This window comes from Heliomarina sp. (assembly GCF_052826185.1).
Genome location: NZ_JBRBUI010000017.1, coordinates 447,539 through 505,209 on the forward strand (window position 1 = coordinate 447,539; position 57,671 = coordinate 505,209).

Annotated in this window: 48 protein-coding genes and 1 riboswitch (1 of these 49 cut by a window edge); of the genes, 19 read left to right on the plus strand and 29 right to left on the minus strand. The window is 60.5% G+C overall.

Annotated elements, in window-relative coordinates; genetic code table 11:
- The 7 genes from ACU0FH_RS07500 to ACU0FH_RS07530 all read left to right on the plus strand — a co-directional run.
- Nucleotides 1-594, plus strand: the end of a protein-coding gene (locus tag ACU0FH_RS07500) for a 1-acyl-sn-glycerol-3-phosphate acyltransferase (RefSeq protein ID WP_446194039.1). Its footprint begins 798 nt before the window's first position; only the last 594 of its 1,392 coding nucleotides appear in the window; its start codon lies beyond the left edge, outside the window; the stop codon is at nt 592-594.
- Between the two features lie 135 nt (nt 595-729).
- A complete protein-coding gene (gene ccrA / locus ACU0FH_RS07505) occupies nt 730-2,016 on the plus strand; it encodes a crotonyl-CoA carboxylase/reductase (protein ID WP_446194040.1) in 1,287 nt (428 codons plus the stop codon).
- A 213-nt stretch (nt 2,017-2,229) separates the two neighbouring features.
- Entirely contained in the window at nt 2,230-2,445 is a 216-nt protein-coding gene (locus ACU0FH_RS07510) for a hypothetical protein (protein ID WP_238371144.1), read from the plus strand.
- Complete coding sequence (locus tag ACU0FH_RS07515) at nt 2,384-3,103, plus strand: helix-turn-helix transcriptional regulator (RefSeq protein WP_446194041.1); 720 nt, start codon at nt 2,384-2,386, stop codon at nt 3,101-3,103. The genes ACU0FH_RS07510 and ACU0FH_RS07515 overlap by 62 nt, the downstream gene beginning before the upstream one ends.
- A 155-nt stretch (nt 3,104-3,258) precedes the next feature.
- Entirely contained in the window at nt 3,259-3,897 is a 639-nt protein-coding gene (locus ACU0FH_RS07520) for an acyl-homoserine-lactone synthase (protein WP_446194042.1), read from the plus strand.
- Between the two features lie 48 nt (nt 3,898-3,945).
- Nucleotides 3,946-5,472 carry an ATP-dependent DNA helicase gene (locus ACU0FH_RS07525; protein WP_446194043.1) on the plus strand — a complete coding sequence of 509 codons (1,527 nt, stop codon included), beginning with the start codon at nt 3,946-3,948 and terminating at the stop codon, nt 5,470-5,472.
- The gene (locus ACU0FH_RS07530) at nt 5,469-6,197 is read left to right on the plus strand and encodes an SDR family oxidoreductase (RefSeq protein WP_446194044.1); all 729 of its coding nucleotides are present in this window, start codon (nt 5,469-5,471) and stop codon (nt 6,195-6,197) included. Before ACU0FH_RS07525 ends, ACU0FH_RS07530 begins: the two co-directional genes overlap by 4 nt.
- Nucleotides 6,198-6,205: 8 nt before the next feature.
- Here ACU0FH_RS07530 and ACU0FH_RS07535 read toward each other — a convergent pair whose 3' ends face one another.
- The 20 genes from ACU0FH_RS07535 to ectA form a co-directional block, all read right to left on the minus strand.
- Nucleotides 6,206-6,964, minus strand: a complete 759-nt coding sequence (locus tag ACU0FH_RS07535) for a TIGR02186 family protein (RefSeq protein WP_446194045.1) — start codon at nt 6,962-6,964, stop codon at nt 6,206-6,208.
- Between the two features lie 3 nt (nt 6,965-6,967).
- Nucleotides 6,968-7,900, minus strand: coding sequence for a sulfite exporter TauE/SafE family protein (locus ACU0FH_RS07540; protein ID WP_088634059.1), 933 nt, complete (start codon nt 7,898-7,900; stop codon nt 6,968-6,970).
- A 114-nt stretch (nt 7,901-8,014) separates the two neighbouring features.
- Nucleotides 8,015-8,980: an ABC transporter permease gene (locus tag ACU0FH_RS07545; protein WP_446194046.1), complete on the minus strand. Its 966-nt coding sequence runs from the start codon at nt 8,978-8,980 to the stop codon at nt 8,015-8,017.
- Complete coding sequence (locus ACU0FH_RS07550) at nt 8,980-10,074, minus strand: ABC transporter permease (protein WP_446194047.1); 1,095 nt, start codon at nt 10,072-10,074, stop codon at nt 8,980-8,982. Before ACU0FH_RS07550 ends, ACU0FH_RS07545 begins: the two co-directional genes overlap by 1 nt.
- A gap of 39 nt (nt 10,075-10,113) precedes the next feature.
- On the minus strand, nt 10,114-11,670 hold the full coding sequence (locus tag ACU0FH_RS07555; protein ID WP_446194048.1) for an ABC transporter ATP-binding protein: 1,557 nt from the start codon (nt 11,668-11,670) through the stop codon (nt 10,114-10,116).
- 8 nt (nt 11,671-11,678) lie between these two features.
- Nucleotides 11,679-12,674: a BMP family lipoprotein gene (locus ACU0FH_RS07560; protein ID WP_238371016.1), complete on the minus strand. Its 996-nt coding sequence runs from the start codon at nt 12,672-12,674 to the stop codon at nt 11,679-11,681.
- A gap of 154 nt (nt 12,675-12,828) precedes the next feature.
- Complete coding sequence (locus tag ACU0FH_RS07565; protein WP_446194049.1) at nt 12,829-13,242, minus strand: GNAT family N-acetyltransferase; 414 nt, start codon at nt 13,240-13,242, stop codon at nt 12,829-12,831.
- A complete protein-coding gene (gene tsaB / locus ACU0FH_RS07570; RefSeq protein WP_446194050.1) occupies nt 13,242-13,826 on the minus strand; it encodes a tRNA (adenosine(37)-N6)-threonylcarbamoyltransferase complex dimerization subunit type 1 TsaB in 585 nt (194 codons plus the stop codon). Before tsaB ends, ACU0FH_RS07565 begins: the two co-directional genes overlap by 1 nt.
- A 149-nt stretch (nt 13,827-13,975) precedes the next feature.
- Complete coding sequence (locus ACU0FH_RS07575) at nt 13,976-14,539, minus strand: NifU family protein (protein ID WP_238371019.1); 564 nt, start codon at nt 14,537-14,539, stop codon at nt 13,976-13,978.
- Nucleotides 14,540-14,635: 96 nt separating this feature from the next.
- Nucleotides 14,636-15,091, minus strand: a complete 456-nt coding sequence (locus ACU0FH_RS07580; protein WP_238371020.1) for a universal stress protein — start codon at nt 15,089-15,091, stop codon at nt 14,636-14,638.
- A gap of 75 nt (nt 15,092-15,166) precedes the next feature.
- Entirely contained in the window at nt 15,167-16,216 is a 1,050-nt protein-coding gene (locus ACU0FH_RS07585) for a hypothetical protein (RefSeq protein ID WP_446194051.1), read from the minus strand.
- A 20-nt stretch (nt 16,217-16,236) separates the two neighbouring features.
- On the minus strand, nt 16,237-19,086 hold the full coding sequence (gene gcvP / locus ACU0FH_RS07590; protein ID WP_446194052.1) for an aminomethyl-transferring glycine dehydrogenase: 2,850 nt from the start codon (nt 19,084-19,086) through the stop codon (nt 16,237-16,239).
- 17 nt (nt 19,087-19,103) lie between these two features.
- Nucleotides 19,104-19,460, minus strand: a complete 357-nt coding sequence (locus ACU0FH_RS07595; RefSeq protein ID WP_446194053.1) for a VOC family protein — start codon at nt 19,458-19,460, stop codon at nt 19,104-19,106.
- A gap of 3 nt (nt 19,461-19,463) precedes the next feature.
- Nucleotides 19,464-19,826: a glycine cleavage system protein GcvH gene (gcvH, locus tag ACU0FH_RS07600; RefSeq protein ID WP_238371024.1), complete on the minus strand. Its 363-nt coding sequence runs from the start codon at nt 19,824-19,826 to the stop codon at nt 19,464-19,466.
- Between the two features lie 20 nt (nt 19,827-19,846).
- Nucleotides 19,847-20,971: a glycine cleavage system aminomethyltransferase GcvT gene (gcvT, locus tag ACU0FH_RS07605; RefSeq protein WP_446194054.1), complete on the minus strand. Its 1,125-nt coding sequence runs from the start codon at nt 20,969-20,971 to the stop codon at nt 19,847-19,849.
- 162 nt (nt 20,972-21,133) lie between these two features.
- Nucleotides 21,134-21,220, minus strand: a riboswitch (glycine riboswitch).
- Nucleotides 21,221-21,278: 58 nt separating this feature from the next.
- A complete protein-coding gene (locus tag ACU0FH_RS07610; RefSeq protein WP_446194055.1) occupies nt 21,279-23,390 on the minus strand; it encodes an ATP-binding protein in 2,112 nt (703 codons plus the stop codon).
- Nucleotides 23,391-23,667: 277 nt separating this feature from the next.
- Nucleotides 23,668-25,098, minus strand: coding sequence for an aspartate kinase (locus tag ACU0FH_RS07615; protein ID WP_446194056.1), 1,431 nt, complete (start codon nt 25,096-25,098; stop codon nt 23,668-23,670).
- A gap of 36 nt (nt 25,099-25,134) precedes the next feature.
- Nucleotides 25,135-25,521 carry an ectoine synthase gene (locus ACU0FH_RS07620; protein WP_238371028.1) on the minus strand — a complete coding sequence of 129 codons (387 nt, stop codon included), beginning with the start codon at nt 25,519-25,521 and terminating at the stop codon, nt 25,135-25,137.
- A 4-nt stretch (nt 25,522-25,525) separates the two neighbouring features.
- A complete protein-coding gene (ectB, locus tag ACU0FH_RS07625) occupies nt 25,526-26,815 on the minus strand; it encodes a diaminobutyrate--2-oxoglutarate transaminase (protein ID WP_446194057.1) in 1,290 nt (429 codons plus the stop codon).
- Nucleotides 26,816-26,860: 45 nt separating this feature from the next.
- Nucleotides 26,861-27,376: a diaminobutyrate acetyltransferase gene (gene ectA / locus ACU0FH_RS07630; RefSeq protein WP_446194058.1), complete on the minus strand. Its 516-nt coding sequence runs from the start codon at nt 27,374-27,376 to the stop codon at nt 26,861-26,863.
- Between the two features lie 248 nt (nt 27,377-27,624).
- On the opposite strand from ectA, the gene ACU0FH_RS07635 reads away from it, so the two are divergent.
- The 6 genes from ACU0FH_RS07635 (at nt 27,625) to ACU0FH_RS07660 (ending at nt 37,233) form a co-directional block, all read left to right on the plus strand.
- Entirely contained in the window at nt 27,625-28,101 is a 477-nt protein-coding gene (locus ACU0FH_RS07635) for a MarR family winged helix-turn-helix transcriptional regulator (protein WP_238371031.1), read from the plus strand.
- A gap of 204 nt (nt 28,102-28,305) precedes the next feature.
- Entirely contained in the window at nt 28,306-29,676 is a 1,371-nt protein-coding gene (locus tag ACU0FH_RS07640) for an aspartate aminotransferase family protein (protein ID WP_446194165.1), read from the plus strand.
- Nucleotides 29,677-29,933: 257 nt separating this feature from the next.
- Entirely contained in the window at nt 29,934-31,013 is a 1,080-nt protein-coding gene (locus tag ACU0FH_RS07645) for an efflux RND transporter periplasmic adaptor subunit (protein ID WP_446194059.1), read from the plus strand.
- A complete protein-coding gene (locus ACU0FH_RS07650; RefSeq protein ID WP_446194060.1) occupies nt 31,013-32,089 on the plus strand; it encodes an efflux RND transporter periplasmic adaptor subunit in 1,077 nt (358 codons plus the stop codon). The genes ACU0FH_RS07645 and ACU0FH_RS07650 overlap by 1 nt, the downstream gene beginning before the upstream one ends.
- On the plus strand, nt 32,086-35,133 hold the full coding sequence (locus ACU0FH_RS07655) for an efflux RND transporter permease subunit (RefSeq protein ID WP_446194061.1): 3,048 nt from the start codon (nt 32,086-32,088) through the stop codon (nt 35,131-35,133). The genes ACU0FH_RS07650 and ACU0FH_RS07655 overlap by 4 nt, the downstream gene beginning before the upstream one ends.
- Nucleotides 35,134-35,322: 189 nt before the next feature.
- On the plus strand, nt 35,323-37,233 hold the full coding sequence (locus tag ACU0FH_RS07660) for an HWE histidine kinase domain-containing protein (RefSeq protein ID WP_446194062.1): 1,911 nt from the start codon (nt 35,323-35,325) through the stop codon (nt 37,231-37,233).
- A gap of 127 nt (nt 37,234-37,360) precedes the next feature.
- On the opposite strand, the gene ACU0FH_RS07665 is transcribed toward ACU0FH_RS07660, so the two are convergent.
- From ACU0FH_RS07665 to ACU0FH_RS07695, 7 genes are all read right to left on the minus strand, one after another.
- Complete coding sequence (locus ACU0FH_RS07665; protein WP_446194063.1) at nt 37,361-37,774, minus strand: response regulator; 414 nt, start codon at nt 37,772-37,774, stop codon at nt 37,361-37,363.
- Nucleotides 37,764-41,180: a CheR family methyltransferase gene (locus tag ACU0FH_RS07670; protein ID WP_446194064.1), complete on the minus strand. Its 3,417-nt coding sequence runs from the start codon at nt 41,178-41,180 to the stop codon at nt 37,764-37,766. Before ACU0FH_RS07670 ends, ACU0FH_RS07665 begins: the two co-directional genes overlap by 11 nt.
- 35 nt (nt 41,181-41,215) lie before the next feature.
- Nucleotides 41,216-41,764 carry a PAS domain-containing protein gene (locus ACU0FH_RS07675; RefSeq protein ID WP_446194065.1) on the minus strand — a complete coding sequence of 183 codons (549 nt, stop codon included), beginning with the start codon at nt 41,762-41,764 and terminating at the stop codon, nt 41,216-41,218.
- Nucleotides 41,765-41,941: 177 nt separating this feature from the next.
- Entirely contained in the window at nt 41,942-42,760 is an 819-nt protein-coding gene (locus tag ACU0FH_RS07680) for a transglutaminase-like domain-containing protein (RefSeq protein WP_446194066.1), read from the minus strand.
- 43 nt (nt 42,761-42,803) lie between these two features.
- The gene (locus ACU0FH_RS07685; RefSeq protein ID WP_446194067.1) at nt 42,804-43,961 is read right to left on the minus strand and encodes an AI-2E family transporter; all 1,158 of its coding nucleotides are present in this window, start codon (nt 43,959-43,961) and stop codon (nt 42,804-42,806) included.
- A gap of 44 nt (nt 43,962-44,005) precedes the next feature.
- Entirely contained in the window at nt 44,006-44,944 is a 939-nt protein-coding gene (locus ACU0FH_RS07690) for a YihY/virulence factor BrkB family protein (RefSeq protein ID WP_446194068.1), read from the minus strand.
- Nucleotides 44,945-45,142: 198 nt separating this feature from the next.
- Nucleotides 45,143-47,233, minus strand: a complete 2,091-nt coding sequence (locus ACU0FH_RS07695; RefSeq protein WP_446194069.1) for a DEAD/DEAH box helicase — start codon at nt 47,231-47,233, stop codon at nt 45,143-45,145.
- A gap of 359 nt (nt 47,234-47,592) precedes the next feature.
- On the opposite strand from ACU0FH_RS07695, the gene glpD reads away from it, so the two are divergent.
- Nucleotides 47,593-49,194, plus strand: a complete 1,602-nt coding sequence (gene glpD / locus ACU0FH_RS07700) for a glycerol-3-phosphate dehydrogenase (RefSeq protein WP_446194070.1) — start codon at nt 47,593-47,595, stop codon at nt 49,192-49,194.
- Between the two features lie 103 nt (nt 49,195-49,297).
- Nucleotides 49,298-50,785, plus strand: coding sequence for a glycerol kinase GlpK (gene glpK / locus ACU0FH_RS07705; protein WP_446194071.1), 1,488 nt, complete (start codon nt 49,298-49,300; stop codon nt 50,783-50,785).
- Here glpK and ACU0FH_RS07710 read toward each other — a convergent pair.
- Together ACU0FH_RS07710 and ACU0FH_RS07715 are read right to left on the minus strand one after the other, a co-directional pair.
- Complete coding sequence (locus tag ACU0FH_RS07710; protein WP_446194072.1) at nt 50,782-52,428, minus strand: alpha-amylase family glycosyl hydrolase; 1,647 nt, start codon at nt 52,426-52,428, stop codon at nt 50,782-50,784. The two genes, glpK and ACU0FH_RS07710, sit on opposite strands and share 4 nt — an antisense overlap.
- Before the next feature lie 80 nt (nt 52,429-52,508).
- A complete protein-coding gene (locus ACU0FH_RS07715; protein ID WP_446194073.1) occupies nt 52,509-53,402 on the minus strand; it encodes a UTP--glucose-1-phosphate uridylyltransferase in 894 nt (297 codons plus the stop codon).
- A gap of 464 nt (nt 53,403-53,866) precedes the next feature.
- On the opposite strand from ACU0FH_RS07715, the gene ACU0FH_RS07720 reads away from it, so the two are divergent.
- The 4 genes from ACU0FH_RS07720 (at nt 53,867) to ACU0FH_RS07735 (ending at nt 57,557) form a co-directional block, all read left to right on the plus strand.
- Nucleotides 53,867-54,997 carry an NAD(P)H-dependent glycerol-3-phosphate dehydrogenase gene (locus ACU0FH_RS07720; protein WP_446194074.1) on the plus strand — a complete coding sequence of 377 codons (1,131 nt, stop codon included), beginning with the start codon at nt 53,867-53,869 and terminating at the stop codon, nt 54,995-54,997.
- A complete protein-coding gene (locus tag ACU0FH_RS07725) occupies nt 54,994-55,773 on the plus strand; it encodes an HAD-IIB family hydrolase (protein WP_446194075.1) in 780 nt (259 codons plus the stop codon). The genes ACU0FH_RS07720 and ACU0FH_RS07725 overlap by 4 nt, the downstream gene beginning before the upstream one ends.
- The gene (ggpS, locus tag ACU0FH_RS07730) at nt 55,763-57,271 is read left to right on the plus strand and encodes a glucosylglycerol-phosphate synthase (protein ID WP_446194076.1); all 1,509 of its coding nucleotides are present in this window, start codon (nt 55,763-55,765) and stop codon (nt 57,269-57,271) included. Before ACU0FH_RS07725 ends, ggpS begins: the two co-directional genes overlap by 11 nt.
- A gap of 97 nt (nt 57,272-57,368) precedes the next feature.
- Entirely contained in the window at nt 57,369-57,557 is a 189-nt protein-coding gene (locus tag ACU0FH_RS07735) for a hypothetical protein (protein ID WP_446194077.1), read from the plus strand.
- Nucleotides 57,558-57,671: the final 114 nt, after the last annotated feature.

Consider the following 57,671-nt stretch of genomic DNA (forward strand, 5'->3'; position numbering starts at 1 on the left):
GTCCCCGTCTCGCTGAATTACGACCGTGTTCTGGAAGACCGGACCCTTATCGCGGCGGCAAATCGCAAGGGGCACCGGTTCCGCGCCGGTCTTTGGGTGGCGATGCGGAACGTGCTCCGGCAAGTCTGGCTGCGGTTGACCGGGCGGTATCGCCGTTTCGGTTCGGCGGCGGTCAGTTTCGGGGAACCTCTGTCGTTGCGCAGTTTTTCAGGCGAGGCGGAATTGATCGACCTTGAAGAGCTGGCAGATGAGTTGATGCAAAGGATCGGTGCCATCGTCCCGGTTCTACCGGTGCCGCTGATCTGCTGGATCATCCGGGAAAAGGGCAGCATCACCCGGCCCGGGCTCGAAATCGCAATGGGTGATGTCGCGCGCGTTCTCGGACGGTCGAACCTTCATCTGCCCCGGGACAGTCGCGGCTACGCGGCCGAAGCCGGCCTCGACAACCTAACCCGGCGCAAAATTCTGACCCTGGACGATAACGGGAAGTACAGTGTGCGCGCCGGACAAGAGGATCTGTTGCAGTTTTACGCGAACTCCATCGGTCATCTCATGCCTTTGGAAGCTCTCGATTATTCTGCGGGCGCAAAGTAAATTTCTGCATCCGCTGGGTCATAAAGTTTCAATATCTGGCGCAAACATATTGCAATATTGCGTGGTAGATCATATTCGACTGTGAGACGCCGCCGATTCCGCATCGCGGCAAGCTCGATATGTACGGAGGACGACATGGCATTGGATACCCACGCCGATATCGCGCCCTATGAAGCGCCAGAAAAAGACCTGTACGAAATGGGTGAAATCCCTCCGCTCGGCTATGTCCCCAAGCAGATGTACGCTTGGGCGATCCGCAAAGAGCGGCACGGCGAGCCGGATACGGCCATGCTGGAAGAAGTCGTGGACGTACCGCAGCTCGACAGCCACGATGTGCTCGTGCTCGTGATGGCCGCCGGCGTGAACTATAACGGCGTCTGGGCGGCGCTCGGCAAGCCGATCAGCCCCTTTGACGGCCACAAGCAGCCCTTTCATATCGCGGGTTCCGATGCCTCGGGCATCGTCTGGGCCGTGGGCGACAAGGTTACGCGCTGGAAGGTTGGCGACGAGGTTGTCATCCATTGCAATCAGGACGACGGCGATGACGAGGAATGCAACGGCGGCGATCCGATGTATTCGCCCAGCCAGCGGATCTGGGGCTATGAAACACCGGACGGTTCCTTTGCCCAGTTCACCCGTGTGCAGTCACAGCAGCTTATGCCGCGTCCCAAGCATCTGACATGGGAAGAGTCGGCCTGCTACACGCTGACCCTGGCCACCGCCTATCGTATGCTCTTTGGTCATGAGCCGCACGATCTCAAGCCCGGTCAGAATGTTCTGGTCTGGGGCGCGTCAGGTGGTCTTGGCTCTTACGCGATCCAGCTGATCAACACGGCGGGTGCCAACGCCATTGGCGTGATCTCGGATGAATCCAAGCGCCAGTTCGTGCTGGATATCGGTGCCAAGGGTGTCATCAACCGCAAGGATTTCAACTGCTGGGGTCAGCTTCCCACGGTGAACACGCCCGAATATGCAGAGTGGTTCAAGGAAGCGCGCCGTTTCGGAAAGGCGATCTGGGACATCACCGGCAAGGGCATCAATGTCGACATGGTGTTCGAGCATCCGGGCGAAGCCACCTTCCCCGTGTCCACCTTCGTGGTGAAAAAAGGCGGTATGGTCGTGATCTGCGCCGGTACCTCGGGGTTCAACCTGACATTCGACGTGCGCTACATGTGGATGCACCAGAAACGCCTGCAGGGCAGCCACTTTGCGCATCTCAAGCAGGCGAGCGCGGCCAACAAGCTGATGCTCGAGCGTCGCCTAGATCCCTGTATGTCCGAAGTCTTTACCTGGGCGGACCTGCCGCAGGCGCATATGAAGATGATGCGCAACGAGCATAAACCGGGGAACATGTCTGTTCTGGTCCAGTCACCAAGGACAGGTCTGCGCACTTTGGAAGAGGTTCTTGACCACAAGTCCTGATTCCAGCCCGACAAAGAACAATCCATGCGCCCGCCGGATCCCCGTGATTCGCGGGCGCAACTTTGTCAAGAGAACACGCACAAGTTGCATCAACGGTTTATAAATCCGGACCTCGCTATTTATGGGGAACTGGAATCGGCGAATTTTCTGAGAAATTTGGAAGTGCTATATTCAGTTTAATCTTTTGTTAACTCCCCAAAGGCGAGGTTGAAGATGCAGAATGAATGGATACTCGACGTACTGGCGGACCTCAAAACATTTGCGGTAGCGAACGAATTGGCGGCTCTGGCTGAACAGCTTGACGACACGACAATGATTGCCGCGTCCGAACTGGCGTCGAAGGAAAAAGAGACGCGCGTACACATCAATGGTGAACCGAGCCGAATTGGACCAGATTCTCGCCGGTCTGGAGAAAACAGAAGAGCTTGAGGGGCTGCAGAAAGCCATCGTCTCGCTCCGACGGGTCTTTGGCATCGATCATATGGTTTATCACTGGGTCGACAGCGCCGGAGAGCAGTATGGGTGCGGGACCTATCCACTCAAATGGATCGACCACTATGCGGAGAAGAATTATCTCAGGGTCGATCCGGTTATCATCGGGTGTTACCAGCGCTTTCACCCGGTCGACTGGAAGAGGCTCGACTGGTCTTCGAAACAGGCAAGGCAATTTTTCGCGGACGCGCAAACTTTCGGAGTAGGCAATCAGGGGTACTCGATACCTGTAAGGGGGCCACAGGGGCAATTTGCGCTCTTTACGGCAAGCCATACCTGCGATGACGGGACCTGGGCGGAATTTATCGAGCAGAACGGGCGAGATCTTATTCTGATCGCGCATTACTTTAACCGGAAGGCACTTGAATTCGAAGCGGACAGGAGGTTGGAGCAGTCACGTGCCTTGTCGCCGCGGGAAATCGACGCGATGACATTGCTGGCCATGGGGTACAGCCGACCGCAGGTGGCGCATGCGCTCTCGATTTCGGAACACACGCTGCGGGTCTACATCGAAAGCGCCCGTTTCAAACTTGGGGCAATGAACACCACTCACGCCGTAGCAAGGGCCATTGGTTGCGGACTTATTGTCGTCTGAATTCTTTGGCTAGTTCATCAACCGGATCCGCCGATGTTATACGTCGGCGGATTTGAAAAGGCGCATGATTAACAAAACGCACGTTTCGGCCAGCGGGCATTAACCAAGGTTTCGTTACCCTTTCGGCATCGGACAGCCAGACAGGGGACTTAACAATGCTGCGCTATGTTTACGGACATGATCTTCACAAGTACCAGAAACTTGCTCACAGCATGTTTCAGGACCGTGCGGACCAGTTTCGCACGCGCCTTGAATGGGATGTGGATGTGGATGAGCAGGGTGAGGAACGCGACGGTTACGACGAGCTGAACCCGCTTTATGTTATCTGGGAAAACGCAAACGGTCGTCACGGCGGATCGATGCGCTTTCTGCCGACAACCGGCCGGGTGATGGCCAATGAAGTTTTCGGACACCTGACAGGCGGTAGCACGATTTCGAGCCCGTTGATATGGGAATGCACGCGATTTTGCCTGTCCCGTGACGCCGAACCGCGGGTTGCTGCAGCCCTGATGCTTGCCGGCGGCGAGATCATGAGCCGCTTTGGGATCAAGCATTTCCTCGGCGTTTTTGATCTGCGGATGGAGCGGATCTATAGGGTGATCGGGGCATCGCCTGAAATTCTCGGGTCCGAGGGGACTGGCCGCAACAAGGTCAGCCTTGGCCTCTGGTCTTTCAGTCAGGATGCAAAGTTACGCGTCGCCCGTCGTGCGGGGATATCCTGCGATCTCTCGCGGCTTTGGTTCGACCGGTCGTTCGGCATGGCGCACACGGATCAAATTCGCATGACGGCATAATCATTTTGGCATCTGGGCATTGGTCAGGCGCGACTGTAGGGTCGCGCCATGACTCTGACGCCCGTACAATTTTCCGAAGATCAGGCAAGCGCCTTTGACAGTGTTGCCGCCATGCTGCGCGAAGCGGGGGTCGATCTCGACGACAACCTGCTGAAACCGCCCGTCGGTTCGGGCAAGGGCGTGCTTGCCGTGATCGGCAAGGCCGGATCGGGCAAAACGCTTTTGCTGGCAGAGCTGTACAAAGCGCTTGAACAGGCGGGGGTCGAGATCGTTTCCGGCGATTACGAAAGCCGTAAACGCAAGGACAAACGGTCGCTGGCCATCCTTGCCCCGACCAACAAGGCGGCCAGTGTTTTGCGGCTGCGAGGGGTTCCTGCCACCACGATCCACCGCATTCTTTATACGCCGGTCTACGATCCGGAATATGAGCGCATCGCCGAATGGCTGGCGGGTGAGGGTGAGCGCCCCGACATCGACGACATGAGCGAAGAGGCGTTGGATCGCGCGGCCGCGTTCTATGCCAACAACAAATCGATCCCCGGCGCGCTGGCCGCTGCCGGTCTGCGCGGATCGGATTTCATCACGGGCTGGAAACGGCGGGAAGAACCGCTTGATATCGGGTTCGTCGATGAAGCTTCGATGCTGGACGACCGGCAATTTAACGACCTTCAGGAAATCTTTCCCAACCTTCTCCTCTTTGGCGATCCGGCCCAGCTGGCGCCGGTGAACCAGTCGGGCGCGATGGTTTTTGACGGGTTGCCGGAGCCGCGCAAACTCGAGCTAAGCCGCGTGCATCGGCAAGAAGCCGACAACCCGATCCTTGATCTGGCCCATGCGCTGGCCGACCCGCATATGGAATTTCACGATTTCGAACGCATGGTCGAGGATCTGGCCAAGAGCGATGAGCGGGTCGTCTGGGGCCAACGGGTCGAGGTTGACCTTATGGCGCGCAGCCCTGTTCTGGTCTGGCGAAATGCCACGCGGATCCGGCTGATCAATGCATTTCGCACGGTGTACCAGGCGCCGGAGGACGCGCTTTTGGCGGGCGAGCCGCTGATCTGCGACGGGCTGGAACTGCCGTTGAAACATCGCAAGAAGCGCCTCGACCTCGAGGCGCGGGGTCTCATCAAGGGCGCGCAGGTAGTGTATTTGGGGCCCGGTCGCAAACCCGGATTTTCGCGGCTGCACGTGATGGGGGCCGAAGATCCGCAGATCAGCGCGGCCTCCATCGTGAAGATTGAAAAGCCGGACGAGGAGGAGCCGTTTATTCCCTTCGCCGCGGGGATGGGCGCGACTTTCCTTCATGGCGCAGCCTGCACCATTCACAAGGCGCAGGGGTCGCAATGGGACACGGTGCAGGTCTTTGCGCCGGACCTTTTTGTCGCCGCCCGGATGGGCCGAATGGAGGCGGGCCAACCGCTGTGGAAAAGGCTCGCCTATGTCGCGATCACGCGGGCGCAGGAAAGACTGATCTGGGTCGTGCGCAATCGCCTGTCCAAACCGCAACATGAGTTGAGGGTCGATGACCTGCGCGCGCCCGCTGTAGCGCTGACGCTTGAAGGAGAAGAAACATGAAATCCATCCTGATCACCGGGGCGAGTTCGGGCATTGGCCGGGCCACGGCAGAGCTTTTCCTGAGCGAAGGCTGGCGCGTTGGCATTCTGGCGCGGCGTGGCGACCTGCTGGAAGAGATCGCGGCGAAATATGAGAACGCCGTGCCCCTGATCGCGGATGTGACCGATATGGACGCGCTGCAGGCTGCCTTCGACAGCTTTGTCGGCAAGGCCGGAAGGCTCGATGTCCTGTTCAACAACGCGGGCATGTTCACGCCCGCCGGTCCCATTGATGAAATCCCGATCGAGCACTGGTTCGATTCCGTGGCGGTGAACCTGAACGGCATGTTCCTTGCAGCTCGCTTCGCTTTTTCCATCATGCGCGGACAGAATCCGCAGGGCGGGCGGATCATCAATAACGGATCGATTTCCGCCCATGTGCCCCGTCCGGGATCTGTCACCTATACGACCACCAAGCACGCGATCACCGGTCTCACCAAATCGCTGTCGCTGGACGGCCGCCCCTATGACATCGCCTGCGGTCAGATCGATATTGGCAATGCCGAAACTCCGATGGTGGCAAACCTCAAGTCCAAGGCGCTGGCCGAAGGGATCGATGTGCCGCCAACGATGGAAGTCAATGATGCAGCCCGTTCGGTGCTGCATATGGCAGATTTGCCGCTCAGCGCGAATGTTCAGTTCATGACGGTGATGGCGACCAAGATGCCCTATATCGGGCGGGGATAACCCAAGTCTCAGGAGTTGCGCAGCAGTCTGAAGGCGGCCGAAGCACCCCATCCGGCCAGCACCGCGATGGTGATCGACATGATCCCATACACCATCGGCTGGGCGCGCGAGAGGGCGTAGAGCCAGCGCTCAAGCCCAACCTTCCCGACAAAGATCGTCGCCTCGTAATCCGAAACGACCGCGCCGCCACGGGTCAGGAAAATCCGGGTGGTGTACCCGCCTTCGGTCAGGTTGGCGGGCAGGCGGATCGAAGTGTTGAAAAGCGTCTGCTGGTCGAAAGACACGACGCCTTCCAGCAGTTGATACAACCCGTTCTGCTGCCGGACACGGATCAGCGCATCGGTGAACTTGCTTGAATCGCGGATGTTGTCCGGCGCGCCGACCGACCTGATCGCGCGGGTGGTCGTGATCTTGTGGCGCAGGTCCTCGACTCGCAGGAGCACGTCCTCAAGCGGGCCAGAGGTAGCCACGGCGTAAAAGCTGGGCGCGGCATCGACTTCGACGGCGGCATTGTTGACCCAGATGCCATATCGTTTGTCCTTTCGGCGCACCACGACGGGCGTCGACGGGCCTGCGACGGTTACGATGACTTCCAGCGGTTCCTCGTCCGAGATCGGCACTTCGCGTTTCACAGCGCCAAAGACAAGGATTTCGGAGCCGTCAAAATTCGCCGTGATGTTGATCCGGTCGCGCGACAGACCGAGGACGACACTTTCCGCGGCAGCACCGATCGGAAGAATGAGCAGGATGAGGAGCAGAAACCGCATGGTTCAGCGAGGCTCCAGCGGTGTGAGCGAATAAAGCTCATGCGGTTCGATCAGCAAATCCAGCGCCAGCTTGAAACACACCAGCAGCACCAAGAGCGCCAGCAGAACGCGCAGTTGCTCCGCCTTCATGCGCAGCCCGATCTGGGTGCCAAACTGGGCACCGATCACCCCGCCGATCAGCAGCAAGAGCGCCAGAACCACGTCTACCGTGTAGTTCGTGGTAGCATGCAGCATCGTGGTAAAGGCCGCGACAAAGATGATCTGGAACAGCGACGTTCCGATCACGACCTTGGTGGGCATGCCAAGGATATAGATCATCGCGGGCACCATGATGAACCCGCCGCCCACACCCATGACAGCGGCCAGTACCCCGACGGTCAGGCCTACGAGAAGCGGCGGAATGACCGAGATGTAAAGGCCCGAGGTGCGGAATCGCATCTTGAAGGGCAGGGCGTGCACCCAGTTGTGCTTGTTGCGTTTGGTCGGGGTCGGTCGGCCCGAAGTGGCGGCCTTGCGCGTCTTGCGCAGGGCGTTCAGGCTTTCCACGAACATCAGCGCGCCGACGATCCCAAGGAACAGGACATAGCAGAGCCGGACCATCAGATCGACCTGACCGATGGATTTCAGGTAGTTGAACGCGAAAACGCCAAGCGCAGCCCCGACAAGGCCGCCGCATAAGGTCACCGTCCCCATCTTGAGATCGACTGTCTTTCGCTGGAAATGCGCAAGCACGCCAGAGAAAGACGAGGCGACGATCTGGTTGGCGGATGTCGCAACGGCTACCGCAGGGGGAATGCCGACAAAGAACAAGAGCGGCGTGATCAGGAACCCGCCCCCGACGCCGAACATGCCTGAAAGGATGCCTACAAGACCCCCAAGGCCCAGAAGCAGGAAAGCGTTTACCGATACCTCGGCGATGGGGAGGTAGATTTGCATGGCGTTTCCTAAACCGTCCCCGACTGACAAATCAATCCGGCTGGCTTGAAATTGATCGCCGCCGCGCTTGATCGGGCATACTCGCAATCCCGCCCGTTGGAAACGGGCAGGTTTTTATCGTTCTTTCACGTAGGGTTCGCCGCCCGCGCGGGGTGGGATCGCCTTGCCGACGAAGCCGGCGAGAATCACTACGGTGAGGATATAGGGCAGCGCGTCCATCGCCTGAACCGGGATGACGAAGTCACCGATATGGATGTTCTGATAGCGCAGGGCGACGGCTTGCAGGAAACCGAACAGCAGGCAGGAGAACATCGCATGCCAGGGGCGCCATTTGGCAAAGATCAGGGCTGCCAGCGCGATATAGCCGCGTCCGGCGGTCATGTCCTTGACGAAACCGGCCTGCAAGGCCGTCGCGAGGTAGGCTCCGGCGATACCGCAGAGCAGACCGCAGATCGCAACCGCCGCGTAGCGCATGCCGATTACCGAAATGCCCGCCGTATCGACGGCTGCCGGGTTTTCGCCCACGGCGCGCAGGCGCAGACCGAACCGGGTTCTGAACAAAAGCCACCAAGTCGCCGGCACACAAAGAAACGCGAGGTAGACAAGGATCGAATGGCCCGAGATCAATTCGCTGTAGATGGGGCCAAGAACCGGGACATTTGCCAGCGCGTCGGCAAAGGGCAGGGTGACGGCGTTGAACCGGCCCTGTCCGATCAGCGAAGGCGTTCGACCGCCTTGCTGGAACCAGTCCTGCGCGATCAGCACCGTCATCCCGGCGGCAAGGAAGTTGATCGCCACCCCCGAGATGAGCTGATTGCCCCGGAAGGTGATCGAGGCCAGCCCGTGCAGCGCCGAAAGCACCATTGAGGCGAGCGTCCCGGCCACGAGGCCAAGCCAGACCGACCCCGTGATGGCCGCCGTGGCCGCCGAGAAAAAGGCCGCCGCGAGCATCTTGCCTTCAAGTCCGATGTCGAAGATGCCCGCCCGTTCCGAAAACAGCCCCGCGAGGCAAGCCAGCAGCAGCGGTGTCGCCAGTCGGATCGTCGAATCGAGGATCTGGATGATCGTCAGGAAATCCATCACGACCGTCCTTTCCGATAGCGCAGGAAGAGGCTTTCAAGCGGCATCCGTACCATGTTGTCCAGCGCGCCGGTAAAGAGGATGACCAGCGCCTGAATGACGACGATCAACTCGCGCGGTATCGATGTCCACAGCGCAAGCTCGGCGCCGCCTTGGTAGAGGAACCCGAACAGGATCGCGGCAAGGAAGACACCCAGCGGGTGCGACCGGCCCATCAGCGCCACGGCAATTCCGATAAAGCCTGCACCCTCGGTCGCGTTGAGCACTAGCCGCTCGGCCTCGCCCATCACATTGTTTATCGCCATCAGACCGGCAAGACCGCCGGAAATCAACATGGAAATCATGATGATACGTGTGGGCGAGATACCGGCATACCGCGCGCCCGGTTCGGAGAAACCATAGGCGCGGATCTCATATCCAAGCCGCGTGCGCCAGATCAGCGCCCAGACCAAAATGCAGGCCGCAATCGCCACGAGCAGCGAGAAATTGGCAGGGGCGGCCTTGGAAAACTCGATCCCAAAGGGGGCGAGAATTTCGTGCAGGGTCGGGAGATGTACCGTGGGAGAGAACCGCTCGGTCGCCGGGTCCATCGACCCTTCGGGACGCAACACGTTGACCAGCATGTAGTTCAGCACGGCAGCCGCGATGAAATTGAACATGATCGTGGTGATCACGATATGGCTGCCGCGTTTCGCCTGCAGATAGGCCGGGATCGCCGCCCAAGCCGCACCGAACAGCGCAGCGCCCACCGTGGCCGCGATCAGCGCCAGCGACCAGTGTGGCCATGGAAAGTAGAGACAGGCGAGCGCGACGCCAAGCCCGCCGAGCATTGCCTGACCTTCACCGCCGATGTTGAACATCTTGGCATGGAAGGCGACCGCGACGGCGAGCCCGGTGAACATGAAATTCGTCGCGTAATAAAGCGTATAACCCCAGCCATAGGTCGACCCCAGCGCGCCCTGCACCATGAGTTCGACCGCCGCGACCGGGTCTTCGCCAATGGCAAGGATGACCAGTGCCGACAGGATCGCCGCCAGAAGGAGCGATATGAGAGGGACAAGGACGACTTCGGCCCATTTCGGCATGACATCCATGTCAGAAAGGCCCCCGTTTTACGTTTGGCAGATCGGTATTCACGCCGCTTCTCCTGACATGCCGGCCATCAGCATGCCCAGTTCTTTTTCGTCTGTTTCATTGGGCAAGCGTTCCCCCATGATATGCCCGTCGAACATCACGGCGATCCGGTCCGCAAGCGAAAAGATCTCTTCCAGTTCGACCGAGACCAGCAGGATTGCCTTGCCCTGATCGCGCAGGGCGACGATCTCGTTATGGATGAACTCGATTGCGCCGATGTCGACGCCGCGCGTCGGTTGCCCAACGAGAAGAAGGTCGGGGTTGCGTTCGATCTCACGCGCGACGACGATTTTCTGCTGGTTCCCGCCGGAGAAATTCTTGGCCGTGAGCCAAGGGTCGGGCGGGCGGACGTCGAACTTCTTCATCTTGGCTTCGGTGTCGCGGCGCAGGGCGGTATTGTCCATGAACGGCCCCCGGCGATAGCTCGCATCCAGATGATAGCCAAAGGCCACGTTTTCCCACGCGTGGAAATCCATGATCAGACCTTCGCGCTGGCGGTCCTCGGGCACATGGGCAACGCCCTGCGCCCGCCGCGCGCGGCCGTCGGAATTTGGCCCGTCCAGCGCAAGCGGCGCACCGTTCAGCCGGATCGTTCCTTCGCCCCGCCGCATGCCGCCCAGCACCTCGAGCAGTTCCGACTGTCCGTTACCGGCCACGCCCGCGATGCCAAGAATTTCTCCCGCACGTACGGCCAGGTCGATCCCCTTGAGCCGCTCGACACCCTTTTCGTCGGTCACCTTGAGGTTTTCGATTTCAAGCACAGGCTTGCCGGGCTTGGCCGGTACCTTGTCCACGCGGAGCAGGACCTTGCGCCCCACCATCAATTCGGCCAGTTGCTCGGGGCTGGTTTCCGAGGTCTTGACCGTTGCGGTCATCTCGCCCCGCCGCATCACGCTGACCGTGTCGGTGATATCCATTATCTCGCGCAGCTTGTGGGTGATCAGGATGATGGTCTTTCCTTCGTCGCGCAGCCGCCCGAGGATGCGGAAAAGCTGGTCGGCCTCGGCCGGTGTCAGCACGCCCGTCGGTTCGTCGAGGATCAGAACCTCGGCCTGACGATAAAGCGCCTTGAGGATTTCGACCCGCTGCTGCTTGCCGACGCCGATATCCTGAATAACCGCGTCCGGGTCCACGTTCAGCCCGTATTCCCGCTCAAGCTCGATCAGCGATTTGCGCGCCTTGGCGAGCGAGGGTTTCAGCAGGCCGCCGTCTTCGGCACCAAGAATGATGTTTTCGAGGACGGTAAAATTTTCCACCAGTTTGAAATGCTGAAAGACCATGCCGATACCGGCCGCAATCGCCGCCTGGCTGTCGGGAATTTCAGTCTTTTTTCCGTTGATAAAGATCTCGCCCCGGTCGGCTTTGTAAAAGCCGTAGAGAATGCTCATCAGGGTCGATTTTCCGGCGCCATTTTCGCCGATAATGCCGTGAATGGTGCCGGGCCGCACCGAAATGGAGATGTCCTTGTTGGCCTGCACCGGGCCAAAGGACTTGGAAATGCCCTTCAGTTCAATCGCCGGAGCGGCAGTGTCCTGCCGCTCCGTCTGGTCGTTCATTGCCATGCTCAGAAGCTCAGAGCCGGGCAGCTGTCGTCGGACATGTAGTCGTGAACTTCGATCTCGCCGCTGGCGATCTTTTCAGCGGCTTCATCGATGGCGGACTGCATGTCAGCGCTGACGAGATCCTTGTTGTATTCGTCCATCGCATAGCCGACGCCGCCATTGGCCAGACCCATGACTTCGAAACCGGTTTCCATGTCGGCCCCGTCCGTCAGCGCGTCATAGACCGCGTTGTCGACACGTTTTGTCATCGAGGTCAGAACCTTGCCCGGGTGCAGGTAGTTCTGGTTGCTGTCCACGCCGATCGACAGGATGTCTTCATCGGCTGCGGTCTGCAGTACGCCAACGCCGGTGCCGCCAGCGGCGGCATAGACCACGTCAGCGCCCTGGCTGATCTGCGCCTTGGTCAGCTCGGACCCTTTGACCGGGTCATTCCAGGCGGCAGGGGTCGTACCGGTCATGTTCGAGATTACGGTGGCATCCGGCTTGGCAGCCTTGACGCCCTGCGCATAGCCGCAGGCGAATTTGCGGATCAGCGGAATGTCCATACCGCCGATAAAGCCGACCGTGTCCGACTCAGATGCCATCGCGGCCATCATGCCCACAAGATACGAACCTTCGTGTTCGTTGAAGACGACGGAACGCACGTTCGGTGCCTCGACGACCATGTCGATGATGACGAATTTCGTATCCGGATAATCGGCGGCAACCTGACCCAGCGCATCGGCAAAGGCAAAGCCAACCATCACGATGGGATTGGAGCCGCTTTCGGCAAAGCGACGCAGCGCCTGTTCACGCTGGGCTTCGGATTGCAGTTCGATGTCGCGAAAGCTCTCGCCGGTTTCATCTGCCCAGCGCTGGGCACCGGCAAAGGCGGCTTCGTTGAAGGACTTGTCGAATTTCCCACCCAGATCGTAGATCACCGCGGGCTCGGCCATAGCCGCCCCGGCACAAAGCGCGAGGCCTGCAGCGGCGCCCATCAGGGATTTCATGAGGGTCATAATTGTTCTCCCGGTTTATGTGTTTGGGGCGGCAGGGTTTTGTCGCTCCGCCCGATCCAACATGCGGTCATGCTGAGATAGTTCAAATAAGGACGCAGGCGCGGCGACGGTCAACCGCTTTTTGTCCGCTCCAGCCGGATTCGGCAATCTGCCGTCAGGTCAGGGGCAGGGACATGACTATTGCATCGACAGCCGGTGCATCCGCCCGCGCGTAATAGCCCTTGCGCTGGCCAATCTGCTCGTATCCGCAGCGTGCATAAAGTGCGCGCGCGGGGGTGTTGTCGGCGGCAACTTCGAGGAACGCGCGCGTCGCTCCTTTTTCGGCGCTGATGCTTTGCCATGCCTGCATCAGCTGGTAGCCAATCCCTTGCCTGCGGTGATCGGGATGGGTTGCGATGGTCAGCAACTCGGCCTCGTCGAAAAGCACCCGGGCAAGGGCAAAACCGCGTTCGTCCCCTGTGACCACGGTGCCGGGCTGGTCAAGCAGCACGGCGAATTCCTCGACCGACCACGGCCTGTCCGGCGCATAGGCCGCTCCGTGAACAAGGGCGAGCGTTTCCGGGGTCATCAATCGAGCAGCGCGGGTGGCAGGTCGCGGGACGGAGCCGCATCTGCCGGTCGCAGGTAAAAGGGGGCAGGGGCCGGGCATTCTGCCGGATCGGCCGCAGCGGCGCAGCGCGCGATGGCTGCGGCAAGATCTGGCGGGGGCGGGGGCAGCGTGGCTGGGCCCGCCTGATTTTTTGGCACCAGTTCCGGTGCATGACCTGCGCGGCTCAGATACACCTGGTCGCGTGGGGCAGGCACCGCCGTATCGCCGGGCGTGGTGTTCGCGATGGCGTCGAATGTTGTGATGCCAATCGCCGGCACGCCCAGACCAAGCGCCAGCCCACGCGCCGTTGCAACGGATATGCGGATGCCGGTGAAATTGCCGGGACCGACGCCAACGCCGATCCGGTCGATGTCGGACCATGCCAACCCGGCTTCGGTCAGAACTTCTTCGAGCAGCGGCACCAGACGTTCCGCCTGTCCGCGCGTCATGTCCTCACCCCTCGCGACCACGATCTCCCCATCGCGCAAAACCGCCGCTGCGCAATGACCGGCCGAGGTGTCAAAGGCGAGTGTCGTTTCCGCGTGTTGGGGGGCTGAGGTCATCCGGTCGGGCATCTGCTGCGTTTCAGGTTCGTTCAGCTATGCCGGGCTTGGACCGGGGATGCAATCGCCCGGTGTCACCATTACCATTGTGATAAAGAAAAAGGCGCCCGTCCGGACGCCTTCTCGATGGTGCGAGTGAAGCTGCCGGATCAGACAGCGACGGGGCGGACTTCAGTCACTTCGGGAATATAGTGACGCAGCAGGTTCTCGATCCCCATCTTGAGCGTAAGCGTCGAGGACGGGCAACCGGCGCAGGCCCCTTGCATATGCAGGTAGACCACTCCGCGCTCAAAGCCATGAAAGGTGATGTCGCCACCGTCCTGAGCAACGGCAGGGCGCACGCGGCTGTCGAGCAGTTCCTTGATCTGGCCCACGACTTCCGAATCGTCGCCGGAGTGTTCCGCATGGCCCGACGCCGTCGTCTGGCCTTCGTTCATGACCGGCTGGCCGGACTGGTAATGCTCCATCACAGCGCCAAGGATGGCGGGTTTGATATGGTCCCAGTCGACGCTGTCGGCCTTGGTGACCGTCACGAAATCATTGCCGAAAAAGACACCCTCGACCCCGTCGACCGCGAAAATGCGGCTGGCCAGCGGCGACTTGCCCGCGGACTCGGCGCTTGGAAAATCGGCAGTGCCCATTTCCAGAACGGACTGGCCGGGGAGAAACTTCAGCGTTGCCGGGTTCGGCGTGGATTCGGTCTGAATAAACATCTGATGTGCACCTTTTCTCGGTTGCTTCATATATGCGCTTCCGCGGGCGGATCGTCAAGAATTGGAACGATTCTAATTTCGCCCGGAACGGGAACGTCAGGTAATCGCTTCAAGCTTTTCCTTGGAAAGGTCGCCCGGAACGATCGTGATCGGCACCGGCAGCGACCCGGCCGAGCGCGACATATGCGTCACCAACGGTCCGGGGCCTTTCTTGTCGGTGCCCGCACCGAGCACGACAACGCCGATCTCCGGGTCTTCCCCGATATGCTCGATAATTTGCTGCACCGGATCGCCTTCGCGGATAACCAGCTCGGGGTCGACACCCTGCCGGTCGCGCATCCATTTCGCAAAAACCTCGAAATGGGCATGGATGCGTTCGCGCGCCTCTTCGCGCATGACCTCGCCCACGCCGATCCAGTGGTTGAACTCGTCCGGCGGAATGACCGAGAGCACACTGACGCCGCCCCCGGTATGGGCCGCCCGCATGGCGGCAAAACGCATCGCGTTCAGGCATTCGCGGCTGTCATCGAGAACCACAAGGAACTTGCGCATTTCAGGTCTCCCTTACAGGTGCGGATCATGACCCAAGGGTCGGGCGCGCGCAATAGAATGCTGTGGCAGAGGCTGTCAGCGCGGCAATCTTCGGATCGCCACACGATACAGGGCCAGTCCGGCACGGCCCGCGATGTACAGGAAAATCTGTAGCAATGTCAAATAGATCAGGGCAGCGGCGGCAATGGCCGCATCGGACAGGCGCACAAGGGCGCGGAATACGCGTTGCTTGCCAAGCAAGTCGAACACCGCCGCCGTGCGCGGCCCGGTCACTTCGGAAACCCTTGCGAGACGGCGCGCGTCCGCAGTGTCATCCACATGCCGCATAAGCCGGACTGTATCTGTAACGGAGGTGTTCGCGGCAACCCGCGAGAGGTCGGTGGCGACCTCGCCAAGGCCACTAAGCCGCGCGGTATCCACAACGCGCGAGGCAGGGACGCTGCCGCGCATGTAAGGCAGAATAAGGTCACCGCGCAGGCTGATGTCGCTGAGCCGGGCGAGGGTGCGCATGAAAGAGGGAGTCAGTGTCCCCATGCGCCGGGCAAGCCGCAGGACCGTTGCACCGGCCTTGACGGTTACGCTGCTGCCCCCGGTGACGACGACTGCCGTCGTCGCGCCCAAGCCCACCAAGGCGAGCGACACGTCAAGCTTGTCTACCGGTTCGCCTTCCCAGGCGGCCAGACCGGCACGGCGCAGCGCATTGGCATCGCCCAGCGGTGTCAGTTCAAAGGGAATGGAACAGCTACCCATCAGGGCCAGCGAAGGGCAGCTTTCTATATCGGCCATGCAGAGTGCACAATTCTGTGTGGTCGCCCAGAAACCCGAGGAGTCCGCACGCAACGCCTCGATTTCCTCCTGCTGTTCGCGGAGGGGCACCAGCCCGTGATCCTCTGCCACCAGAACCAGCGTTTCGATCCGGTCAAGATCGCGCGCCTCGAGCGCGTGGCCAAGTTCGGCTGCAAGCCAGTCCGCTGAAACCTGCCGTGCCATCGCCCGTTGCAGACTGCGTTCGATCTGAGCCGGGGCGGCTTCGACAAAGGGCCGGGTGAACGGCGACTGGTTCAGCGACCAGATCAATAGCGCCGTTGACAATAGGAATGGCGAGGCGCGCAGGGCGCCTCGCATCAAGGTCCAGAGGGCGCGGATTACTCGGCCGCCTCGGCATAATCCTCCATCGGCGGGCAAGAGCAGACGAGGTTACGGTCGCCATAGACGTTGTCGACGCGATTGACCGGCGGCCAATATTTATCGACACGGAAGGCACCGGGAGGGAAACAGCCCTGTTCGCGGCTGTAAGGCCGGTCCCAGTCGCGCACGAGGTCTTCCATCGTGTGCGGCGCGTTCTTGAGCGGGTTGTTCTCGCGATCGATCTTTTCTTCCTCGATGGCACGGATTTCCTCGCGGATCGCCAGCATCGCATCGCAGAACCGGTCAAGTTCGGCCTTGGTTTCGCTTTCGGTCGGTTCGATCATCAGCGTGCCCGCGACGGGCCAACTCATGGTCGGGGCGTGGAACCCGCTGTCGACCAGACGTTTCGCGATGTCATCCACCGTGACCCCGGCGCTATCGACAAAGGGTCGGGTGTCGATGATGCACTCATGCGCCACGCGCCCCTGCTTGCCGCGATAAAGCACCTTGTAAGCGCCTTCGAGCCGCTGCGCGATGTAGTTGGCGTTCAGGATCGCGACGCGGGTTGCCTGTGTCAGCCCTTCGCCCCCCATCATCAGCGTGTAGGCCCATGAAATCGGCAGCAGCGAGGGCGAACCATAGGGCGCGGCGGATACCGGGCCTTCGACACCGCCGGTCGAGGGGTGACCGGGCAGGTGCGGCACCAGATGTTCCTTGACGCCGATCGGTCCCATGCCGGGTCCGCCGCCGCCGTGCGGGATACAGAAGGTTTTGTGCAGGTTCAGATGGCTCACGTCGCCGCCCAGATCGCCGGGACGCGACAGACCAACCATCGCGTTCATGTTGGCCCCGTCGATGTAGACCTGACCGCCATGCTCATGGGTGATCTGGCAGACATCGCGCACGGTTTCCTCGAACACGCCATGGGTCGAGGGGTAGGTGATCATGCAGGCGGCAAGCTGATCGGCGTATTTCTCGGCCTTGGCGCGGAAATCGTCGAGGTCGATGTCGCCGTTTTCTGAGGATTTCACCGGCACGACCTTCCAGCCCACCATCTGAGCGCTGGCCGGGTTGGTGCCGTGCGCGCTCGTCGGGATCAGGCAGACGTTGCGGTTGTCGTTCCCTTGCGCCCGGTGCCATGCCGCAATGGTCAGAAGCCCCGCATATTCGCCTTGCGCGCCCGAGTTCGGCTGCATCGAAATCGCGGCGTAACCGGTAATATCGCAGAGCTTGGCCGACAGGTCATCGATCATCATCCGGTAGCCCTGCGCCTGATCGGCCGGGGCAAAAGGGTGTAGGTGGGCAAACTCGGCCCAGCTGATCGGCATCATCTCTGCGGCCGAGTTCAGCTTCATCGTGCAGGACCCCAGCGGGATCATCGCCCGGTCGAGCGCGAGATCGCGATCCGCAAGACGACGCATATAACGCATCATCTCGGTCTCGGCCCGGTTCATGTGGAAAATCGGATGTTCAAGGTAGCCGGACTGACGGATCAGATCTTCGGGCAGGCGGTATTCTGGGCTGAGGTCATCGTCCTTGCGGATGATGCCGAAAGCGCGCCAGACTTTCTCGATCGTCGCGGGGCGGGTGCATTCGTCAAGCGTGATGCCGACACGGGTCTTGCCGACCCGGCGCAGGTTCACGCCTTCACGTTCGGCAGCCTGCAAAACGCCACGCTGAAGCAGGCCCACATCCACGGTGATCGTGTCGAAATAGGTCTTGGGTTCGACCGTAAAGCCGGCCTCTTCCAGACCTCGCACCAGCCGAACGGTCTTGCGATGTACGCGCTGGGCAATCGCACGCAATCCGTCTGGGCCGTGGAAGACCGCGTAGAAACCGGCCATCACCGCAAGAAGCGCCTGCGCGGTGCAGACGTTGGATGTCGCCTTTTCGCGGCGGATATGCTGTTCGCGCGTTTGCAGCGAGAGGCGATAGGCACGGTTGCCATGGCTGTCGACGCTGACCCCGACCAGCCGCCCAGGCATGTTGCGCGCGTATTGCTGTTTGGTGGCCATATAGGCCGCGTGCGGCCCGCCATAGCCCAGCGGCACGCCGAAGCGCTGCGTATTGCCGACAGCGATATCGGCCCCCATCGCGCCCGGCTCTTTCAGCAGGGTCAGCGCAAGGATATCGGCAGACATGATCGCGATGGCATTGGCCTCGTGCAGCGCAGCAATCGGTGCCGAGAAATCCTGCAGATCTCCATAGGTGCCGGGATACTGGAAAATCGCCCCAAATACGGCGGTTGCGTCCATATCCTCGGGCGCACCCACGATGACCTCGATCCCCAGCGGCGCGGCTCGGGTCTGGATCACCGCGATATTCTGCGGATGGCAATTTTCATCGACAAAGAACGCCTTTGATTTCGACTTGGCCACTCGCTGCGCCATCGTCATCGCTTCGGCGCAGGCGGTTGCTTCGTCCAGCAGCGAGGCATTGGCGATTTCAAGCCCGGTCAGGTCGCTGACCATGGTCTGAAAGTTCAGCAGCGCCTCAAGCCGCCCCTGCGAGATTTCCGGCTGATAGGGGGTATAGGCCGTGTACCACGCCGGGTTCTCAAGAATGTTGCGCTGGATCGCGGGCGGTGTAACCGTGCCGTGATACCCCTGACCGATAAGCGAGGTCATCACCTTGTTCTTTTTGGCAGTCTGGCGCATGTGATGCAGCAGCTCACGTTCCGATTTCGGCTTGCCGAAATCCAGCGGTTTTTCCTGCCGGATCGCCTTGGGCACGGTTTCATCGATCAGCTGCTCAAGCGACGCCACACCAAGAGTTTCGAGCATATCGCTCATCTCGGTCGGGGAAGGGCCGATGTGACGGCGGTTGGCGAAATCGTAGGGCAGGTAGTCGATAGGCGCGTAGGCCATGAGAAAGGCTCCTCGGGTTAAGGCGCAATATGGGTCAGGACATTGATCAATGTCCCGGCGGGGTCGCGAAAGTAGAAACGCCGCACACCCCAGTCTTCGTTTGTCGGTCCGTATTCGGGCCGGATGCCCCGAGTATTCAGGCGATCCAGTATGTCGTTCAGATCATCGACCTCGATGGACAGCGCGGGCAGATCGGTGTCGGATCCGCCATGCCGCGCGAGCGAGAGCTGCGTCGCAGGGCTGTCCGGCGCTGCAAGCGTCGCGATCCAGCCCATGTCCATCACGATATCAAGGTCGAAGACCTCGCTGTAAAAGGCTGCCAGCGCCGTCGAATCATCCGTGCGGATATTGCTTACGATGCGTCTGACGGCCAAGGATCAGTCTCCGATGAATTCCTTGTAGGCAGCTTCGTCCATGTAATCGTCCATCGGCGAAAGATCCGACGGCTTCATCTTGAAGAACCATGCATCTCCTGTGGGGTCGTCGTTGACCAACGCGGGGTTGTCGGCAAGGGTCGAGTTCACTTCGACGATTTCGCCATCCAGCGGCGCGAGGATGTCCGAGGCGGCCTTGACGCTTTCGATCACCACGACTTCGTCGTCCTTGGTGATTTCGGTGCCTTCTTCGGGCAGTTCGACAAAGACCACGTCGCCCATCTGCTCCGCCGCATAGGCGGTGATGCCGACCACGATCAGGCCGTCTTCTTCCAGCAGCCATTCATGCTCTTCGGTGTATTTCATGGAGGTCTCTTCCCTGTTGACTATCGTTTGAAATTGGCCGCGACAAAGGGCATCGCGGAAACGGTGACGGGCAGGCGCTTGCCGCGCAGCTCGCCAAAAAGAACGGTGCCCGGTTCGGCCTTGTCGGCGGGGACATAGCCCATCGCGACCGGGCCGCCGACCGTGGGGCCAAACCCGCCCGAGGTGATGGTGCCGACCGGTTCACCGCCTGCGTCCTCGGCAAAGAGTTCGATGCCTTCGCGCATGGGCGCACGACCCTCGGGGCGCAACCCGACGCGCTTGCGTGCCGGCCCGTCCTGCATCTGGCTCAGGACCGCTTCGGCACCGGGGAAACCGCCCTCGCGCGCGCCGCCCTGCCGCCGGGCCTTCTGGATCGCCCATGTCAGCGATGCTTCGGCGGGCAGGGTGGTGGTGTCGATATCATGCCCATACAGACAAAGCCCCGCTTCGAGCCGCAGGGAATCCCGCGCGCCAAGGCCAATGGGCAGGACATCGTCATGATCCAGCAGGCGGCGGGCCAACGACGCGGCATGTTCCGACGGGACCGAGATTTCATAGCCGTCTTCGCCCGTATACCCCGAGCGTGAAACCCAGCATTCCGCGCCGTCGAGCATCAGAGTTTTCACGTCCATGAATGTCATCTGGGCCGCCTCGGGGGCCAGTTCAGACAACACGGTTTCAGCGGCAGGCCCCTGCAGCGCCAGCAGCGCGCGGTCGGTCACGGGGGCCACATCCAGCGCCGGTTCCAGCACGGATTTCATATGCGCGATGTCCTGATCCTTGCAGGCGGCATTGACCACGACGAACAGGTGATCGCCCCGGTTGGCGAACATCAGGTCATCGGTGATGCCGCCGTTTTTATCCGTGAAAAGACCATAGCGTTGCCGGCCTTCCTTGAGACCGAGCACATCCATCGGCACGAGCGTTTCAAAGGCGGTCGCCAGCGCGTCCCAGTCCCCGCCCGATATCACGACCTGCCCCATGTGGCTCACATCGAAAAGCCCGGCCTTTTCGCGTGTATGGCTGTGTTCGGCCATGATGCCGGCGCGGAATTGCACGGGCATGTCATAGCCCGCAAAGCCGACCATCTTGCCGCCCAACTCAAGGTGCAGCGCGTGCAAAGGGGTTCTCAGTAAATCCGTCATACCCGATCCAAGTCCAAGACCAGCGTGATTCTCAAGGAAATCATGCGGCATCCCAAATTTCGCAGGCGATTGCCTGCAAGTGTGATGCCCCCTCTGTCCTTTTGCCTGAGATCGTTATCCCTTCGGCGTCCCGGTCGTGGCCGGGCTCTCTCCAGAGTCGTCTTGGCGGATGCGGTCCTTGCGCCTGAGAGTTTCCGGGGCGGTTGCTCCTTCGGCACCGGCTTTTGCCGGTTCTCCCACATCACAGGTGTCGTTTATCGTCTCGGATTGGTCGCGGCAAGCGAATTGCTGCCCGTTGGCGGTCGGATTACCCGGCCGACCGCAGTTGTGCCCGCTGTGTGGTCGATGCGCGCCGGGATTTGTGCGTTTGCGATATAGGCGTGACATTTGCGCTGGGCATATCAAACTCGAAACGGCTGCCGACGCCCGGCTCGCTGGTCACGCCCAGATCGCCGCCATGCAGTTTCACGATCTGCCGGGCAATGGTGAGACCAAGCCCAAAGCCACCGTGCGCGCGGGTGTCCGACCCGTCCGCCTGCTGGAACCGCTGGAAGATCAGCGCGTGGTCCTTGGCGGGGATGCCGCAGCCGGTGTCCTCGACCGCGATGCGCGTACGGGTACCGTCGGGATGCACGGAAATGGTGATCGAGCCTTCGTTGGTAAACTTCAGCGCGTTGCCGACAAGATTGTATAGCACCTGCTTGAGCCGCAGCGGGTCCGCCTCGATCATGACATCCTCGATCTGGCCGACCAGCTTGATGCCTTTCTTTTCGGCCTGCGGGTTCAGATCGTCAATGATCGTCTGGACCGAGTTCGCAACAGAGACGGTTTCCGGCGCGATCTTGAGGTCGCCACCTTCCGCCTTGGCCCAGTCGAGCAGGTCATTCACCATGTTCAGCATGTGTTTCGACGCGCCAAGGATCTTTTCGCTCTGGGCCGAGATGGCATCCGCCTGCTTTGTAATCAGGCCGCGCATCTTGGCACTGTCCACCTTGTCGTCATTGTCGGGCTGATCCAGCAGGTTGTTGATTTCCCGTGCCGCTGGCATGCTCTGGCTTTGGCGCAGGAAAGAGGCGTAGCCCGAAATCACTGTCAACGGTGTGCGCAGCTCATGCGTGACATTGCCAAGGAATTCCGATTTTTGCTTGTTCGCGGCCTCGGCGGCAATCTGCGCCTCTTTCTGGGCCGTGACATCCGCGCAGATGACAACCGTGTACTCTTCGGGCGTTTTCGACAGCGAAATGCTGAGCCAGCGCCCGTCTGGCAGGTGTTCGACTCTCGTCGCGTTGCGATCATAGTTCTTGAGCTGGGATTTGACCCATGCGTCTTCGCGGCCTACGGCCTCGGGCACGTGGCCCTGACGGATCGACATGTAAAAGATGCTCGCGATTGAAAGGCCCGGTTTCAGCTCGTCCCTGTCCAGATGCAGGATATCGGCATAGGCGTCGTTTGCCATGAGAAGCCTGCCGTTATGGTCGAACAGCGCAAATCCCGCGTCGAGCGATTCTACCGCATGTTCAAGGATGCTGTGCGCGTTCTGGCTGCGCATTGCAAAGCGGCGGATCAGCAGGATGGACCCGACGAGGGTCAACAGCGATAGAATAGTCGTCGCGAGGAATTTCCACATGTTCGGGGAATACGGTGCCCAGTCTTCATGCGGCGCCGCGGCGAGTTCCCAACTGCGACCAAAGGCAGTCAGCGCCTTGGTGGAATGATCCGAACTGAACAGTTCGGGCGCGCCGTAGAGATGTTTGATGAGTTTTCCCGCTGGCGACACTTCCCGGAGAGATAGCTGAAGGCTGTCGATGATATGGGCCAGCCCTTCGTCGCCACGAAACAGCCCCTCCTCGGAAATGACGATCGAAATGACGCCCCAAAAGCTTTCCGTTCTTCCATTCAGATGCGGGGTGATGACCGGGTAGCGCAGGACGTAGCCGCGTCCGCCCTGAACAAGGTTGATAGGCCCGTCGAATACCGCCGCGCTCTGGCGATAGGCGCGTGCGACGCTTGCCAGTTGCGTCGGCACATAGGCGTATTCAAGCCCGATGACGGATTCGTTGCCCTTAAGGGGCGACACATGCGTCACTCTCAGATCGGGCGCGATGGCGACGTTGAGGATGCCGGGGTACCGGTCGAGCAGCTGATCGGCGGCCTGTGCGACCGCCTCGTCTGTTAGATCGGGGGAGAGGGAAACGAAGCTTGCCAGACGGTTGGCCACAAGTTCCATGCCGAACAGCTTGGCCGCGAGGGAATCGGCCACGTGACTCAGGTCTCTCTGAAGCTCCGCGTGTTTTTCGTTCAGGTAGATAGACTGATCTTTCTTGATGATCGCATAACCCGCCCCGACGCAAAGCACTGCCGTGCAGAATGCCAGAAGCAGATAGGTTCGCGACACGCCGCCCCAGATGTTTTTCTTCATTTTCAGCCGCCCTGATAATTATGCCCCGGCGGAGGCTTTTCCCGATGTTGGTAAATCGATCTAAAATGATGATTAGGCGAAATTTTGACGCAAACACGGCTGGCAAAAGGATGCTTTCGTCAATGAAATGTAGGTGGCCTGTATTGAGAAATGGTTTTTGAAATTCGGCGGCTTACGGGAAATGAATTCCACTAAGGCGTCATCAGCGGCTGCTCCCAAGCAACAAAAGGGGCGCGCCAGCGGCACGCCCCCAATATTGCGATAAAATGTCGACCGATCAGGCGGCTTTTTTCTCAACGGCCTTGCTGGCCTTGCCAAAGAACAGATCGTGCATCGTGCAGATCGTATCGTCGAGCTGATCTCTCGGGACAATGAACTGCACGTCCACCAGTCGCGGCGGCTGCTGTGCGGCCACGACCTCGATGCCCTTTTCGTCGAGCGCGGTCATCCCACGGCCGAGAACGCCCAGACCCGACAGGTCGCGCCCGATCACCGAGGCCAGCGACAGCGCCCGCACCGACACGTCCGCGTTTGGGTACGTCTCGATCAGGTCGCGTTCCACCCGGCGGATCGCCTTGAAAGACGCATCGAGAAAATGCGTGATCGTATTCGCGTTCGACGTCTTCGAAACGATGTTCACATTGTGACGGCGCAGGATTTCAAGGATCGTGCTGTCGTATCCTTTGACCCCGAGCATGTCCTGTTCGAACAGGTCCAGCGCGTAGATATCCAGACCGCAAACGATCTCCGCTGCCGGCGTGTCGGTCGGCTGGTCGTCGATCAGCGTGCCGGGATCTTTCGGTTCGAACGCGTTGGTGACGCGAAGCGGTACCTGCGCCTGGCGCAGGGTACGGGCCGCTTTCGGGTGGATCGCTTCCATACCCATGTTCGACAACTGGTCGGCCACGTCATAGTTGGTGTGCCCCAGCTTTCGCACGTTCTCCATGCCAACCAGTTTCGGGTCGGCCGAGGACAGATGGAATTCCTTGTGGATGATCGCTTCGCGCGCTCCGGTCATAGCCGCAATCCGCGAAAAAGTGACCTCGGAATAACCACGATCGTATTCCTTCATCAGACCTTCGCGGCACTGCGCGTAGCCGGTCACGATCAGGATTTCGCGTGAAGGGTCGGCGTCCTGAAGGCCCGATTCGATGCGCTCTTTCAGAGACATCTCGCGTTCGTCGCGCCAGCCCGACAGGTCGATGGTCCGCGCTTCGACACCCGCGCGGCGCAGCATCAGGGCCGAAGCTAGCGCGGAATGCGCCTCACCCAGACCGGAAAGCAGCTCGCGAATGATACGCATATGCTCGGACAGCCGGAAGTGGCCATAGGAACACAGGCGTTGCAGGTCGAGAAGACAACTGCGTGCGCCCTCGATCCGGTCGCGGACGAAATCATCCGCTTCCTTCAGGTCGCCCGGATGGTCAAGCAAAGCCCGATGCGCTTCGCGCATCGCGTTCGCAACCTCGGTCAGCTTGTCGAGCCAAGCATGGCTTTGGTCGCCGCTGGCAAACAGGCCATAAACGCCCGGCTCGCCGGTTTTCTTGTCTTCCAGCAGCAGGTTGGTGATGCCGCCAAAGGCGGAAACGACAAAGATGCGGTTGTAGACGTCTTTGCGGTCGCCGATGAACAGAGTGTCCACCAGTTCACGCGCGCGGGACATCGACGTGCCGCCGATCTTTTCGACTGTATGCTCGGGAAAGTTCATATGTATCAGCCCGGGTTGCCCCGGACTCTCCTTTTGTCAGGCATCTGCCAATGCGTAAGAGCCGTCTTCGCGGTGCACTTCGTTGCCGGTGACAGGCGGATTGAAGCAGCAGGCCATGACCAGCTCTTCTTCGGCACGCAGGATGTGGCGGTCGTGCTTGTTCAGCGCGTACATGACGCCGGGCGTGATCTCATGGGTCTCGCCGGTGGCGATATCCGTGATCGAGCCTTTGCCCTGCATGCAGAAAACCGACTCAAAGTGGTTCTTGTATTCGAACGTGTGTTCGGAACCAGCTTGCAGGTAGGTGATGTGAAAGCTGAAGCCCATGCCGTCATCGGCAAGCAGCATACGGACGGATGTCCACTGGGCGTCGGATACGGAACGGTCGGTGTCTTTCAGCTTGTTCAGGTCGCGTACAATCATTGTTTTACTCCGCTGCGATTTTGTTGGTGGCGCCAAGCACGTCCTGTGCAGCATCCAGCAGGATGTTGAGGCCCTTCACAAAGGTTTGCTCTGGCGTGGTAAGGGGGGCGAGCACCTTGACGACTTCGTCATTGGCGCCGGATGTTTCGATGATCAGGCCCTTTTCAAAGGCGCGGGCGCATATATCGCCTGCCAGTTCACCGGTGCCCACATCGACGCCGCGCATCATGCCGCGGCCCTTGAGTTTGGCGCCGGGGACCATACCCGCCAGCGTCGTCAGGTGATCTTCGAGGACCTGTGCCTTTTCGGCGATCTCGTTCTTGAACGCATCGTCGGTCCAGAATTTCTCGATAGCGACCCGCGCGGTGACAAAGGCGTGGGTATTGCCACGAAAGGTGCCGTTATGCTCGGCAGGGCTCCACACGTCGAGCTCCGGTTTGAGGAGCAGCGCCGCGAACGGCAGCCCCATGCCCGACAGCGATTTAGCCAGCGGGATCATATCGGGTTCGACATCGTATTCCTCAAAGGAAAAGAAGGTGCCTGTGCGACCAAGTCCGGCCTGAATGTCATCCAAGATCAGCTTGGCGCCATGCTTTTTCGCGAGCTTGGCGATGCCTTGCATCCATTCCTTAGACGCCGCATTCAGCCCGCCTTCGCCCTGCACGGGCTCAAAGATGAATGCAGCCGGGGCGTCGATGCCGCTCGACGGGTTGTCGAGCATTTCTTCGGCCAACTTCAGCGTATCCACGTCACCCATCGACCCCTCGTAGGGCAGGTGGGTCACGTCGCCGAGGCTCACGCCGCCACCATCACGCTTGCCAGCATTACCGGTCAGCGAAAGCGATCCTAGCGTCATGCCGTGGAAACCGTTGGTGAAAGCGATAACGTTCGTACGACCGGTGACTTTACGGGCCAGTTTCAGCGCGGCCTCGACGGCGTTCGTGCCGGTCGGGCCGACCATCATGACCTTGTGGTCCATGCCGCGCGGCTCAAGAATGTGCTTCTCGAAGCTCTCTAGAAAGGCGGCCTTGGCGTCCGTATACATGTCCAGACCGTGGGCAATGCCATCGTTCTGGATATGCTCGATCAGCGCGGCCTTCATGTCGGGGTCGTTATGCCCGTAGTTCAGCGAGGAACAACCGGCCAGAAAGTCGATGTAGGTCTTGCCATTGGCATCGGTCATTTCCGACCCGCTGGCAGAGGTGAAAACGGTATCGAAGCTGCGGCAGTAGCTGCGCACCTCCGACTCACGTCGGGCAAAAACTTGTTTATCGGCTGAATTTTCAGTCGGCATAGGAGACCTCCAGGTCTATAACTAAAAGGGGATGTGCGGCGCGGTTCAGGCCGCTTTCTTGAATTCCTCGACAGGGAATTCGATGGTGACCATATGTTCGGTCGCGTGCGCGCCATCGAAGTGTTCTTCGCGCTTGAAATGCGGTTCGCTATCCATGGCGCCGTCCTGACGATCGGCAAATCGGGAGAACAGCGCCCAAGATGCATCGTTGTCCTTGGTGATGGTCGTCTGCATCTGGGTCACATCTGCACAGACCTCGCGGTCGAGGATATGTTCAAGCATGCGGGTGCCAAGCCCGGCGCCGCGCGCTTTTGCGGAAACGGCGACCTGCCAGACAAAAAGGGTGTCCGGGTCATCGGGACGGATATAGGCAGAAATCCAGCCCACGGCTTCGCCATCGATCTCGGCAAGCACGCAGGTTTCGGCGAAGTGATCGCATTGGATCAGGTTGCAATACATGGAGTTTTCATCCAGCGGTTTGCAATCCTTGACCAGCTCCCACACTGCCGATCCATCTTCGCCTACAGGTTCGCGAAGTGTGATTTCATCTTTTGCAGCCATGTCCGTCATTATCCGTTGTTACATTTATTTCGCAAGGCTTAGTATATGTGTGGCGCTGAAATAATCAACACCATCGTTAAATAAACTATAAACCGGCTAAAAGGTTCCTCCCGTAGGGAGAACCCTTTTGTTTTCTGGCGATTTTTGCCTTAAACTTACTGCGCAAGGCTTAGTATCGACTTGTATTATTGGGTTGCAAAAGTGCCACTGAACTTTAGCGTATGCTGGTAATTTCGAACGAGACACCGATGAGCCGCACCGATGAAAGCCTGATTTCACTCCGTCGTATTCTTCGATCAACCGAGCTTTACGGGCGCAAGCTCGCTGCGGAGGCAGGTCTGACGGCGGTTCAGTTGCGGGTGCTTCAGATCATTGCTGAAACCGGGTCGAGTACGGCCAAGCATCTTGCGACCCGCATGGGGGTGACTCAGGCGACGATGACCGCGCTCATCGACAAGCTGGAGAAGAAACAGCTTCTGACCCGGCACAGATCCGAAGTCGACAAGCGGCAGATGGATCTGCTGATCACCGATCTGGGGCGTGACAAGGTCAATGATGCGCCCGACCCGCTGCAACAGCGATACGTTCGCGCCTTCGAGTCGATGGAGCCTTGGGAACAGTTGATGGTGAACGCGGTGCTGGAGCGGGTCGCGGGCATGCTTGATGCCTCTGATATCGATGCCTCGCCAGTGCTGGATTCTGGTGATCTTCGGGGGGTCCGCTAGGGCCGAAAAGGCGGGGCACAACCCGTACACAAGCCGTGCAGCACCTGTACACCCCCTGTGCACCGGGGCCGAAAGCCAAGTTTTGCCTTTAATCTGGCAGGCGCGGGAAAAAATGATCAAATTATTGGTTGCGGAATTGACTGCCCCTGCGGGCTGGTGCAACGAGTTGCTCATGATTTCCTGAATAGCAAGAGGTGCCCCATGATGGACGATATCCCCAACTCGATCGAAGCGCGGGATGCGCGCGTTCACATGCACCCCTATACCAACGCCCGCGCCCTGCAGGAATCCGGCCCGCTGGTGATGGATCACGGCGAAGGCATCCATGTCTTTGACACGAGCGGCAAGAAATACATCGAGGCGATGGCCGGTCTCTGGAGCGTTGCCGTCGGATTCTCGGAAAAACGTCTGGCCAAGGTCGCTCATGAGCAGATGCTCAAGCTGCCTTATTACCACGTCTTTTCGATGCGCTCGCACCAGCCCGCCGTCGAGTTGGCGGAAAAGCTGATCGAGATGTCGCCGGTGCCGATGAGCAAGGTGTTCTTTACCAACTCGGGTTCCGAGGCGAACGACACCGCCGTCAAGATGCTCTGGTATCGCGCCAACGCCATCGGCCAGCCGGAAAAACGCAAGATTATCAGCCGCGTACGTGGCTACCACGGCATCACCGCCGTGGCCGCCAGCATGACCGGCTTGCCGATGAACCACATGTCCTTTGGCCTGCCGCTGCCGGGCTTCCTGCACACCGGGAATCCGCATTTCTGGCGCGAGGCTCAGCCGGGCGAAAGCGAAGAGGATTTCTCGGCCCGCCGGGCGGCTGAACTCGAGGCGATGATCCTTGAGGAAGGTCCGGAAACCATCGCGGCCTTCATCGCCGAGCCGGTGATGGGGGCGGGGGGCGTGATCGTGCCGCCGAAGGGCTACTGGCCCGCGATCAAGGCAGTGCTTGAAAAGTACGATATCATGATGATCGCGGACGAAGTGATCTGCGGCTTTGGCCGGACCGGCAAGATGTTCGCGACCGAAACTTATGATCTCAAGCCGGATATCCTCGTGATGTCCAAGCAGCTGTCGTCTTCGTACCAGCCGATCTCGGCCCTGATGATCAGCGAAAAGATGTTTGGGCCCATCGCGGACGAAAGCAACAAGATCGGTGCCTTTGGCCACGGCTACACCGGTGGCGGTCACCCCGTCGCGGCGGCGGTCGCGCTGGAAAACATCAAGATCATCGAAGAGCGCAATCTTGTCGAGAACGCGGCCGAGGTCGGTGCGCATATGCAGAAACGGCTCGCCGAACTGGCCGAGCACCGTCTGGTGGGCGAGCACCGCGGCATCGGTCTGATCGCCGCGCTGGAGCTGGTAACCGACAAGGACGCCAAGGTCGCGCTGGAAAAACCCGGTGCGATGGGTGCGACGGTTGCCGCGCGCATGCTGGAAACCGGCGTGATTTCCCGTCCGATCATGGATGCGGTCGCCTTCTGCCCGCCGCTGATCATCACCAAGGAGCAGGTCGACGAGATGGTCGACGGCACGGCCAAGGCCATCGACCTTGCCGCAGGTGATCTGGGCCTTTGAGCCCCGTGCGACAGTATGAATAAAGGAAAGCCCGGTGCGCTGCGCCGGGCTTTTTGCATTGCTGCGACATACTTGGTGAGACCGAAAGTCTTTGAAAACGAAGGTGCTCGCGATAGTTGTGGGCGGCAAATCAGGTCTTGATCGAACTGAACGGTTCTGTTTAGTAGCCGAAGTTGACGATCAGTACTTGTTTCATGCTTGGCGGCGAAACCTTTTCCGGGGCAGGCTGGCCGGGTCGGATACAGAGGTTTCCAGTTATGTCACGCATTCCGCATCGATTTCGAACCGGGGCACTTGCGCTTGCGCTTGTGAGTCTTTCGCCCTGCATGGCGCTGTCCGAGGACCCTCTGATGGTGCGGGCGGTGCGCGCCGAGCAGGTCGAGACCAGGCAGCACCTGTCCCTTACGGGGGAGATTTCAGCGCGTGAGATGGTGCAGACGGCCTTTCCGACCGGTGGCCGTATCGCCGAGATTGCCGTGGAAGATGGCGATCGGGTGAAGGCGGGCGAGGTGCTGGCTCGGATTGAGAAGGTGCAGCAAGAGCAATCGCTGCGCGCCGCCGAGGCCCAGCTGGCGGCAACGCGTGCCGAGTATGACGCGGCTCAGGATGCGGATCGCCGCCAGACCGCGCTGCTGGAACGCGGCGCGACGACCCGGGCGGCACGCAACGCGGCGGCTGATCGCTTTGCTGCGGCGGTGGCGCGACGAGCGCAGGCCGAGGCCGAATTGCAGCAGGCCCGCGATGCGCTTGAGGACACCGTCATCCACGCGCAGAACGATGCCACCGTTATCCGCAAACTGGCCGAGCCGGGACAGGTTGTCGGCGCAGCGCAGCCGGTGCTTGAACTGGCGCTGGGGGAGGGGCTTGATGCAATCTTTAATGTGCCCGAGCAAAAGATGCTTGGCACAGCGGAAGCGGAGACGCCGACCATAATCCTGTCGCCGATCGACCGGCCCGATGTGCAAGTGCCTGGTGTCGTGCGAGAAATCTCTCCGCTGGTCGATCCGGCGACGGGCACGGTTCAGGTCACCGTCGGGCTGGAGGAACCGCTGCCGGGCCTGAGCTACGGCGACACCGTGCGCGGGACGAGCCAGCCGCTGGAAGGCCGCAGCGTCGTTTTGCCTTGGTCTACCGTGACCGCGAACGACGAAGGGACCGCAGTCTGGGTGGTCGACCCGGCGACCAGCGCCGTTTCGCTGCGCGGGATCGAGGTGAAACGCTACACCAGCGATTCCGTCCTGCTGGAAAGCGGTGTCGAAGAGGGCGAACTGGTGGTGAGCAAGGGCGCGCAACTGCTTTATCCGGGCCGGATCGTCGCCCTACAGGAGGATCTCTGATGCGGTTTCTTTCACTGCTCCTGTTGCTGCTGTCCGGCGCGGCTGTGGCGCAGGACGCCCATGCCCCCCGCCCGGTTGTCACGGAAATCGTTTCGCCCCAGTCGGGGCTGGCCTCGAACTGGGTGGGGACAGTTACCGCGCCAAGCGAGATCGACCTTGGTTTCCTGCGGCTTGGCACGCTGGCCGAACGCGTCGTGGATGTTGGCGACACGGTTTCTAAGGGCGACGTGCTTGCCCGGCTTGATGCGAGCGACCTGCAGGCGCAGCTTCAGGCAGCGCAGGCCGGGGTAAGCATCGCCGAGGCCAATCTCCACACTGCGACCGATGCCTATGAGCGGGTCAAGACATTGGCGGACCGGGGCGTGACAAGCGCCTCGGCGCTGGAGGACACGCAGAACGATCTGTCTGCCGCGCGCGCGGCGCTGGATCAGGCCCGCGCCGAAGCGGCCCGCGCCGAGGACGCGCGCGACTATGCCAACCTGCGCGCGCCCATTGATGGTGTGGTGACAACGGTCAGGGCCGAACCGGGGGCGACGCTGGATGCGGGGCAGGCGCTGATGACGATTGCCGCCACGGGCGGGCGCGAAGTGGTGATTTCTCTCAGCGAAGAGGATGCGGCGGGCATGGCGGAGAGTGCGGCATTTTCCGTGCGGCTTTTGGCCAATCCGGATGTGCGGTCCACGGCGGTACTGGACCGGATCGACCCGGTCACCCAACGCGCCAGCCGTACCCGGAGCGCCCATCTGACGCTTGACACCGATGCGCCCGAGGCGTTCCGGCTGGGTACGCTGGCGACGGTGACCCTGTCGACGCATCAGGCGGCGGTCACCACCCTGCCGACGCGCGCGCTGATCGCGGGAAGCGAACCGCCGACGGTCTGGCGCGTCCATCCGGACAGCCGCGAAGTCGAACAGGTAAGCGTCGAAACCGGCCCGGTGGCGGGTGGGCGCGTCGTGATCCTCTCTGGCGTGGAGACGGGCGATGAAATCGTGATCCGGGGGGTGAACCTGCTTGAACCCGGACATGTGGCGGGGCGGCGCATTGCGCCAAGGACTATTCCCGGAGGGACACAATGAGCGGTTTCAACCTGTCGGACTGGGCGCTCAAGCACCGGTCATTCGTGTGGTTCCTGATGATCGTGAGCCTTGTCGCCGGGGCCATGGCCTATGTGCAGATCGGTCGCGAGGAAGACCCGAATTTCGCGATCAAGACGATGGTCGTCTCGGCGGCGCTGCCGGGGGCATCAGTCGTCGAGACGCTGAACCAGGTCACGGACCGGATCGAGAAAAAGCTCGAGGATCTGGACGAACTGGACAAGACGCGGTCCATCACCCGGCCGGGGCAGGCGGTGGTCTATGTCGAACTGCTCGACACGACCCGGGCCAAGGACCTCCCGGAAATCTGGCAGCGCGTGCGTAACATGATGGCCGATATCCGGGGCGAATTCCCGGCCGAATTCGCGGGCTTCCAGTTCAACGACCGGTTCGGCGACGTGTTCGGCAACCTTTACGCCTTTACCTCGGACGGGTTCACCCCGCGCGAGGTGCGCGACTATGTCGAGGAAGTGCGCCGCGCGGTGCAGGCGCTGCCGGATTCCGGCAAGGTCGAAATCTATGGCACGCGCGATCAGGTGGTGTATCTTGAATTCTCGCCCGAGCGGCTGGCGGCTCTGGGGTTGAGCCAGGCGCAGGTGCAGCAGACGCTTGCCGCGCAGAACGCGATTTTGCCCTCGGGCGAGATTGACGCCGGATCGGAACGGATCATGGTGCGGGTCGGCGGCGCGTTCAATTCGGCGCAAAGCGTGCTGGACGTGAACCTGCGTGTCGATGGCCAGTTCTTTCGCCTGACAGACGTGGCCGATATCCGGCTTGATTACGAAGACCCGCCCGCCGAACTGTTCCGTTTCAACGGCAAGGAGGCCATAGGTCTGGCTATCGGCATGCGCGAAGGCGCCAATATTGTCGATTTCGGCGAAGAGCTGAGCGTGGTGATGGAAGAGGTCGAGGCCAATCTGCCTATCGGCATCCAGATCGACCATATCGCGGATCAGCCCGAAGTGGTGGATGAGGCGGTCGGCCATTTCATTCAGGCGCTGGTCGAGGCGGTTGTGATCGTGCTGGCTGTCAGCTTTGTAAGCCTTGGCCTGCGGGCCGGTCTGGTTGTGACTCTGACGATCCCTCTTGTGCTCGCGATTACCTTCGTTGTGATGCATTACGCTGGCTTCACCCTGCAGCGGATTTCGCTCGGAGCGCTTATTATTGCGCTGGGGCTGCTGGTGGATGACGCGATGATCGCGATTGAGACGATGATCTCACGGCTTGAAATCGGCGAGTCCCTGACCAAGGCGGCGAGTTTCGCATGGACCTCGATTGCCTTCCCGATGCTCTCGGGCACGCTGGTGACGGTGGCCGGTTTCATCCCGATCGGATTGAACAATTCGGCGGCGGGGGAATTCACCTTTTCGCTTTTCGTGGTGATTGCCGTGTCGCTGCTGGTGAGCTGGATCGTGGCGGTTTTGTTTGCGCCGCTGCTTGGCGTGACGCTGTTGCCGTCGAAGATGAAACATCACGAGGCAGGGCCGGGGCGCGTGCGGCGCCTGTTCCACCGGGTGCTGCGTACAGCGATGCGGTTCCGCTGGGTGACGATTGCCATCACGCTGGTCGCGTTCGGCGCGTCGGTCTGGGCGATGCAATTTGTCGAGAACCAGTTTTTCCCGTCCTCTGACCGGCCCGAGTTGCTGGTCGATTTCACCCTGCCGCAGAATGCGTCGATCACCGAAACGAGGGCCGAGATGGACCGGTTCGAAGAGGCGCTGAAGGGGCATGAGGACGTGCTGTTCTGGTCTTCTTACGTGGGACGCAGCGCGCCGCGTTTCATCCTGTCTTACGAGGTTCTGACAGCAGGTCCGAATATTGGCCAGATCGTGATCCAGACACCGGGTGTCGAAGCGCGCGACCGTTTGCGCGCGGAACTGGTCGAACTGTCTGAGACGCAATTTCCCGGCGTCGACATATTCGTGAAGCTGCTGGAGATCGGCCCGCCCGTCGGACGTCCGGTTCAGTTCCGCATCACCGGCCCTGAGATCGATGTGCTGCGCGACCATGCGCGCGATCTGGCGGCGCTGGTGGCGTCGGATGCGCGGACGGCGAACGTGGTGATGGACTGGAACGAACCGTCACGGGTGGTCCGGGTCGATATCCTTCAGGACCGGCTGCGCCTGCTGGGGCTGACCTCGCAGGATGTGGCGACGTCGCTCAGCGCGATCTATGACGGTATCGGCGTCACCGAGATCCGTGATGGCACCTATCTTGTCGATCTGATCGCGCGGGGCGGGCCCGAGACGCGTTCCTCCATCGATGCGCTGACGAACCTTCAGCTTGGCGCCAGCAATGGCGTGGCGATCCCGCTCTCTTCGGTCGCGGTGTTCCGGTATGACACGGAGCAGCCGGTGATCCGGCAGGAAAACCGGATGCCGACGATCATCGTGCAGGCGGCCATTTCGACCAAGGACCAGCCCGCGACCATCGTCGATGCGTTGGCCCTCAAGGTGGCCGAGTTCAACGAGGGGCTGCCTTTCCGCTACGAGGTCACGGTTGGCGGGACGGTTGAATCCAGTGCCGAAAGTCAGGCCCCGATTGCCGCGGTGGTGCCGCTGATGCTGCTGATCATGGCGGCGCTGGTGATGATGCAGATGCAGAGCTTTCGCAACGCGTTGGTGGTTTTCGCCGCCGCGCCGCTTGGGCTGATCGGCGTTGTTGCCGCGCTTTTGCCCTCGGGCGCGCCGCTTGGCTTTGTCGCGATCCTTGGCGTGCTGGCCCTGATCGGCATCCTGATCCGGAATTCCATCATCCTCGTCCATGAAATCGACATCCAGCGTGAACACGGGCTGTCGGCCTGGGATGCGGTGTTCAATGCCTCGGACAGCCGCGCGCGGCCTATCTTGCTGACTGCCGCAGCGGCAAGCCTTGCCTTGATCCCCATATCCCGGCAAATATTCTGGGGACCGATGGCCTATGCCATGATGGGAGGGATCATCGCGGGGACAATCGTTACGCTTGTCTTTGTTCCGGCCCTTTATCTGGCGGTCCATCGGGTCCGGAAACCGGAGAGCACGGGATAATCCAGCGGCAAGAATAAAGTTGCTTTATTTTTGTATCGATTGCGCTGTATGACCTGATATCGGATTTCGGTTTCCATTCCTGGGAGCGTGAAAGTTTCCTTTAGCTTGCGTGGGGAAGTCGCGACGTAGATGTTAAGGCGTCAACCGGATCACAGGGATCCACTTAGTTTTCTTGCGGGGTCCGGTGAAATGGCCCGCCGAATTCGCGAATTCAACTGGGCGGACCATCCCTTTGGCCGTCCTGAAACCTGGCCGCAATCCCTGCGCTCGGCCGTTGGAATCTGTCTGCACTCGGCTTTTCCGACAGCAATCTACTGGGGATCAGAGCTTCGGCTGATCTATAACGATGCCTGGTCGCATATTCCGGGCCCGCGCCATCCGGCGGCCTTGGGGCAACCGGCCAAGGAAGTCTGGTCGGATATCTGGCATATCATCGAGCCACAATTCTCGCAGGTCATTGAGAAAGGCGCCGGAGTCTCGCTTTCCGATCAGTTGCTGCCGATGGAAAGGTTCGGTTATCCCGAAGAGACCTACTGGAGCTACAACTTCACTCCGATTCACGAAGAGGATGGCGGCATTGGCGGGGTCTTTAACTCGGGCATGGAAACGACGCGCGATGTGCTGATTCAGCGGCAGATGCAATTCGTGCTGCATCTTGAGGAACAGCTTGCAACGCTTTCCGAGCCGGTCGAGATCCGCAGGCACATGATGCGGATGCTTCAGAAGATGCTTGCGCCGGTCGAGATCGGGCTTTGCCTGTTCGACAGCAAGGGGCAGGGCGAGGTTCTGACGGCAGAGCCGGGGGACGAATACGCGATGCCCGACGAACTCTGGGCCTGGGCGAAACGCGACTTCCTGGACGGTCGGGCTCTGGTGCTGCATGACGTTACCAGCGAAAGCGCGTTCGCGAATTTTGACATGCCCGAGCGATTTCGGACAGGCGGCTTTCTGGCTGTGCCGCTTGTTCGAGGGGGAATCGTGCGGGCAGTTCTTTTCGCGCATTGTTCGACCACGTGCCACTGGAACGCCTTCGACGAGGCGGCGCTGGAAAAGTGTCTCGAGGTGTCTGACAAATTCGTCGAACTCGCGATTGCAATCGAGCGCGAGGAGACCATCAAGCGCGAAGTGGATCACCGGGCCAAGAACCTGCTGGCGATCGTCCGTTCCGTCGTGCGCCAGACCACGGCCAAGGATGTGCCGACGTTCCGGGCGCAGGTCAACGACCGGCTGACGGCGCTGGCGCGGGTGCATTCGATGCTGGCGGCATCGAACTGGACCGAGATCGAACTGATGGATCTGATCTCGCAAGAGCTGGCGCCCTATGGCGCGGACAAGGCGAAACGCATCTGCGTCAAGGGGCCGAGTATCCGGTTGAACGCGCAGGATGCGCAGACCATTTCGCTGATGGTGCATGAACTTACGACCAACGCAGCCAAGTATGGCGCGCTGTCGCGGCTGGACGGGCAGTTAACCATTGGCTGGGAGATAGACGCCGAAGGATCGCTGATGTTTTCGTGGGAAGAGAATTGCCCGGGCTTTGACCCCAGCGCCGTCTTGGACAGCGCGCCGGGGTTCGGGTCGGTCCTGCTGAACCGGGTCGCCGAGCGGCAGATGGGTGGAAAGCTTGACCGCCGCGCGGCGCCCGGCGTATTACGCTATCGCTTGTCGATCCCGGCAGACAGCGCCTTGCGGCTGGGCGCGACGATGTCGAGCGGCGAGCCCAAGCAAAAGGGATATGGCGGGGAGAAATCGGTGCTGATCGTCGAGGATGAAATCATCGTCGCCTTCGATCTCGAAGAGATGGTGGGCGAGATGGGCCATCGCGTGTTCGGCGTCGCGTCTTCGCTTGACGGGGCGCTTGCGAAGATTTCGCAGGGACGTCCGGATATTGCCATCCTTGATCTCAACCTCAGCGGGGAATCCTCGCTCCCCCTGGCCGAGAAGCTGGCGCGCAACGGCGTGCCGATCATTTATTCCACCGGGTACGAGGTGGTGGACGGTCTGCCCGGTATGCCGGAAGCCGCCCGGATCGTGCAAAAGCCGATGGCGCAGGAAGATCTGGCCAGGACCATCGCCGATCTGACAGGGCGGCTTAATTAGAGCGGGATGCGTGACGTGGCGGTTCCAAGGACACCGACGGAAAACGGTAGTTAAAAAACGAAAAGCTCAGGAGTTTTCCTGAGCTTTTCGTTTTCATCGCGATCCGATGAATAATGGATCTTGAGAGCTAGTAAGAACGCTCGGCGTTTTCGTCCGCGTTCTTTGCGAGCAGTTCCATGAGGCAGTTGCCAAGCTGACGCCCATTGGTCGGTTTCGGGCAAAAGGCTGCTTCCGGGAAGGAGGCCGAAATCTGGTCTTCAAGTGCGTGGCCCGAGTGGAAGATGATCTGCGTGCCGCGCTTCTCGAGTTCGCGGGCTAGTGGGAAAACCTCACCGTCCTTAACGCGCACATCCAGTATCGCCGCGTCAGGCAGTTCGTTTTCAAGGATTTTGAGACCGTCGCGCACGCTCGCGCACTGGCCGACAACGTCGTAGCCAAGATCCTCCATCATGAACATGATGTCCATCGAAACGATGATCTCGTCTTCGCAGATGAGAACTTTTATTTTGTCTTCTTTTGCCATCTGAATATCATGCGCCATAATTCAATCTCATTTCTCTTCCGTTCGGTGAGGCGTCTACCGAGACGCTTCCGTCAAGTTGATCCGCAGCAATCTGGACCAGCATTGAACCGAACCCTGCTTTTTGCTCTCCATGTTCAAATTCGTCGGAATAGGATTCGTTCCATAATATCTCTAATTTCCCGTTACCGGGTGCCTCCCAGGACACATGCAGAATGCCTTCAATCGGCCCAAGGACACCGTATTTCGCTGCATTTGTAGCCCATTCATGCAGAATAAGCGACAGAGGTGACAAATCGCCGCTATCAACTGTGACATTCGGACCCTTCATGTCGTAGCGGTCTTCCCCGGCATAAGGTGACAGTGTTGCCTCGATCACATCCCTCAGGCTGACAGGGGCACCGCTTTGCTGCTGGCTGAGGTTGTGCGAACGTGCAAGCGCGGCCACACGGGTTTCCACGCCTTCGACAACTTCGCGCACCGTGGTCGCCGACCGGCCCACAAGCCGCAGCATCCCCGAGATGATCGAGAACATGTTCTTCACGCGATGGTTCATCTCGCGCAGCATCAGCTCGCGAATACGCGCCGCTTCATTCTGTGCGGTGACATCCGAGATCACCCCGAGTAAACGGAACACCCGCCGCGGTCCGTCAGCGCGACCGTAGAGCCGGATTTCGCGGCTCTGCCCGTCGGCTTCTTGCAGGGTGACGGTCACATCGAGTTCGTCATGCTGCGAGATATCCTCGAAGGCGTCGGACAATATCTTTTGGTTTTCCTGGTCGAGCGACTTGGCCGCCTCTTCCAGGGGAAGGTCATCTGGTGATTTTTCTGGCAGGCCGAGCAGGGCCTTACTGGTGTCGTCAAGGCGCAGCATCTGCGTCGAGGGTATGAACTCCCAGACGCCAAGCTCGGTGACTTCGAGCGCAAGCCGCAAACGGTCGCCTTCCTCGGCAAGGGCCTGTTCGAGCCGGAGTTCCTGCGTCAGGTTCGTGAATACCAGAGTGGCACCGTCGATACTATCGTCAGAGCCCTTGTAGGGTGTGACCAGCAATGACCATGTGGTGCCGCCGGTCATGTCGCGGACGTGCAGGGTTTTGGCCTCGCCGCCGTTTATCACGTCGGTCGTTGCCTGAATGATTTCGCCGTTTTCCAGAACAACGCTACTGACTTCGTTCAGCGGCCGCCCCCGGTCGCCGCGGCGGAACGGATAAATTTCAAGGATCGCCTCGGTGTAGTTGCGGATGTGCAGGTTGCAGTCCACCACCACCAGTGGCAGCGCCGTAGAGGAAAAGAAGTTGTGCAGGTCGGCATTGGCGACAGAAAGCTGATCGACCTTTGATTTCAGCTCGTCGTTGACGGTCGCCAATTCCTCGTTTGTCGACTGAAGCTCTTCGTTCATCGACATCATTTCTTCGTTCGAGCTTTTCAGCTCTTCATTCGCGGTCTCGAGTTCCTCGACCGTGATGTGCAGGCGAGCGCGGGTCGAGCGCAGATCTTCCTCGAGGCTCTGAACATGGCTGTCCGACGGGTTCAGTTCCTCGATATCGGCGTCGTCGATCGCCTCGAACTTCTCGCGGTCCTGAAAAATCAGCAGCGTGGTGCCATCGCTCAGGCCCTCGGCGATGAGGTCAAGCTGCTGCTGGCCGAATTCGGACCGGGAGCTGAGATCGCGGGTGACAATGCGCTTGCCGGGTTCCGGGCCGCGCCGGATCAGGGCCGAGACCGCCTCGCGCAGGCCGGGGCGGGCCAGCGTCTGGATGTGCTGGGCGGATTCCGAACCGGGTTCCAGCGCGAGATACTTGCTGAGACGGCCGGTGGAACCAAGGATCTTGCCCGCGGCGGTGACGTGCACAGTCGCCGGTGCGTACGCCTGCAGGATGCGGTCTGCAGCGATGCCACGCTGCCATGTCACGCGCGTCGCTTCCCGGTCGTCACGAGCGGAATCACGGTAGTCATTGTCTGAACTACGCTTGCCACGCAGATGCAGCGGATAATCGGAATCGCCATCCTTGCGTCGGAAGAGCCGTGCGCTCTGATCGAGCGTTGCAAAGGCAGAGTCGAACCGGCCGATGGTTTCGGACGGGCCAAGGAAAAGGGTGCCGCCGGGTCGGATCGCGTAGTGAAAGACGGGCAACGCATTGGATTGCAGCTTGTCACCGAAATAGATCAGCAGGTTGCGACACGAAAGCAGGTCGATGTTCGAAAGCGGCGGGTCGCGCACAACCGAGTGCAGCGAAAAGCGGATCATGTCCCGGATGCGCGAATTGATCTGGAACTTGCCCTCGCGGGCAATCGTGTAGAGTTCTCGCATCTCCTCCGGAATATCCGCAAGTGCAGCGATTGGGTAAAGTCCCTGCCGCGCAATTGTCAGCATCTGTTCGTCAATGTCGGTGGCGAAAATCTGGATCGAGATGGACTTTTGCTGGAGCCGGACTTCCTCGGAGAACAACATCGCGATGGAATAGGCTTCCTCGCCGCTGGAACAGCCGGGCACCCAGACGCGGATTTCCTCGCCCTTGTTGTCGCGGACCAGAGGTTCAATCACCTCGTTTCTCAGGACTTCGAAATGTTCGCTATCGCGGAAAAAGCGGGTGACGTTGATCAGGAGTTCGCGGAACAACGTCTCACATTCTTCCTGATCCGTTTTCAGGCGTTCGAGATATTCGTTGCCATCCTGAAGGTCGAGCACCTGAATGCGCCGTTCGATCCGGCGCACAAGGGTTGAGGGTTTGTAATCGGTGAAATCGTGGCCGACGACCTTGTAGAGTTGATCGCAGATATCGCTGATACATTCCGCCACCGTGCGCGACAGGACAGTGTCGCCCTGGGCCAGCGATTTGTGAGCATAGAACTGCGTGATCGTATCGACGATCTGATCGGGGCGGCGCACGAAATCTACCATGCGTGTCGCCTTGGCCGCGTTGGGCATGCCGTCATAGCGCGCCGTTTCCGGCGTCTGCGCAATGCACAGCCCGCCGTGTTCCTTGATCGCGCGCAGGCCCGAACTGCCGTCGGCGCCGGTGCCGGACAGGATCACGCAGGCTGCATAGCGCCCCTGATCCAGCGCGAGGCTTTCGAAAAAGTCGTCTATCGGACGGCGCAGCCCGCGCGGCTGGGCGAATTCGGTCAGCTCCAGCACGCCCTCATGGATCGACAGCCCGTGCCCCGGCGGAATAATATAGACCTTGCCAGCCTCTACCTTTTCACCGCCCGATGCCTGTTGCGCGTCAAGCGCCGTCTGCCGGCCGAGTAGCTCGGCCAGGAGGCTTTCGTGGTTCGGGTCGAGATGCTGGATCACGACATATGCGAGGTTGGTTTCAGGATTGGCGGAGGCCAGCATCTCGCGGATTGCTTCAAGCCCGCCCGCAGATGCCCCGATTCCGACGATACAAAGGCGACGATCGTCCTCGTCGACTGGGTCACTCATTCTCAGCGGGTCTCTTTTTCAACTTTGGTTTCTTATTAGTTTTCTTCGTTCAGCGAAAGTTTTGCAACCGTGGCAATAGAATCCGCGAGGATTTCAGCAGAGCCCATCATTGCAAGGCCAAAGTCCCGGCCCACGGATTCCACATCAGTGATGCTCTTGCGCAAATTCCGGTCGTTTCTTTCGATTTCCGATCGCATCATCGCCGATCCGAGGTTGAACTGCGAAGCGAGGATGAACTGGGTCTGGCCGCGGCGGTCACGCAGCCGGCTCATGAAAACGAAATTGTGAAAGGTCGAGCCGTCCTTGCGGTAATTGAGGATCGGGAATCTGCCGCCGTCGACGCTGTCGTCGTGAACGAATTCATGCAACGCGTCGATAGAACTGGCCTTGGTGTCGGGACCCTGAAGAAGACGGCAATTCTTGCCGATGACATCATCCGGTTCGTAACCGGTCAGGTCGCAGAACGCCTTGTTCACCAAAACAAGCGGAACATCGTCATTCTGCCGGGACAGGGCGAGTGCTACGCGGGACTTTTCAAAGTATTCGTTCAGGCTCTTGGGAAGCTCAGAGATATCGGAGGTCATTCGTACTGGTTTTCCCGCTCTGGGTGCCTGACGGTTGAGGCATCTGATTTCATTCGCAATAGGTTACACTACCTGCGAAGCGCAGGTCATCTCAACCCAATCCGTGGGAAACTAGAGCCCGTCGAGGATTCGTAAACGGCAGAAAAGATCTTTTTTGTACGTTCCTGCTTTTTGGTCCTATACCTCGGTCACCAGTACCGATTGGTTCACCAGGCTTGCAGCACCGCCGTAGATCGTCATGAAAGCGATGTCTGCCGCGTCGCGGCCCACCGATATCTTGGCAATTCCGTTCGGCTCGGTCATGCCGGTGGCGTCGATCAGGTGCCATGCGCCGCCAAGGTAAACTTCTGCCAGCGCGTGAAAATCCTGCGGTTTAACACCCAGTCCATAGCCCGATACCATGCGTGCAGGGATCGTTGAGGCCCGCACCAGCGTGATTACAAGATGGGCAAAATCACGGCAGACCCCCTGCCGGGCGACAAAAGTCTCCAGCGCGGTGGTCTGTGCATCGCTGGTGCCGATCACGTAGGTCAGGTTGTTGCGCACCCAGTCCAGAATATCGAGAACGCGCTGACCGCCACTGCTGGCGCCGAAATTGTCCTCGGCGAATTTCTGGAAAAGATCTGACGGGCAATAGCGGGACGGTACGAGGTAAGGCATGACTTCCTCGGGCAGATTGCGCAGCAACATGGTCGGAAACGCGCGTATATCGGTATTGGGCCGTGTCACATCGATCAGCGCCGTATAGTGGCAGGAAAAGTTCTGCGCCACATGCGCCCAGACAAGGTTTGACGGCGCATCGCGGATCGTTAGCTGCGTGTCGGAGTAATAGGCATGGTCAATCATCGTCTGGCGGTCGAAGTCGCCGACGCCAATTTGCAACAAGATATCCGCCGCCTGTGCCACGTCATATGCAAGGTCCACACTCACCGATAGCCGTCGGGCGGGACCGCTGGTGTCGCTCGACGTTTCGGAATGCTCTGAGGTGGATGACATTGATGCTCCTGTCGGGGCTGAAGTGGACGGACGCCACGAGGCGTCAGGTCGGTGTGGATTCACGCGGTTGCTTTTCGGTTTCGTCATGCACGGGTTCGGAGTCGAAATCACCCAGGAAACGCGCGAGCGTCTGCATGTTTTCCATTTCGTCGCAGGCGATCTTTATCACGATCAGAACCGGCAGGGCCACGATCATGCCAATGACCGACCAGATCCACGCGAAAAAGGCCACCGTAAGGAACACGACGGTGGTGTTGAGCCGCATCCGGCGCGAGATCACCATTGGCGTCACGAACTGGCCTTCGATCGAGGTCAGAAGGATGTAGGTGATGAACACGCCGGCCGTGGGCCAGAGCCCATCAAGGCTTATGAATGCGACCGCGGCGGCGATACAGGCACCGAGCAGACCGCCAAGGTAAGGTACGAAGTTCAGCGCGAACCCCATCAGCCCGAACAGGATCGCGCCGGGCATGTTCCACAGCATCATGGCGATGCCGATGGAGACGCCAAGCCCGGCGTTTATCAACGCGATACCCCCGAGGTAGTGGCCAAGCCGGTCTTCGATGGTATGGAGCACGGCAACAGCCTTTCGCTTGTCGCGAAAGCGACGAAGGCTTTGCACCGTCTTCGTCAGAAAGAGATCGCCGGAGGCGACAAGAAAGAACAGCAGGATCAGCGCCATCAGCACCTGGCTGGCAAAGGACGGTGCCATGCTCATGATTGTGCCGACAACGCCAGCGTCGGAGACGACAGTGACCTCCACCGGCTTTTCCTCGTCCTCGTCGACGATATCCTTGGCAGCCTTGGTTGCCTCGTTCAGTGCCTCGATCGGGCCGCCCGTAGCGTTAACCTTTTCGTTGATCTGTTTCACCATCTCCGGCAGGTCGCGCATCATCTCGGCAGCGGGCGTGCTGAGCTGGAACGCTACCACGGCCAGGCCGACCCCCATCAGCCCGGTAAAAAGCGCGGCCGAAATGGGAGAGGGAACACCGATCCGCGCAAGCAGGCGGCGGGGTCGGTTCAGAACCAGATAGCCGAGAAAGGCTGCGGTGACGGGGATGAGGAAATCGCTGGCCCAGACCAGCGTGTGCAGAAGCAGTATCAGGAAAATGCCCCTGACGGGCCATTTCAAACCATGAGTTGAGGGACGCACTGGTCCCTGAAACTCGGGGGAAGGCTGGCTCGGTGGCTTGCTTTCCATGTAGTGCCTTCCGTTTGGCTATGTCTCCCGGTCCGGGGATCGGTTCAGGCCGTCTCACCTGTGGTGACCTTACGCGCTGGGGACCCTTCGGGTTCCGGTTCCGTGGCGTCGGCCTGTTTCTGCTCCCGGATGGTTTCGATCTCGGCGTTCAGTTCGGCCCCGAGCAGCACGATGAACGCTGAAATCCAGAGCCACATCAGCAGTACCACGATGCCGCCCAATGCGCCGAAGCTTTCGTTGTAAGAACCAAAATTGCTGACGTAGAAAGCGAACCCGGCCGACGCAATGATCCACAGGGAACACCCTACAACTGCACCGACAGAAGCCCATGACCATTCAGGGCGACGTCGGGACGGTCCGAAACGATAGAGCAGGGACAGCCCGAAAATCGTCATGAAGAACACCGCAACAAGCGTCAGGATAGAGATCAGCAGTGACCAGCCCGGACCAAAGTCCATGAAGGACAGGAGAGCGGGTATAGCCGTGCTCGCAAGCAAGCCCAGAAGCACTCCTACAATAACGAAAAGCGTCAGGATCAAGGTGGTCAAGGTCAGAGCGATAAAACCTCGCTTCTCGCGCTCATTGTAGGCGACATTCATCCCCTGGATGAGACTGGCCGTACCACGCGATGAGGAGTAAATCGCGAGCAGTATGCCGAGTATTGCGGTCAGGCCGAGGCCGCCCTGCCGACTTCCCGCAACAGCAGTCGCCTGATCAGTGATGATTTCCACGGCTTGGTCGGGCATAATGCCCTGCAGCTCGTCAATCTGAGATACGATCTCGTTCGGGTCGACAACTAAACCGCTTATTGCCATCATCGCTGTGATCGCGGGAAACAGGGCAAGAAGGGCGTAGAAGGCGACCCCAGCCGCCACGAGTCCAATCCGCTCGTCAATGATTGCGTCCTTCACCCGCCATCCAAGGCTTTTCCACTCCTTGAAACTCAGACGGATAGGAAAGCCTGCATTTGACGGATGGGACATATCATCTCCTTGCTAGCCAGCGGTCCGAGCGTTGCCCGTACGGATTGGCGTTGATCAGAATACAAAGCCGACAATTGCCAGAACGACGACCACGAGACCAACCAGATAAATGATGTTATGCATTTTGACTCTCCTTTGTAACGGAGAGTCAACTTGTTATGGGCGCGACTGGTTCCCGGCCGAATGCGGCCCGTCCGGTCAGGGCCGGCGCGGCGGGTTGCTGCCCCTGTCGTTCGGACGCGCCCGCTTGCCGGGTTTGGAGCCGCCGGGCTTTCCGGCGCCGGGCCGGGCGCGGCCGGGTTTGCCATCCGGACGGGGCATGCGTTTCGAGGTATCCGAGGCATCAAAGCGCGGTTTGCGCTCGGCGCTCTTGCCATCGCCCTGATCGGCCTTGTCGCGCGCAGGGCGGGCGGTGAACTTGCCGCCGGGTTTGCCTGCCGGTTTGCCGAATCCGGGCTTGCCACCGGGTTTTCCGCCGGGCTTGCCACCGGGCTTTCCGGCTGGTTTGCCCTTGTGCTTGTTATCCGGCCTGCCTGCCGGCGCGTCGTGCCGGTCGGCATCGGGCTTGCGCTTGGAGGGTTTCGAAATCGTGTGGTTGATCGGCTTTTCTTCGGCCGGGGCACGATCTCTCGGGGCCTTGTCAAAGCTGCGGCGCGGTTTATCCGACGGACCCTTGCGTTGCGGCGTGCGGTCATTGCCCGGTTTGCCCTGTGCAGGGGGCGGACCATCGGCGCGGCGCATCTTGACCCCTGCCTCAAGCTCGCCGCCTTCGCCGATGCGTTCGATAAAGGGCGCGGCGCTGGTTTCGGTTAGTTCGACCAGCGTTTCGTTCTGTTGAACGCGGATCGCGCCGATGTGGTCCTTTTGGAGATCGCCCGCCCGCAGCAGCAGCGGTAGAAGCCAGCGCGCCTCGGCGCGGTCGTCGCGGCCGACGGACAGGCTGATCCATGTGCTCGGGCCAAAGGGCTTGCGTTCGCGCGGGGCCGGGGCGGCATCGGGCGGCGACAGATCCTCGGGCGCGGACTGGCGCGTCTGGTACAGGCGGAAATAGGCGGCGGCGATTTTCTCGGGCGCGTGCAGGGCCAGCAGTTTTGCCGCGAATTCCTGCTCGAATGCGGTGTTTTCGTCGCTCCAAACCGGATCGGCCAGCAGGCGTTCCTCGTCGCTGCGGCGAATGTCATCCGCCGAGGGCGGTACTGTCCATTCGGCCTGGATCTTGGCGAATTTCAGCAGGCGTTCGGCTTTCTTGACGATCTTCGGCGTGACGATCAGTGCCGAGATCCCCTTGCGACCGGCGCGGCCCGTACGGCCCGAGCGGTGCAGCAGCGCTTCGGTGTTCGAGGGCAGGTCGGCATGGATGACCAGTTCGAGATTGGGCAGGTCGATGCCGCGTGCGGCCACGTCGGTGGCCACGCAGACGCGGGCGCGCCCGTCGCGCATCGCCTGAAGCGCATGGGTGCGTTCGGCCTGGCTGAGTTCGCCCGAAAGGCTCACCACCGAGAAGCCCCGGTTGGCGAAACGGGCGGCGAGACGATTCACTGCGGCGCGGGTATTGGCAAAGACCAGCGCGTTCTGGGCATCGTGATACCGCAACACGTTGATGATCGCGTTTTCCGCGTCGTTCTGCGCCACGCGCAACGCCTGATAGGTGATGTCGGCGTGCTGGCTGGCGCTGTTGATGGTGCTGACCCGTTCGGCATCGCGCTGGTACTGCTCGGCCAACTTGGCGATCATTGGCGAAACGGTCGCCGAGAACAGCAGGGTGCGGCGGTCTTCCGGTGCTTCGGCCAGCATGAATTCGAGATCTTCGCGGAAGCCGAGATCGAGCATCTCGTCCGCTTCGTCCAGCACGATGGCGCGCAGGGCGGACATGTCGAAAGAGCCGCGCTGGATATGGTCGCGCAGACGGCCCGGCGTACCGACAACGATATGCGCGCCGCGTTCCAGTGCGCGGCGTTCATCGCGCATGTCCATGCCGCCGACGCAGGACACAACCCGCGCCCCCGCCTTGGCATAGAGCCAGCCGAGTTCGCGCATCACCTGCAGCGCCAGTTCGCGGGTCGGCGCGACGATCAGCGCCAGCGGCGCGGCGGCGGGGCCAAGCGTTTCGGTATCGCCCATCAGCGTCCGCGCGATGGCAAGGCCGAATCCGACGGTCTTGCCCGATCCGGTCTGCGCCGAAACCAGCAGGTCGCGGTCCTGCAATTCGGGGGCGGTGACGGCCTCTTGAACCGAGGTAAGGGTGTCATAGCCGCGTTCGGCCAACGCATCGGCAATCGTCTGGATCATGGAAGTGTCGTTTCGTGAAAGAGGTGGCGGGCGCGCCCGATAGGGTTTCGGCGCGCCGAAGAAGAGCCTCCCTAACGCTCTGGATTGGGAAAGTACATGCCTAATTCGTGTCAACCTTTGCGCCCTGTGGCCGCAGGGCGGGGAAGGGCCGGTTTGCCACATTCGCCGAGAAAGCTGGGCGGAAATTCGCCGGATAGGGCTGGATCAATCGGCGCAATTCGCCTTGTTTTCAGGCCGTTTCGCCTGTTTGCAGGCATAGGGTGGCGCAGATCGCGACAGGTCCAAGAATTGCCTTGCCTGCGCCACATCCGCCCCCTATCCGTCGGTCTCAACCAAGGACACGGGACGAGGAAAGCCAGGTGCCAGAGGCCACGACCACCCCCGAACATTACGATCTCTTTGTCATCGGGGGCGGTATCAACGGCTGCGGTATCGCGCGGGATGCCGCCGGGCGCGGGCTTCGCGTCGGGCTGGCCGAGATGAACGACCTTGCCTCGGCAACCTCTTCGGCCTCGACCAAGCTTTTTCATGGCGGGCTGCGCTATCTCGAATTTTTCGAGATCCGGCTGGTCAAACATGCGCTGGCCGAGCGTGAAGTCCTGCTGCGCAACATGCCCCATATCAGCTGGCCGATGCGTTTCGTGCTGCCCTATCACGAAGAGATGCGGTTCGAGACGGACACGCCGGTGTCGCGCCTGCTGGGTATCTTCATGCCATGGACACGCGGACGCCGACCATCATGGATGATCCGGCTGGGCCTGTCGCTGTACGACAGCCTTGGCGGGCGCGAGATATTGCCGCCCAGCAAGAACCTCGATTTGCGCGACACGCCCGAGGGTGCGCCGCTCAAGGACAAGTTCGAGAAGGCGTTTGAATATTCCGATTGCTGGGTCGAGGATTCCCGGCTTGTGGTGCTGAATGCCCGCGATGCCGAGGACCGGGGCGCGCGGATCATGACCCGGACCAAGATGATCCGGGCCGAGCGGGTCACGGATCACTGGCTGATCACCCTGCGCGATGAGGAAACCGAACGGGAGTTCGAGGCGACCGCCCGGATGCTGGTCAATGCCGGTGGCCCTTGGGTCGGCGATATCATTCATGACAAGGTAGAGGTCAACTCGACGGAAGGTGTCCGCCTTGTGCGAGGCAGCCATATCGTGACCAAGCGGCTTTACGATCACAACAAGTGCTATTTCTTCCAAGGTACGGACGGGCGGATCATCTTTGCCATTCCTTACGAATCCGATTTCACGCTGATCGGCACCACGGATGCCGAGCAGGAAGACCCGGATCAAAAACCGGAATGCACGCCGGTCGAACGCGATTACCTGATCGACTTCGCGAACCAGTATTTCAAGAAACAGATCACGGCCAAGGATATCGTCTGGACCTATTCGGGTGTGCGCCCGCTTTATGACGACGGGGCCAGCAGCGCCACGGCGGCGACTCGGGACTACACGCTCAAGGTCGACGATACGGGCGGCGCGCCGATCCTGAACATCTTTGGCGGTAAAATCACGACCTACCGCAAACTGGCGGAGGATTCGCTGGCAAAGATATCGCCTTACTTCTCCGGCGTCGGAGAGAGCTGGACCGCCGACGCGCCTCTGCCGGGTGGCAAGTTCGACGTCGACAAGGCCGAGCAGCTGGTAAACCGGGTGATCCGGACCTATCCCTATCTCAGCGATTTCTGGGCGCGTCGCATGGCGCGGGCCTATGGCACCGACACTTTCGAAATCATCGGCGAGGCCGAGAGCGAAGAGGATCTGGGACAGCTCTTTGGCGCTACCCTGACCGAGCGCGAGGTCAAATGGCTGATGGACCGGGAATTTGCGCGGACCGCCGAGGACGTAATCTGGCGGCGCAGCAAGCTGGGCCTGCGCATGAAACCCGATGATGTTGCGCGTCTCGATAAATGGATGGCCTCTCAGCGCAGCGACAAGTCTTCCAGCGCCGCGTAACCTCCGCTTTCGGCGGCCGGTTGCCGCAAACCCCCGTGACCTGCGCAAAAATTCTTGGCACAAGGTGGGATAACCAGAAACGCATCTCATGGGGAGGGGGCAGATGAGCCATATTCTTGCAATCGATCAGGGCACCACGTCGTCGCGGGCTATCATTTTCGATGCCGATATGAAGGTAAAGGCCGTGTCGCAGGAGGAATTCCCGCAGCACTTCCCCGACAGCGGCTGGGTCGAGCATGATCCAGACGATCTCTGGTCGACGACCGCGGGCACCTGCCGCGCGGTGATCGAACGCGCCGGGCTGCGCCCCGGTGACATTGCGGCCATCGGGATCACCAACCAGCGTGAAACCACGCTTGTCTGGGACAAGACCACCGGCAAGTCGATCTACAACGCGATTGTCTGGCAGGACCGGCGCACCGCCGAATTCTGCCGAGGCCTGCGCGAGGCGGGCAAGGATACGCAGATCACCAAACGCACCGGTCTGTTGGCTGATCCCTATTTCTCGGGGACCAAGCTGAAATGGATCCTCGACCATGTTGATGGATCGCGCGAGCGGGCGGCTAAAGGGGAGCTGCTGTTCGGAACCGTCGACAGTTACCTGATCTGGAAGCTCACGGGTGGTGAATCCCATGTCACCGACGCAACCAACGCCGCGCGCACGATGCTGTATGACATCCATAAGGGGCAGTGGAGCAGCACGATCTGCGACCTCTTCGACATTCCGATGGAGATGCTGCCCGAGGTCAAGGACAGCGCCGCCGATTTTGGCATGACCCGCGCCGATCTCTTTGGCTCGCCGCTGCCTATTCTCGGCGTGGCGGGCGATCAGCAGGCGGCGACCATCGGTCAGGCCTGCTTTGAACCGGGGATGCTGAAATCGACCTATGGCACCGGCTGTTTTGCCCTGCTGAACACGGGGTCCGAGGCGGTGACGTCGAAGAACCGGCTTCTGACGACCATCGCCTACCAGTTCGATGGCAAGCCGACCTATGCGCTGGAGGGGTCGATCTTTGTCGCCGGGGCGGTGGTGCAATGGCTGCGCGACGGGCTCAAGATGATCCGCGACGCGCCCGAAACCCAGCCGCTTGCGGAAAAGGCCGATGAGAATCAGGACGTGATCCTTGTGCCGGCCTTTGTCGGGCTGGGTGCGCCCTATTGGGATGCGGATTGCCGAGGCGCCGTCTATGGCCTGACCCGCAATTCGGGACCGGCGGAATTTGCCAAGGCGGCGCTTGAATCGGTGGGCTACCAGACCCGCGATCTGCTTGAGGCGATGCATGCGGACTGGCAGAGCGATGCCGCCGGGGCGACCCTGCGCGTCGATGGCGGGATGAGCGCGAGCGACTGGTCGATGCAGTTCCTGTCAGACATCCTTGGCGCGGCGGTGGATCGGCCGCAGGTGCTTGAGACGACGGCACTGGGTGCCGCTTGGCTGGCTGGTCAGCGGGCCGGCGTTTACCCGGACATGCAGGGGTTTGCCGAGACATGGGCGCTGGATCAGACCTTTAAGCCGCAGATGTCGGACGAAGAGCGCGACCGCAAATACGCGGCGTGGAAACGCGCGGTCAAGGCGACGATGTCGGTCTAGTCGAGCAGGCGCGCGATACAGACCTGCCACGGCCCCATGTGGAGCCTGCCGTCCGGGCTCTTGTTCGCGCCGCCGACCTCCTGCCCGATGGTTTCCCAGTCGCCGCCGGGCAGGGCATGGACCGAAGGCGTGTCCGACATGTTGAAGGCGCAGAACAGCGTCTCATCGTCATGGACACAGCGGAAATGCAGCACGTCGCCAAAGGCGTAGACGCCGTCCTGCACGCCCGAGATCAGCGCCGGGTGCAGTTTGCGAAAGGCCAGCGCGCGGCGATAGTGATGCAGGATTGCGCCGGGTTCATGTTCCTGCACGTCCACAGCGCGGCGGGCATGTTCGTGGCTAATAGGTAACCACGGTTCGCCTTCGCTGAAACCTGCGTTGCGTTCGTGGGTTTCCCAGACCATCGGCGTGCGTGCGCCATCGCGGCCCTTGTATTCCGGCCAGAATTCAACGCCGTAGGGATCCTGTATGTCCTCAAAGGGCACGTCGGCCTCTTCGAGTCCAAGTTCCTCGCCCTGATACAGGCAGGCCGATCCCGGCAGGCACAAGAGAAGCGTCGCATAAAGGCGCTGCGCGGCAGGCGAAAGTTCCCAGCGCGAGGTATGGCGCATCACGTCATGGTTCGAAAACGCCCATGCGGCCCAGCCGTCATTCGCGACCTGATGCACCTTGTAGAGTACCTCGGCAATGCGGGCGGCGGTCAGCGGTTCCTGCGCGAGGAATTCGAAGGCATAGCACATGTGCAGATAGTCATCGCCAGACGTGTATTGGCCGAGCAACTCAAGCCCGTGCTGGGCATCGCCGACCTCGCCCAAAGTTGTCGCGGCGGGATATTCATCGAGCAGCACGCGCATCCGGCGGAGAAAGTCGAAATTCTCGGGCCGGTTCTTGGAATAGAGATGTTCCTGATAGTTATAGGGATTCACGCGCGGGGCGTGGATGGCATTACGGCCTTCGGGCGGCAGCGCCGGGTTGTCGCGCAGCTCTTTGTCGGCAAAGTAGAAGTTCACCGTATCGAGCCGGAAGCCGTCGACACCCCGATCCAGCCAGAACCGGGTGACGCCCAGCAGCGCGCTTTGCACCGCCTCGCTGTGCAGGTTCAGATCGGGCTGGGAGGCGAGAAAGTTGTGCAGGTAATACTGCTCGCGCCGGGGATCCCAGTGCCAAGCACTTCCGCCAAAGAAGGACAGCCAGTTGTTGGGCGGCGTGCCGTCTGGTTTCGCATCCGACCAGACATACCAGTCGGCCATCGGGCCTTCGCGCGAGACACGGCTTTTCTGGAACCACGGATGCTGGTCGGAGGTATGCGACAGCACGAGGTCGATAATGACCTTCAGACCGTGCCCATGCGCCGCGTCGATAAGCATGTCGAAATCGGCCAGCGTGCCGAAGATCGGATCGACGTCGCAGTAATCGCTGACGTCATAGCCGAAATCCTTCATCGGCGAGGTAAAGAAGGGCGAGATCCAGATCGCGTCCACGCCAAGGCTGGCGATGTAGGGCATCCGCTCGACAATGCCGATCAGATCGCCGATCCCGTCGTCGTTGCTGTCCTGAAAGCTGCGCGGGTAGATCTGGTAAATCGTGCAGCCGCGCCACCAGTCCTTGTCGGTTTCGGTGGCGGTTTGTGCAAAATCGCTCATGGCTGCGTCCTGGTCTTCTGATCGCGCGGCCCCGTCGGGGGCAACGCGTGTTCCGAGTCTCTATGTCAGAGAAAGCTTGCTCAGGCCACCTCGGCCTGTGCGCTAGTGCCGAGGAATTCCGAGATCACCGCGTCATAGGCGGGGTTCTGCGCGGCAAGGAAAAGCTGGGCGCTTAGCATTCCTTCTTTCGAGCCACAGTCGAAACGGTTCCCGGCAAAGCGGTAACCCGCGACGGTCTTGTCACCGATGGCGCTGGCAATCGCGTCGGTCAGCTGGATTTCACCACCCGCGCCGGGTTCCTGTGTGGCGAGCGCCTCGAAGATGGAGTTGTCGAGCACGTAGCGGCCGACGACCGCCGTGGTCGAGGGCGCAACATCCGCATCCGGCTTTTCGACCAGACCGTCACAGATCGCAAAGGGACCGTCGCGGCGGGACACCGAAAGCACACCATAGGCCGACACGTTTTCACGCGGCACTTCCATCGTGGCGAGCATGTGGTCGACGTCGCCATTTTCATATGCCGAGATCATCTGGCCAAGCGCACCGGGGCGACCAAGGATCAGGTCGTCGGGCAAAAGCACCGCCACCGCACCGGGCAGCGCCTCTTCCCGGGCGCAGAGGATCGCGTGGCCAAGGCCAAGCGGTTCCTCCTGATGTGTGAACACGACTTCGATATCTTTTTCGTTCAGCGCGGCAGCTTCGAGTTCAGCCGCCAGCTTGCCCTTGCCACGCTCGCACAGCGTCGCGTTCAGCTTGGCGTCGTGCAGCACATGCTGTTCGATGGCGGATTTCGACGGGTGGTTTACAAAGATCATCTTCTCGACACCGGCCTCGCGCGCCTCGTCGATGGCATACTGGATCAGGGGCGTATCAAGAACCGGAAGCAACTCTTTCGGGATCGCCTTGGTGGCAGGCAGAAAGCGGGTACCCATCCCGGCAACTGGGAAAATCGCAGTTCTTACAGTTTTCGTCATTGTTAATCCTCTGGTCGTCATGCCGCATTGCAGCGAATGGTTTTACTGTAGGTTTCACACCCGGAATGTCAAAAAACGACACCGCTAAAATTGCGGTCGCCGGATCAGTTTTCTGATGCGCAAGATCGGATGAGTCTCGGGCTGCATAACGGCGAATTTTCGGAAAATTAGTGAAATCAAAGACCTAGAGGGCCAAAATGTGACGAACCGGGGATTTTTGCCGCCGGAAGGCCAGATTTTGCGCAGGTCAATTGTGCTTAAAAGCTAGGCGAATTGGAAACGGTTACGGGTCTGGATGCCTTTTTTGGACTATACCGCCTTGATACCGCAGGTGCACAGTATAGCTCGTTAAGCAACAGAAGCGGCGCGCCATGTTTCGATAAAACTGAATGGCCGCGCCCGGATCACGCGGGCGGAAATGCCCATTGAACTCGTAATAAACGTGCAGATCGCAAACCAGAGAAATGACATCAACGCTCATATCCCCGACTTCGCAAAGCACCCCGTATTCCCGTATCGCCGTTGTCGGCGGCGGCGCCTGGGGCACCGCCCTTGCAAGCGTCGCAGCAAGGGCCGGCCGGCAGGTGCGGATCTATGCGCGGGATGAGGCCACTGTTAACGCCATCAACAACGAGCACCGCAATCCGCGCTATCTTGGCGATATCGCACTGCCCGAGACGCTGAAGGCCACGCATCATCTAGCCGAAGCGGTGACCGGTGCGGACGCCGTTTTGCTTGTGGTGCCCTCGGGCGCGGTACGGCAAACGGCGGCGCAGCTGCGTGATCTGATCATGGACGGCACACCGGTTGCGGTCTGCACCAAGGGGATCGAACCGTCGACTGGCGCGCTCATGTCGCAGGTGGTGGCCGAGGAAATCCGGCATGTTCCGGTCGGCACGATCTCTGGGCCGACCTTTGCCCGCGAAACCGCGCTGGGGCATCCGACGGCTGCGACCGTGGCCTTTGATTTCTCGCATCAGGACCGTCTTGATCCCTATGCCAGCCCGGCGGCGCGTCTTGCCCTGTCGATGAGCACCGGGTTCTTCCGGACCTATATCTCGGACGATCTGGTGGGCGTCGAAATTGGTGGCGCGATCAAGAACGTGATCGCCATCGGCTGCGGGATGATGACCGGGGCGGGCTATGCGGAAAACACCCGCGCGGCGCTGATAACCCGTGGCATGGACGAAATGAAGCAACTGGCCGAGGCACTGGGCGGACGGCGTGAAACCGTGACCGGGCTTGCCGGGGCAGGGGATCTGACGCTCACCTGCTCCAGCCAGACCTCGCGGAACATGTCGCTTGGCGTGCAACTAGGGCAGGGAATACCGCGCGATCAATGCTTTGACGGCAAACCTGTTGTGGTCGAAGGCGAGGCCAATGCCGCCTCGGTCGTCGATCTCGCACGGCGCGTGAATGTCACCATGCCGATCTGCGAAACCGTGCACAGCATCCTGACCGGCGAGGTGGGCATGTCGCGTGCCTTTGCCGATCTCTGGACGCGGCCCATCGAATCCGAACCGCGCGCGCTGGCGATTGAAATGAACAACCCGGCGATGACCAGCGGCACGCGCCTTGATGGAGGTGCAGCATGAGCCTGCCCGATTTTCACGAGCGCCAGTTCGTTCTGGCCACTGACCTTGACGGCACGTTCCTTGGCGGCACCGATGAGGACCGGCGCCAGCTTTACGACTGGATCGAGGATAACCGCGATACGGTGGGTTTGATCTTTGTCAGCGGACGGGATCCGGAGTTCATGGTTGAAACCTGTTCGAGCGGCGATCTGCCTTGGCCCGAATATGTGATCGGAGATGTGGGTACGACCATCGCCAAGGTAGAAGACGGCGATATTCGCCCAATCGAAGCGCTGGAACAGGATATCTCGGGCCGGTGGAGCGACAGCGGCGATAGGGTGCGCACGGCGCTGGCCGATGCGGCGGGGCTGCGTTTGCAGGACACCCCGTTTCGATATAGGGTCAGTTATCACTACGATCCTGAAAGCTATGACCCTGCCGCTGCCGATCTGATTGGCGACATGGGGCTGGATGTCCTGATTTCGGACAACCGCTTTTTCGATGTCCTGCCGCCGGGGGTCAGCAAGGGGCCATCGCTTTTGCGCCTGCTTGACCACCTCGGGGTGCCGCAGGGGCGGGTGCTGGCGTCGGGCGATACGCTGAACGACCTTTCGATGCTGATCGCGGGCACCTATGCGGTGGCGGTCGGCGGGTCAGAGCAGCCACTGTTGCAAGCGCTGCCGCAGGACGAGAAAATTCACCGGGCGAAAGCCATCGGCGCCGCCGGAATCGCCGAGGCCATGACCCAGTTTAACCTTCATCCCGGCAGCAAAGAAATTTTGAAAAATGTCGTCTGATCTGGTCATCGTCTATCACCGTCAACCCTATGAAGAGGTTGAAGAAAACGGCGTCGTAAAGTTTCGCGAGAACAAGAGCCCGAACGGCATTGTTCCGACGCTAAAGAGCTTTTTTGCAACCGCCGAAAAAGCATCCTGGATCGCGTGGAAGCTGGCCGAAGATCCGGCCAATCCCGATTTCGAGAAGGTCGTGGAAATCGACGACCAGTACGGCAAATACAACGTGTCGCGCCTGCCGCTGACCTATGAGCAGGTGAGCAGCTTTTACCACGTGTCGTCCAAAGAGGCGTTCTGGCCGATCCTTCACAGCTTCAAGGAAAAGTTCAACTACGATCCGGTCGACTGGCCGACCTTTCGCGAAGTGAACTGGGCCTTTGCCGAGGCCGCCGCCCGCGAGGCAGCCCAAGGCGCAAGGGTCTGGATTCATGACTATAATCTCTGGCTGGTGCCCGGCTATCTGCGCACCCTGCGCTCGGACGTGACGATCTCCTTCTTTCACCACACACCTTTCCCGGCGGCAGATATGTTCAACGTGCTGCCGTGGCGGCGCGAGATTGTCGGCAGCCTGCTGGCCTGTGATATCGTCGGTTTCCACATCGCGCGCTATGCGTCGAACTTCGTTTCGGTCGCGCAGAGCCTTTTTGACGTGGATGTGTTGGAACGGCACAAGGTCGACCCCGAGATGGTCTCGGACGGGACCGCGCTCAGCGAGCGCAGCTATCCAAAGCTTTTGTCCTACGAGGGGCGCAAGGTGGCGATCAGCTCGGCGAATGTGGGGGTGAACCCGGATTTCATCGAAGCGCGCGCCAACGACCCGGAGGTTCAGAAAAACGCCCGCGAAATCCGCGAGGACATGGGCGATTGCAAGTTGATTCTGTCTGTCGGACGCACCGACTACACCAAGGGCGGGGTCGACCAGCTTGAGAGTTTCGAACGTGTGCTCGCCGAACACCCGGAATTGCGCGGCAAGGTCAAGCTCATGCATGTCTCGGTCAGCGCGGATCGCAACATGTCGGCCTATGCGCCGGTGCAGACCGGGATCGAGGAAACCGCCGGGCGGATCAACGGGCGTTACGGGACGCTGCGCTGGCAGCCGATTGCGCTGATCTCCCGGGCGATCCCGTTTGACGATCTGATCAAGTATTACCTCGCTGCTGACGTGGCCTGGATCACGCCGCTGGTTGATGGCATGAACCTTGTCTGCAAGGAATTCTGTGCCGCCCGCGTGGATGGCGACGGGGTTCTGGTCCTGTCCGAGTTCGCCGGAGCCGCGGTTGAATTGCATTCCGCCGTCATCACCAACCCGTTTTCGCATCGCTCGATGGACAGCGCGATTCTCTCGGCGCTGGATATGCCCGAGGAAGAGCGCCGTCACCGGATGAAAACTCTGCGCTCGGTTGTGAAGAGATTTACCGTTGCCGCATGGGGCGAAGCGCAGCAGCGCGAATTTGATGCTGCCGTGGCGCGAAGGCAAGAAGCGCTGGAAAAACAGGAATAATCAAAAGTTTTTCCCCACTATTCATTGTTCTGTCGCATAATCCTGCTTTCGAGCCCCTGCATACCGCGCATGGGGCCGGTTGCAGAATGGGGGGACTATGCGGCTGAAGGCGGTCTTTTCGTGCGATGGCGCGAACATCGAAGTTGGATATGAGGCCGAGGAAGCTCCGGTCGTCGCGCGCCGGACCGAGGGCGCGATCAGCCTGTTTCCAGCGCAGGCCACCAAATGCGACAAGCCCGCGCAGATCGACTTTGGCAAGGAAAAGCGCCGCGCAACGGGGCGGTAGGGACCGTCACGCTGCCCCTGACCCGTTTCTAAGCTGCGGCATGGGAATAGGGTCTTTTTGATGAGACAGCGTGGCGTGGAGGTGGTTTACCCGTGTCAGGTAAACCGGTGCTTT

Coding starts and splice junctions, on each gene's coding strand:
- ACU0FH_RS07515 (WP_446194041.1), top strand. CDS start 2,384: ATGGTGAACCGAGCCGAATTGGACCAGATTCTCGCCGGTCTGGAGAAA.
- ACU0FH_RS07680 (WP_446194066.1), bottom strand. CDS start 42,760: ATGTCATCCACCTCAGAGCATTCCGAAACGTCGAGCGACACCAGCGGT.
- ACU0FH_RS07655 (WP_446194061.1), top strand. CDS start 32,086: ATGAGCGGTTTCAACCTGTCGGACTGGGCGCTCAAGCACCGGTCATTC.
- ACU0FH_RS07585 (WP_446194051.1), bottom strand. CDS start 16,216: ATGCGAGGCGCCCTGCGCGCCTCGCCATTCCTATTGTCAACGGCGCTA.
- ACU0FH_RS07530 (WP_446194044.1), top strand. CDS start 5,469: ATGAAATCCATCCTGATCACCGGGGCGAGTTCGGGCATTGGCCGGGCC.
- tsaB (WP_446194050.1), bottom strand. CDS start 13,826: ATGACCTCAGCCCCCCAACACGCGGAAACGACACTCGCCTTTGACACC.
- ectA (WP_446194058.1), bottom strand. CDS start 27,376: ATGGCTGCAAAAGATGAAATCACACTTCGCGAACCTGTAGGCGAAGAT.
- ACU0FH_RS07540 (WP_088634059.1), bottom strand. CDS start 7,900: ATGCAAATCTACCTCCCCATCGCCGAGGTATCGGTAAACGCTTTCCTG.
- ACU0FH_RS07575 (WP_238371019.1), bottom strand. CDS start 14,539: ATGTTTATTCAGACCGAATCCACGCCGAACCCGGCAACGCTGAAGTTT.
- ACU0FH_RS07520 (WP_446194042.1), top strand. CDS start 3,259: ATGCTGCGCTATGTTTACGGACATGATCTTCACAAGTACCAGAAACTT.
- ACU0FH_RS07710 (WP_446194072.1), bottom strand. CDS start 52,428: ATGAGCGATTTTGCACAAACCGCCACCGAAACCGACAAGGACTGGTGG.
- ACU0FH_RS07660 (WP_446194062.1), top strand. CDS start 35,323: ATGGCCCGCCGAATTCGCGAATTCAACTGGGCGGACCATCCCTTTGGC.
- ACU0FH_RS07525 (WP_446194043.1), top strand. CDS start 3,946: ATGACTCTGACGCCCGTACAATTTTCCGAAGATCAGGCAAGCGCCTTT.
- ACU0FH_RS07510 (WP_238371144.1), top strand. CDS start 2,230: ATGCAGAATGAATGGATACTCGACGTACTGGCGGACCTCAAAACATTT.
- gcvP (WP_446194052.1), bottom strand. CDS start 19,086: ATGGCCTACGCGCCTATCGACTACCTGCCCTACGATTTCGCCAACCGC.
- gcvT (WP_446194054.1), bottom strand. CDS start 20,971: ATGACGGATTTACTGAGAACCCCTTTGCACGCGCTGCACCTTGAGTTG.
- ACU0FH_RS07725 (WP_446194075.1), top strand. CDS start 54,994: ATGAGCCTGCCCGATTTTCACGAGCGCCAGTTCGTTCTGGCCACTGAC.
- ggpS (WP_446194076.1), top strand. CDS start 55,763: ATGTCGTCTGATCTGGTCATCGTCTATCACCGTCAACCCTATGAAGAG.
- glpK (WP_446194071.1), top strand. CDS start 49,298: ATGAGCCATATTCTTGCAATCGATCAGGGCACCACGTCGTCGCGGGCT.
- ACU0FH_RS07665 (WP_446194063.1), bottom strand. CDS start 37,774: ATGGCGCATGATATTCAGATGGCAAAAGAAGACAAAATAAAAGTTCTC.
- ccrA (WP_446194040.1), top strand. CDS start 730: ATGGCATTGGATACCCACGCCGATATCGCGCCCTATGAAGCGCCAGAA.
- ectB (WP_446194057.1), bottom strand. CDS start 26,815: ATGCCGACTGAAAATTCAGCCGATAAACAAGTTTTTGCCCGACGTGAG.
- ACU0FH_RS07650 (WP_446194060.1), top strand. CDS start 31,013: ATGCGGTTTCTTTCACTGCTCCTGTTGCTGCTGTCCGGCGCGGCTGTG.
- ACU0FH_RS07580 (WP_238371020.1), bottom strand. CDS start 15,091: ATGCGCAAGTTCCTTGTGGTTCTCGATGACAGCCGCGAATGCCTGAAC.
- ACU0FH_RS07685 (WP_446194067.1), bottom strand. CDS start 43,961: ATGGAAAGCAAGCCACCGAGCCAGCCTTCCCCCGAGTTTCAGGGACCA.
- ACU0FH_RS07645 (WP_446194059.1), top strand. CDS start 29,934: ATGTCACGCATTCCGCATCGATTTCGAACCGGGGCACTTGCGCTTGCG.
- ACU0FH_RS07640 (WP_446194165.1), top strand. CDS start 28,306: ATGGACGATATCCCCAACTCGATCGAAGCGCGGGATGCGCGCGTTCAC.
- ACU0FH_RS07560 (WP_238371016.1), bottom strand. CDS start 12,674: ATGACCCTCATGAAATCCCTGATGGGCGCCGCTGCAGGCCTCGCGCTT.
- ACU0FH_RS07735 (WP_446194077.1), top strand. CDS start 57,369: ATGCGGCTGAAGGCGGTCTTTTCGTGCGATGGCGCGAACATCGAAGTT.
- ACU0FH_RS07550 (WP_446194047.1), bottom strand. CDS start 10,074: ATGGATGTCATGCCGAAATGGGCCGAAGTCGTCCTTGTCCCTCTCATA.
- ACU0FH_RS07635 (WP_238371031.1), top strand. CDS start 27,625: ATGAGCCGCACCGATGAAAGCCTGATTTCACTCCGTCGTATTCTTCGA.
- ACU0FH_RS07535 (WP_446194045.1), bottom strand. CDS start 6,964: ATGCGGTTTCTGCTCCTCATCCTGCTCATTCTTCCGATCGGTGCTGCC.
- ACU0FH_RS07670 (WP_446194064.1), bottom strand. CDS start 41,180: ATGAGTGACCCAGTCGACGAGGACGATCGTCGCCTTTGTATCGTCGGA.
- ACU0FH_RS07610 (WP_446194055.1), bottom strand. CDS start 23,390: ATGAAGAAAAACATCTGGGGCGGCGTGTCGCGAACCTATCTGCTTCTG.
- ACU0FH_RS07675 (WP_446194065.1), bottom strand. CDS start 41,764: ATGACCTCCGATATCTCTGAGCTTCCCAAGAGCCTGAACGAATACTTT.
- ACU0FH_RS07690 (WP_446194068.1), bottom strand. CDS start 44,944: ATGTCCCATCCGTCAAATGCAGGCTTTCCTATCCGTCTGAGTTTCAAG.
- ACU0FH_RS07615 (WP_446194056.1), bottom strand. CDS start 25,098: ATGAACTTTCCCGAGCATACAGTCGAAAAGATCGGCGGCACGTCGATG.
- ACU0FH_RS07715 (WP_446194073.1), bottom strand. CDS start 53,402: ATGACGAAAACTGTAAGAACTGCGATTTTCCCAGTTGCCGGGATGGGT.
- ACU0FH_RS07620 (WP_238371028.1), bottom strand. CDS start 25,521: ATGATTGTACGCGACCTGAACAAGCTGAAAGACACCGACCGTTCCGTA.
- ACU0FH_RS07695 (WP_446194069.1), bottom strand. CDS start 47,233: ATGATCCAGACGATTGCCGATGCGTTGGCCGAACGCGGCTATGACACC.
- gcvH (WP_238371024.1), bottom strand. CDS start 19,826: ATGAAATACACCGAAGAGCATGAATGGCTGCTGGAAGAAGACGGCCTG.
- ACU0FH_RS07545 (WP_446194046.1), bottom strand. CDS start 8,980: ATGGATTTCCTGACGATCATCCAGATCCTCGATTCGACGATCCGACTG.
- ACU0FH_RS07555 (WP_446194048.1), bottom strand. CDS start 11,670: ATGAACGACCAGACGGAGCGGCAGGACACTGCCGCTCCGGCGATTGAA.
- ACU0FH_RS07565 (WP_446194049.1), bottom strand. CDS start 13,242: ATGACCCCGGAAACGCTCGCCCTTGTTCACGGAGCGGCCTATGCGCCG.
- ACU0FH_RS07720 (WP_446194074.1), top strand. CDS start 53,867: ATGACATCAACGCTCATATCCCCGACTTCGCAAAGCACCCCGTATTCC.